Raw genomic sequence first — 57,671 nt, 5'->3', positions numbered from 1 at the left:
ATCACGAACACCGACCGCACTCGTGCCTCGCGCAGCCGCGCCACGACGTCGGCGACGTGCTCCTTGTCGATGAACTGGCGCGCGGGCAGGTGCGGGGCGACGGCGTAGCCGTGCCGCGTCAGGCGTTCGGTGAGCTCCAGCGTCGTGTCGATGCCCCTCGCCTCGGTGACGGTGACGGTCAGCGGGACGGTGGCCGGCACGTGCTCCAGCACCTCCCGCTCGGCGTTCCTGACCGGCACCACCTCGTAGCCGATCCTGTGCAGCAGATCGGCGAGCCGGCGAGCCGGCGGATCCGCGGCCTGCGAGCTTTCGCATCTCACAGTGCCTCAGTAGAGCAAAGGGGCCCGGGAGTTTCGTCGGGCATTGAGGCAGGGCCGAATGCGACAAATGACCGAGACGACCGCGGCTCCCGTCACGACAGAACGGTCAAGATCCCTGGGCCGAATGACGTAGGCCGGACCGGACTTCGGGACCTGCCCCTGGAACGGCCGCGGCTCCTACCGTCCTAAAAGGGACACCGAGGGAGAGGCCGGATGGGTTCGTTACTGGTGATCAGTGCCCACGCGGGAGACTTCGTGTGGCGGGCGGCGGGGGCGATCGCGCTGGCGACCTCACGCGGCGACCGGGCCAAGGTGCTCTGCCTGACGTTCGGCGAGCGGGGCGAGTCGGCGAAGGCCTGGCGCGAGGGCGGGACGCTGGAGGAGATCAAGCAGCTCAGGCGTACGGAGGCGGCCGCCGCGGCCGGAGTGCTGGGAGCGGAGATCGAGTTCCTCGACGCGGGGGACTATCCGCTGCTGGAGAGCCCGGCGCTGGTGGACCGGATCGTGCGCGTCTATCGCGAGGTCGACCCCTCCGTGGTGCTGACCCACCCGCTGGCGGACCCGTACAACCAGGACCATCCCGCGGCGGCCCGGATGGCGCTGCTGGCGCGGGTGCTGGCGCAGGCGGCCGGTTACGACGCGCCCGGCGAGCCGCTCGGGGCGCCCCCGGTCTTCTTCTTCGAGCCGCACCAGCCCGAGCAGTGCGACTTCAAACCGGACGTGCTGCTGGACATCACCCCCGTGTTCGGCGCCAAGCGCAAGGCGATGGAGTGCCTGCCGGCCCAGCAGCACATGTGGGACTACTACACCGACCTGGCCAGGCGTCGCGGCGTGCAGCTCAAGCGGAACGCCGGCCCGAACCTCGGCCTGCCGCACACCACCATGGGAGAGGCCTACATGCGGTTGTACCCGCAGGTCACGGACACCCTGTCATGAGGAACGTCATCGTCACCGACCCGCCGCGCGCCGACCTCGACCACGTCACCAAGCTGGCCGAATACGGCGTCGCCACCGTTCACGAGGCCCTCGGGCGCACCGGGTACCTCGGTCCGGGGCTGCGGCCCGTCCACCTGGGGGCACGCGTCGGCGGCACCGCCGTCACGGTCCTGTGCTGGCCCGGCGACAATCTGATGATCCACGCCGCGGTCGAGCAATGCCGGCCCGGCGACGTCCTCGTCGTCACCACCACCTCCCCGTGCGGTGACGGGTTGTTCGGCGAGTTGTTCGCCACCGCCCTTCAGGTGCGCGGGGTGCGCGGGCTCGTCACCTCGACCGGCGTGCGCGACGTCGCCGAGCTGGGGGCCATGGGCTTCCCCGTGTGGTCGGCCGCCGTCAGCGCGCAGGGCACGGTCAAGGCGACGGCCGGCTCGGTCAACGTGCCGATCGTCGTCGGCGGGCAACTGATCCGGGCCGGTGACGCGATCCTGGCCGACGACGACGGCGTCATGGTGGTGCCCCGCCCGGAGGTCGCCTCCGCCCTCGAGGCCGCGCAGGCCCGCGTCGACAAGGAGTCGGCGTCGCGGGAGGCGTTCCGCGACGGCGAGCTCGGGCTCGACCGTTACGGCCTGCGCGCCAAACTCGCCGAACTCGGCGTGGAGTACGTGAGCGCCCCCGACCAAGCCAAGTAATCGCCATACGAGAACGGGCGGAACATGAGCGCGAAGAACCTCCAAGAACTCCTCGACCAGGCGGGCGACACGGTGGAGCTGCTGCGGAACTCCCAGCTCGGGGCCTACATCTATCCGGTCGTCCCGTACGAGTTCAGCAACTTCCGCCGGGAGGTGATCGCCTGGCGCGAGACCGCGGTGCTGTACGACCAGTCGCACCACATGGTGAACCTGTTCGTCTCGGGCCCGGACGCCCTGCGGCTGATCTCCGACACCGGCGTCAACAGCGTCGCCAATTTCCCGGTGGACTCCGCCAAGCAGTTCGTCCCCGTCTCCCCCGAGGGCGGCGTCATCGGCGACGGGATCCTCTTCCGGGAGGCGGCCGAGCAGTTCGTCTTCGTCGGACGCGCCCCGGTCGCCAACTGGCTCACGTTCCGGGCCGGCCAGGGGTACGACGTCGAGCTCCGGCTGGACCCGCGCTCACCGTCGCGGCCCTACGGCAAGGCGGTGACCCGCGACCTGTGGCGGTTCCAGATCCAGGGGCCGCGTGCGTGGGAGATCATCGAGAAGGTCAACGGCGGCCCCGTGGAGCAGCTGCGGTTCTTCCGCATGGCCCACATGAACGTCGCCGGCGAGCGGGTCCGCACCCTGCGCCACGGCATGGCCGGCGCGCCGGGCCTGGAGCTGTGGGGGCCGTACGAGACCTACGACAAGGTACGGGACGCCATCCTGGAGGCGGGCCGCGAGTTCGGGCTCGAACCGTGCGGAGCGCGGGCCTACGCCTGCAACACCCTCGAATCCGGCTGGATCCCGTCGCCGCTGCCCGCCGTCTACACCGGCGAGGAGCTGCGGCCGTACCGTGAATGGCTCGGCGCCGACAGCTACGAGGCGACCAACGCCCTGGCCGGCAGCTTCGTCTCCGACAGGATCGAGGACTATTACGTCAACCCGTGGGACCTGGGCTACGGCTCGTTCGTCAAGTTCGACCACGACTTCATCGGGCGCGACGCGCTGGCGGCCGTCGTCACGGAGACGCAGCGGCGCAAGGTCACCCTGGCCTGGAACGCCGAGGACGTGGCCCGGCTGCTGGCCGCCCCCGTCGACCTGGACGGCCCCGGCTACCAGTTCTTCGACCTGCCCAACGCCAACTACGGGTCGTCCAACTACGACTCGGTGACCGACGCCGACGGCGACCTCGTCGGCCTGTCGATGTTCACCGGCTACAGCGCGAACGAGCGCAGAGCCCTGTCCCTCGCCACCGTCGATCCGGACGTCCCGCTCGGCGCCGAGGTCCGCGTCATCTGGGGCGAGCCGGACGGCGGCACCCGCAAGCCGACCGTGCAGCCGCACGAGCAGCTCGCCGTGCGCGCCATCGTGAGCCCCGCGCCCTATTCGGTGATGGCCAGGGAGAGCTACCGGCCGGGCTGGCGCACCGCCGCCACCGTCTGAGACCCGTCTGAGACCTTCCCCGCCGTGCCCTCGGCAGGGGCACGGCGGGGAAGGGGGATCACGCGGGAGCGGTCACCACGTGCGACTCGGTGAACTCCAGCAACCCTTCCGGTCCCATCTCCCGGCCCACACCGCTCTGCCGGAAGCCGCCGAACGGAGCCCGGTCGTCGCACGCGGACGCGTTGGCCTGGTTGATCCACGTCGTCCCGGTGCGCAACCGCGTGGCGACGGCGTCGGCACGGTCGAGGTCGGGCGACCAGACCGAGGAGCACAACCCCGACCATTCGGTGTTCAGCCGCTCCACGAGGGCGTCGAGGTCGTCGTAGGGCAGGATCGGCAGGGCCGGGCCGAACTGCTCCTCGGTGACCACCCGCAGGTCCTCGGCCGGATCGAGGACCAGCGCCGGGCGCAGGTAGTGGCCGCCGCCGGCCACGGCGTCCTCGTCCACGCCGCCGTACTCGCGCACCTGCGCGCCCTTCGCCCGCGCCTCCTCCAGCATCTGCTGGACGACATCGCGTTGCCGTGCCGTGTTCAGCGGGCCCATCGTGGTCTCGGGGTCGAGGCCGTCGCCCACGCGGTGGCCGTCCAGTGCGGTGCCCATGGCCTCGACCAGCTCCGCGTAGCGGGAGCGGGGCACGTAGACACGTTTGACCGCCATGCACACCTGGCCGGTGGTCATGAAGGCGGCCCCGGCGAGGGCCCCGACCGTGTCCTCGTCCAGCCGGACGTCGTCGAGCAGCAGCGCCGGGTCGTTGCCGCCGAGCTCCAGCGTGATCCTGGCCAGCGACCGGGCGGCCAGCGCCATGACGGCGCGGCCCCCGGCGGTGCTGCCGGTGAACACGACGTGCTGCACACGGGGATCGGTCAGGAGCGGCTGGACGGCGTCGTTGGCGCCGGTGATGACGTTCAGCACCCCTGGCGGCAGCGCCTCCGCCATCACGCGTAAGGTCTCCACCAGCGCGAGCGGCGCGGTGGGCGGCGGCTTCACCACGGTCGTGTTGCCGGCGATCAGCGCGTACGGCAGGCTCGCCCCGAGGATGGCCAGCGGCCAGTTGAACGGCACGATGATGGTGACCACGCCGGCGGGCACCCGGTGGATCCGCGTGGCGAAGGGCGGCGCCGCGAGCGTCGTCAGCGGTGGGAAGCCCGCCGCCAGCGCGGCGGCCGCGCGGGAGCGTCCCTCGAAGACCGCCAGGTCGATCTGTGACTCCTGCAGACACTTGCCGTTCTCCCTGGTGAGGATCTCGGCTCGGGCGGCGGCCGATTTGGCGAGCGGCTCGAAGGCCGCGAGCACCAGGTCGGCGCGCTCGGCCGCGGATCTGGCGGCCCAGCCGGTGAAGGCGCGCTGCGCGGCTTCGACGGCGCGTTCGCAGTCGGCGGGAGTGGCCGCCGCCGTCCGGCCCACGACGGTGTCCGGGCGGCTGGGATCGTGAATCGGGATGCTCTCCGCCGTGGTGACGGTCTCGCCGTCGATGACGAGGCCCGTCACCAGGTCGCCGGCGGACATGGGGTCAGCGGTCATCGAGATCGCGGCGCGGAGGGTCTCCAGGCCGCTCCCTCCCTTCTGTCGCGATGGGGGAGTCGACGCCGGCGGACTCGGGCAGGCGTGTTGCCTGGACGCTATAGCGCTCTCCGGGGCGCGTCCTCGCGCTAATGACGACCTGGACGTGTCGATTCCGCACGGTCGACCGCGACAAATGACGTACGGAGGTCAGCTCGGCGGGACGAGCCCTTCGCGGATGGCCAGCAGCGCGGCCTGGGTCCGGGAGGACAACTGGAGCTTGGCGAGCACGTTGCTGACATGCGTACGGGCCGTGCGCTCGCTGATGGTCAGCCGGCCGGCGATGTCGCGGTTGGACTTCCCCTCGGCGATCAGGACGAGGATCTCCCGCTCGCGGGCCGTCAGCGAGGTGAGGCCGGCGGGCGGCGCCGTCATCCGCCGGGTGAGCCGGCGGGCGATGGTCGGGTTGAGGTGCATCCCTCCGGTCACTGCCGCGCGAACGGCCATGGCCACCTCGTCGGGGTCGGCGTCCTTGAGGAGATAGCCCGACGCGTCGGCGGCGAGCGCGCTGTGCACCCGCTCGACCTCTCCGAAGCTGGTCAGCACCACGACCTTGACGTCCGGATGCGTCCTGGTGATCACTTCGGTGGCCGCGATCCCGCCCATGCCGGGCATCTGCAGATCCATCAGAACGACGTGGGGCAGCGGTTGGCCGAGGGTGCGCCACTCGTTCAGCAGGGCGATGGCCTGCTCTCCGCTGGCAGCCTCCCCGATCATATGAAATGTCGGAATTGTGGCGATGTAGGCCAGGAGACCGCGCCGGACGATCGCGTGGTCGTCGACCACCATGACGCGGATGACCTCTGGCCTGGACGTGCCGTCGTTCATGCGTTCTCCGCCGCCCTATCTCGTCACCGGCAGCGTGACCGTGACGGTCCAGCCGCCGCTCTGCCGAGGACCGGCGGCCAGCCGCCCGCCCCACCGTTCGGCACGTTCGCGCATCGACACGAGCCCGAGCCTGTCGCGTGGTGGCGTCGCCGCCGGGCCGGGAGCCGCGCCGGGAGCCGCGCCGAGCCCGCATCCGTCGTCGGAGATGTCGACGACCAGGCCGCCCTCCCCGGCCCTGGCGAAGCGGATGTCCACCGAGGTCGCCCGGGCATGCTTCACCACGTTGTGCAGCGCTTCCTGGACGATGCGGTAGACGTCCTCCTGGAGATCGATGCCGGCGTCCGGCTCGAGGCCGGACGGGACCCGCACGCGCACGGCCATGCCGGTGCGCGTCTCGACACTCGCCGCGTGCGTGCGGACGGCGTCGATCAGCGACTGCGCGCCGAGGTCCAAGGGGCGCAGTTCGAACACGAGCCTGCGCAGATCGGCCAGCGCGCTCTCGGAGAGCTGCGCGATCTCCTCCGCGGCGTTGCAGACGGTGGCGGGGCCGGCGCTGGCGTGGTCGAGCTCGGCACGCAGCGCCTTGGCCTGCATGCGCATGGAGAACAGCTGCTGGACCGCGGAGTCGTGCAGCTCGCGGGCGAGTCGCCGGCGTTCCTGCTCCTGGGCCTGGGAGCGGGTCTGGGACAGCAGGAAGGCGGTGTCGATGGCGACGGCGGCGTGATCGGCCATGGCCTCCAGGAAGGCCAGCGAACCGGAGCAGGGGTCCTCGCCGGGCACGTAGTAGGTGTTGATCACACCGACGATGCGGTCCCGCACGATCAGCGGCAGCGACACGAAGTCGTCCCAGTCCGGGCGATCCATGATCTCGTGCAGCGGCGCCCAGCGCGGATCCGCCATGATGACGGCCTTGCGGTGCCGGACCACCACCGGCTTCCTGGTCCTGATCGCCTCCATGAAGAGCACGCGCGCGCCGCGCCGGCGGCAGGCCCCCAGGCGTTGGATGAAGTCGGGGGCCTCCCCGAAGCCCGCCATCCCCAGCACCCGCAGGTCGTCGGCGGGATCGTCCACGGCCAGGATCTGGACGGCCGCGATGTTGACCGTCAGCACGATCTCGTGGGCCACCGCGTCGAGGGTCGCGCGCAGGGAGCAGGAGCCGGCCACCCGCGATGCCGCCCGGGTGATGGCGGCCAGCCGCTGCTGCTGGCGGCGGGCCTCGGTCACGTCGCTGAACCACACCGCGTATCCCTCGTCGCCCACGGGCGAGATGCGGTATTCGAGGTCGCACCGGCGTCCGTCCGGAGCCGTCCACGCGTCGGTATGGCGCGCGGACGGCCCGTTCCGCTCCGGGGTGGTGACGAAGGGGGCGCTCCGCCCGATCAGCTCCGCGGCGGGCAGGCCGAGCACCTGCGTGGCCGCCTCGTTGACCATGACGAAGCGGCCTTCCACGTCCAGCAGGGCCAGGCCGTCACCCGACACCTCCACGAGCGCCCGCATCGTGTGGTGGCCGGCATGGACAGGCGGGTCTAAGGCGTGAGGCACACCCTCATCATCGCCCCGGCCCCCCTGTGAGCCAACTCCTCTGGATCACCGGCCGGGCATTGACACGTCCGAGGTCAGTCTGGAGAGTGCAGCACATGCCGACCGTGCGCGAGACCACGTACCACCTGCTGCGTACGTGGGGGCTGACGACCGTCTTCGGCAATCCCGGATCGAACGAACTGCCCTTCCTGGACGGCTTCCCGCCGGACTTCCGCTACGTGCTCGGGCTGCACGAGGGGGCGGTCCTCGCCATGGCCGACGGCTACGCCCAGGCCCGTGGCCGGCCGGCGCTGGTCAACCTGCACTCCGCGGCGGGGCTGGGCAACGCGATGGGCAACCTGGCCAACGCCCGCGCCTCGCAGACGCCGCTGGTGATCACCGCCGGGCAGCAGGCGCGGTCCATGATCGGGCTGGGCGTGGTGCTCGGCGAGCCGGCCATGACCCGCGTGCCCGAGCCGCACGTCAAGTGGGCGTTCGAGCCGCCCGGTCCGCAGGACGTGCCGCGCGCCCTGTCGCAGGCCTTCCACCTGGCCACGCTGCCGCCGGCCGGTCCGGTGTTCGTGTCCCTTCCGTGGGACGACTGGGCGCGGGAGGCGGACGCCGGCCAGATCTCCCGCCTGGCCTCGCGCCGCGTCCGCGCCGCCGGCGCCCTGTCGGCGGAGGTGCTGGCGGAGACGGCCGGCCGCCTGCGGCAGGCGAAGGCGCCCGTGCTGGTGGTCGGTCCCGAGGCGGACGAGGAGAACGCCTTCGCCCTGGTGGTCGCGCTGGCCGAGCGGCTGCGGGCGCCGGTGTGGACCGCGCCCACCCCGCCGCGCTGCCCGTTCCCCACCCGCCACCCGCTGTGGCGAGGCGTGCTGCCGCCGAGCATCGCGGGCGTCGCCGAGCGCCTCGCCGGCCACGACCTGGTGCTCGTGCTCGGCGCCCCCGTCTTCCGCTACCACGCCTACCGGCCCGGTCCGTGGCTGCCGGAGGGCGCCGACCTCATCGCGGTGGGCGGCGACCCGGAGGCGGCGGCCAGGAGCGCGTTCGGTGACGCGCTCGTCGCCGACGTCGGGGCGGTGGCCGGCCAGCTGCTCGACGCGATCCCGGACCCGCCCGCGCGACCGGCGCCCGCGCCCGTGGACCGGTCCGGCCCGCCGCTGGAGGACGCGGCGCCCTTCACCGCCGGCGCGGTGTTCGCGTGCATGGCGCGCTGCCTGCCCCGCGACGTGCGCCTGGTCAACGAGTCCACCTCGAACACCGCGCAGTTCTGGGAGCAGCTCGACCTCGATCGCCCCCGCAGCATGTTCTTCCCGGCCGCGGGCGGGCTCGGCTTCGGGCTTCCCGCGGCCGTCGGGGTGGCGCTCGCCGACCCGGGCCGGCCCGTGGTCGCCGTGCTCGGCGACGGCGCGGCCCAGTACGGGGTGGCCGGCTTGTGGACCGCGGTCCAGGAGCACCTGCCCGTCACCTTCGTCGTGCTGAACAACGGCGCCTACGGAGCGTTGCGCGGCTTCGTCTCCCAGCTCGGCGTGACGGACGCCCCCGGCCTGGACCTGCCCGGCCTGGACGTCGTCCGGATCGCCGAGGGCTACGGCATGCCCGCGCGACGCGTGTCGGAGGGGAAGGAGCTGGCCGCCGAACTGGCGAAGCCGGGACGCGGGCCGCGGCTGCTGGAGGTGCCGATCAGGGCGGAGACCCGTCCGCTCGGGTGACGAGCCTGCCGTGCGACATATGACGTAGACGGGCCACCGTCGAAAGACTGACGAACGACCGGGGCAGCGCGTTTACATTTAGTCCACCTGTGAGATCTTCGTCACACAGGGACTCGCCCCCCTCCGCCTGTTCGAGGAGCACCCCCGTGGCTTCCCCCGCATCCGCCAGGCAACCATCGACCAAGAGTCTCTTCGCGGCGAGCTTCGTCGGCACGTCGATCGAGTGGTACGACTACTACATCTTCGGCACCGCCGCGGCGCTGGCGTTCGGCACCCTCTTCTTCCCGCAGGCCTCCAGCGCGGCCGGCACGCTCGCCGCGTTCGCCACGTTCGCGGTCGGATTCGTCGCCCGCCCGCTCGGCGGGGCGATCATCGGTCACTTCGGCGACCGGATCGGCCGCAAATCGATGCTGATCCTCACCCTGGTGCTGACCGGTGGGGCGACGTTCGCGATCGGCCTGCTGCCCACGTACGCCGCCATCGGCATCGGGGCGCCGCTGTTGCTGGTCGTCCTGCGCATCGTGCAGGGCTTCGGCGTGGGCGGAGAGTGGGGCGGCGCCATCCTGATCGCCACCGAGCACGCCTCGCCCCGCCGCCGCGCCGTCTACGGCAGCTTCGCCCAGTTCGGCGTGCCGATCGGGGTGCTCACCTCGAACCTGGCCTTCCTCGCCGTCTCCGGCCTGTCCGACGAGGACTTCCTGTCGTACGGCTGGCGCATCCCCTTCCTGCTCAGCGTGCTGCTGGTGATCCTCGGCGTCGTGGTCCGCCGCCGGCTGCAGGACGCGCCCGAGTTCGAGCGCGTCAAGCAGCAGAACGCCACCAGCAGGGTGCCCTTCACCGAGCTGGCCCGGCGGCAGCCGCGCAACCTGACGCTGGCCAGCCTGGCCTCGATCGCGGCCCCCGCGGTCGGCTACACCGTGATCGTCTACATGCTCACGTACGGCACGACCGTGGTGGGCTTCGAGCGCAGCACGTTGCTCACGCTGATCCTGGCCTCCACAGTGGTGTGGATCGGCACGATCATCGCGTCGGCCGCGCTGTCGGACCGGTTCGGCTCCAAGCGGATGTACATCCTGGGCGCGGTGACCGCCGTGATCTGGCCGGTGCCGATGTTCGCCCTGGTCAACACGGGTGACTGGGGCGCCGCGCTGGTGGCGTTCGTCGTGGCCGCGGTCGTGCAGGGCCTCATGGCGGGCGCGCAGGGCGGTCTGTTCACCGAGATCTTCGACGTGCGCTACCGCTACAGCGGCATCTCCATCGCCTACCAGCTCGGCGGCATGATCGGCGGCGCGCTGACCCCCATCGTGGCCACCACCCTCTTCGAGACCTATCAATCCTCGACCGCGATCGCCCTGTACGTGTCCGCGCTGTGCCTGATCACCCTGCTCTCCCTGTTCGGCATCCGGAAGATCGCCGCGCCGGAGGAGGAGAGCGCCGGCCGGAAGACACCGACGCCATCCACCGGCTGAGGGCTCTCCGGCCTCCGTCGTCCGGGTCAGAGGGTCTTGACCTGGCCGCCGTCGATGGTGAACTCGGCGCCGCTGGTGTTGGCCGAGCGGGCGGAGGCGAGGAACAGCACCAGGTCGGCGACCTCGCCGGGCTCGGTGACCCGGCCGGTGCTGATCCCCATGCTCTGCGGCACGACCTCGTCGAGCGCCTGCTGGGCGGTGACGCCGGCGCCGGCCGCGACCGCGTCCGCGAAGCCGCCCGGCGCCGTCCAGAACGGCGTCCGCACCGGGCCGGGCGCGACGGCGTTGACCCGCACGCCACGCGGCGCGAACTCCTCCGACAGAGACTTGGTCAGGTTGGCCATCGCGGCCTTGGCCGCCGAGTAGTCCACCACCATCGGGAACGGCAGCCGGGCGTTGATGCTGGTGATGTTGACGATCGCGCCACCGGCTTCCAGCAGCGCGGGCAGGGCTGCCCTGCTGGTGCGCACGGCGCTGAAGAAGGTCACGTCGAACATCCGCGCCCACTCCGCGTCGTCGATGTCGAGGAAGCTCGTCCGGACGCCGCCGTAGCCGACGTTGTTGACCAGCACGTCCAGGCGCCCGTACGTCTCCAGCGCGGCCTCGACGAGCCGCCGCGGGGTGTCCGCGTCGGCGATGTCGGCGAGGACCACGGTGGCGCCGCGCGCGGCCAGGGCGTCGAGCTCGGGAGTGCTCGTACGGCTGGTCGCCACGACGTGCGCGCCCTCCCCGATGAACGCCGCCGTGGTGGCGAGGCCGATGCCCTTGCTCGCGCCGGTGACGACGGCGACCTTGTCCTGCAGTTCGAGATTCATGACAACTCCCAGTAGTAGACTGATCAGTTCCAAATTCGGGTAACAAAAAAGTCAGTCGAGCGCGCCCAGGGCGACCTCGACGGCGTTCTCGAGGAACGCACGATCCGCGCGGGCCTTGCCCATCACCCGCAGGCCCTGCAGGAACGTGGTGAGGAACTGGGCCAGCTCCCGCGGGCTCCGGTCCGCCGCGATCTCCCCGCGGGCCCGGGCCCGCTCCAGCGCTCCGGTCAGGGCCGCCTCGATCTGGCCCATCGTGCTGGAGACCTGCCGCACCGTGTCGGGATGCGCCGAGCGCTCCGTGGCCGCGTTGACCAGCAGGCACCCCCGCTCCGGGTCGGTCAGGTCGGCCTCCACTAATTCCAGCAGCACCGCCCGGATGGCCGGACGCGCCCGCTCCGCCCGTTCCAAGATCTCGATCAGCCCTGTCGCGTGGCGCTCGCAGTAGCGGCGAAGCGCCAGCGCGTAGAGCTGCTCCTTGGAGCCGAACGCTTTGTACAGGCTGCCCCGGGTGATGCCGAGACCCGCCACGAGGTCCTCGGTCGAGGTGGCCTCGAACCCCTGGCGCCAGAACAACTCCATCGCGCGGTCCACCGCCGCGTCGATGTCGAACGTCCTTGGCCTGCCCATGCGACGACTCTACCAGTAAGGAACTGATCGGTCCCCAACTGTGGGTCCTGTTGGCCGGAGCCGTCCGTCGCTCCACGCCTCTTCGGCGCAGCGGAGGCGGGCCGCTTCTGCCGGGGTGGCGTCGCGGACCTCATAGCCGCCCTGCCTGTCACGGCCCAGGACCGTCACGATGCCGGTGACCAGGACTTTCCCGCTCATGGTGTCGTGGCAGACGACGCGCCGGCCGACGCCGAAGGTCTCACGGCGGGGCCGATGGGCGTAGTCCCAGCGCCAGCCCCGGTACGTTTCGCCCGGCTGCGGATCGTACGCCTGGACGTCGGCGGTGAAGGTGGTGCCGTCCGGGTTGAGGATCTCGGCGGCGTACAGGGACTCGGCGAGGTCCTGGGCCCGCACCGCACGCCCCTCTTCGTCCCAGTGCTCGGCCTCTTCCGTCAGGCGATGCCGGTGGCCGACGACGTGCGCATACGTCCGGACGAGCTCGGTCAGCCAGAGCGGCCATCCTTCGCGTGCGGCGAGGGCGGGCGCCTCCCGCTCCGCCATCGCCGCCTGCCACCGGTCGAAGGGCAGGTCCGGCGGCAGGCCCTGGTCGGTCAGGAAGTCGGCCATGGTCATCCCTTGGCGGGCGAGGTGCTCCTCCAGGGCCGCCTGCCGGGGGCTGATCCGCGCCGCGGGCCATTGCCCGGCGGTGGAGACCGGCACCTCGACGGGGCGGGGCCGCCGGCCGTGCGCCCCGTCGGGACGGGCGTGCCGGGCCGGGTCGAAGACGTCGCGGACGGGCCAGAACCTGATCAGCCACTGCTCGGGCGCGCGCTCCTCCCACGCCCGCTCGAACTGCTCGTCGGAGACGAACTCCGGCAGCTCCTCGCCGGGCTGGACATGCGCGGTGACGCCGTACAGGAAGTGGGGCGGGCCGATGATCAGCCGCCGGCTCGCCTCCTCGGCCGCCGAACCCGCGGCGACGAACCCGGTGCCGCCCTCGACGGTGGTCTCCTCGACCAGGCTCCAGGGAGCCCCGGGATCGGGCGGCGGCGCGTCCCACGCCTCCAGCCGGACGGCCGCGGGATGATCCTCACCGTCGGGGCTCTGCAGGGCGAGATCCTCGTCGCCGCGTTCGAAGAAGACCCCCAGCAGCCCGAACTGCACCCATACGTCGTCATCGCAACCGCGTAACAACCGCGCCATCGGCCTCGCCTCCCCGTCTTGATCAACAGGGTCGGAGAGTAGAGGACGGCGGTGACAAACCCCGCTGCCCCTTTCGGGTGTCCGCACCCATGACGGCCGGATCTCGCGAAGCGGGGCGCGTCTGTGTCAGCGCAGCTGGATGGCGATGACGCAGGTGTCGTCGTCGGTGTCCGACTTGCTGTAGGTGAACAGGTGGTCGAGCCGCTGCTCCAGCGTGCCGGTGGTGGCCGTGGCCGTCTCCGCCACGGTGAGCAGGTGCCGCTGCGAATGCTCCAGGCTGCGGTCCTTCCGCTCGATCAGACCGTCGGTGTACATGAGCAGCACGTCGTCCTTCTCCAGATGCAGGCTGCCCTCCTCGTAGTGCGCGTCGGAGAGCGCGCCGAGCAGCAGGCCGTCGATGAGCGGGATCTCCGACGCCTGCCGATCCCTGATCATGATCGGCGGGAAGTGGCCGGCGCGGGCCCAGCGCAGCGTACGGGTCACCGGGTCGAACAACGCGCAGATGGCCGTGGCCGTGACCTGCTCGGTCAGGTGGTGGGCGACGAGGTTGAGCCAGGTCAGCAACTGCGCCGGGCCGGCCCCGGTGGTGGCCAGCCCGCGCAGCGCGTTACGCAGGACGACCATGCCGGTGGCCGCGTCGATCCCGTGGCCGGCCACGTCGCCGATCGACAGCAGCACCTGCTTGGACGGCAGCACCACGCAGTCGTACCAGTCGCCGCCGACGAGGTGCTCGCCCTCGGCGGGGCGGTACCGGACGGCGATCTTGAGGTCGAACGCCTCGATCGGGCCGTGCGTCGGCGGCATGATGGCGTGCTGGAGCTGCAGGGCGAGCCGGTTGCGCGCGGCGGACTGCTGCTCGGAGTGCGCGAGCTGGTCCCGCGTGGCGGCCAGCGCGACCTCCGTCCAGTGCTGCGCGGAGATGTCCTGGTACGCGCCCCGCACGCTGAGGAGGGCGCCATGGGCGTCCAGCACCGGCTCGGCCACGACCCGGATGTGCCGCGAGACACCGTCGGGCCGCTGGAACCGGAAGGCCACCGACGTGGGCAGGTGGCGGTGCAACAACGTACGCAGGAACCGGACGATGGCCAAGGCGTCGTCCGGGTGGGTGTGCCGGGGCAGCTGCTGCAGCGGGATCGGGCTGGCGGTGGGCGGCAGGCCGAGCAGGGAGTAGAGGTGGGCGCTCCAGGTGATCTCCGCGGTGACCAGGTTCTCCTCGAAGCCGCCGATGCGGCCGAGGCGCTGGGCGTGCTGGAGCAGCCCGGCCACACGTGCCGCCTCGTCGAGCACCCGCCACACCATCAGGACGGTGTCGCCGTGCCTGCTGATGCTGACGTCGGCGATGGCGGTCAGCGGCACCTCGTCGATCAGCGCGGTCAGCGGCATCCGCTCCGCGCGGAACGGCTCGCCGGTGGCGTGCACATGCTCGACCTTCTCGAACAGCCCGCCCTCTCCCGCGGCCATCGGGTACGCCTCCAGCAGCAGCGCGCCATGGACGGCGCTGCGGGGGCGCCCGGCGAAGTCGACGAAGCCGGCGTTGGTGTGCTGGATGCGGAAGTCGGCCAGCCGCCCGTCGACGTCGAGGTGCGGACGCAGGATGAGTACGGGGTCGTGCAGGCCGTTGGCCAGGTCCACCAGCTCGGAGTCGGGCAGCGGCGGCGCGATCAACGGATGGGATTCGAGCGTGTGGGCGACCAGCTCGGCCAGCGCCTCCACCTGACGCTCGATCTGCGGCGGCTGCGGCCTCAAACGGTGCGGCCAGCTGATCTCCAGCACGCCCAGGATGCGGCCGCCCGTGCCGGCGGGTACGGCCACCCGGCCCGCACGGTCTCCCGCGTGGTGCCCGATCGAGGGCAGGCCCGCCTCCGACAGATCGCCGAACCAGACGCTACGTCGCTCCACGAGGGCCTGCCGGGCGGGCGTGGCGACACCCGGGGGCACGTAGCGCCACCGCATGGCCTGGCCGGTGGCGAACCCGGCCGAGCCGGCCAGCGTGAGGGAACCGTCCCCGCCGGCGGCCCACACCGCGACCGCGGTGGCGCCCAGCGGGGCCAGCGCGTGCTCCAGCAGGGACTCGCTGACCGCCTGGGTGTCGCGCGCGGACAGGATGCCGCTCTCGGCCGTACGCAGCCGGACGGCGGCGGAGGGGTCTTCCGGCTCGTCCTGCCTCACGGGCGAGCCGCCGCCCCCGCCGGCCTCGGTCAGGAAGCGGCCTGCCGCCTCCGTGAGACGATCCTGAGCCGCCTCGTTGACGATGTCGGCGGCCAGCTCCAGTGGGGTGAGGCTGGCCCGTTCGGCGAGCGCCGCGAGCTGCCGGGCCGCCTCGACGGGGCTGAGGCGCAGCCGTTCCACCAGGATGCCCTTGGCGAGCTCGATCAGGGCGCGGCCGTCGGCCGCGGCGTGCGCCTCGCGTACCTGGCGACGCAGCCGATCCACGGTGGCAGCGAGCCGCCCGAGACCGGTCTCCTCATCGGCGGGCTGCTGACGATCGTGCACGTGCTACTCCTCGGCGGTGGATTGCCGGACGGCGCGGGTGGGGCGCCCTAGCTGGCCAGCCAGCGCTGGATCTTGCCGAGCAGTTCGTCGGCGTCTACCGGTTTGGTGACGTAGTCGCTCGCCCCCGACGCGAGGCTCTTCTCCTGGTCGCCCGGCATCGCCTTCGCCGTCACCGTGATGATGGGCATCTCGGCGTACTGCGGCATCTGCCTGATGGCCGCCGTGGCCGCGTAACCGTCCATGTCCGGCATCATCACGTCCATCAGCACGATGTCGATCTCGGGGTGCGCGGTGAGCACCTCGATGCCCTTGCGGCCGTTCTCGGCGTGCAGCACCTGCATCCCGTGGATCTCCAGCATGCCGGTCAGCGCGTAGAGGTTGCGTGCGTCGTCGTCGACGACCAGAACCGTCCGCCCGGCGAACGTGTCGTCCACCTTCTGCGCGACCGACCGGGGCATCTCCTCGTGCCGGACCAGCGGCAGCACGTCGCCTGGGCCGTCGGCGGACAGGTGCAGCGCGATCCGCTCGCGCAGCTCGTCCAGGCTGGACAGCAGCTCGAGCGGCTGGGTGCCGGTCCTGGCCTGCAGGTTCGACTCCTGCCGGGGGTCCAGCCGCCAGTTGTTGTACGCCAGCACCGGCACGCCGCGCAGGGCCGAGTCGCCGTCCATGTTCTCCAGGAAGCGCAGCGCCGCTCCGTCGGCCATGTCGAGTTCCAGCACGATGCAGTGGTAGGCCTGCGCCGCGAGCGCGGCGGCCGCCTCCTGCACCCCGACGGCCGTGACCACCTCGATGGGTCCGCGCGGGTCGCCGAGGTCGCGGTTGTTGGACAGGTCGGCCACCGCGCTCTCGGCCACCAGCGAGAGCAGCCCGCGGTCGCGCTCCTCGACGACGAGCAGCCGCCGTTGCTGCTGCGGCGGCGGCGCCGGCGGTGGGATGGCCGCCACGCCGTCGGCGTGCGCCGGACGCTCCGACCGCACGGCGGCGTGGCCCGGCGACTCCTCGAAGTCCGGCCGGGCCACCGGCAGGTAGAGCGTGAACACGCTGCCCTTGCCCGGCGCGCTCTCCGCGGTGATCGCGCCGCCGAGCAGGTGGGCGATCTCGCGGCTGATCGACAGGCCGAGCCCGGTGCCGCCGTACTTGCGGCTGGTGGTGCCGTCGGCCTGCTGGAAGGCGCCGAAGATGACCTCCAGCTGCTGCTCGGCGATGCCGATGCCGGTGTCCTTGATGCGGAAGGCGATGGCCGCGCCGTGCTCGCGGACGGAGGTCGGCACCTCGCCGGGGGCCACCGGTTCGATGTGCAGCTCGACGCTGCCCGTCTCGGTGAACTTCACCGCGTTGGACAGCAGGTTGCGCAGGATCTGGCGGAGCCGGGAGTCGTCGGTCAGCACGTCCACCGGGACGCCGGCGGCCGTCGTGACGGCGAAGTCGAGGCTCTTCTGCATGGTCATCGGGCGGAAGGTCGCCTCGATGTCGTCGAGGAGCTGGCGCAGCGGCACCCGTTCCGGGCTGATGTCCATCTTGCCCGCCTCGACCTTCGACAGGTCGAGGATGTCGTTGATCAGCTGGAGCAGGTCCGAACCGGCCGAGTGAATGATGCTGGCGTACTCGACCTGCTTCGGGGTGAGGTTGCGCGTGTGGTTCTGGGCCAGCAGCTGAGCGAGGATGAGCAGGCTGTTGAGCGGGGTGCGCAGCTCGTGGCTCATGTTCGCCAGGAACTCGCTCTTGTACTTCGAGGCCAGGGCGAGCTCCCGGGCGCGCGTCTCCAACTCCTGGCGGGCCTGCTCGATCTCCAGGTTCTTGGTCTCGATGTCGCGGTTCTGGCTGGCCAGCAGGGCCGCCTTCTCCTCCAGCTCGGCGTTGGAGCGCTGCAGCTCCTCCTGCTGACGCTGGAGCTCGTCTGAACGTTCCTGCAGCTCCTGGGTGAGCCGCTGCGATCTCTGCAGCAGCTCGTCGGTACGGGCGTTCGCGATGATCGTGTTGACGTTGACGCCGATGGCCTCCATCAGCTGTTCGAGGAAGGACCGGTGCACCGGGGTGAACGCGTAGACGGATCCCAGCTCGATGACGCCGAGCACCTGCTCCTCCACCACGATCGGCAGCACGATGACCGAGGCGGGCGCGGTGTGACCGAGGGCTGAGGAGATCTTGATGTAGTCGGCCGGCACGCCGTCCATCGCGATCGTCCGGCGGGTCGTCGCGGCCTGGCCGACCAGTGACTGGCCCAGCTTGAACCGGGTGGGCCGCTCGGCGTCGTCGGCGTAGCCGTACGCGCTGATCAGGTGCAGCTCCACGCCGCCTGGCGCCTCCTCGGCCAGGAAGAACGCGCCGTACTGCGCCGACACGAGCGGCGCCAGCTCGTTCATGACCAGCTCCGCCACCGCGGACAGGTCGCGGTGGCCCTGCATGAGGCCCGAGATGCGGGCCAGGTTGGACTTGAGCCAGTCCTGTTCCTGGTTGGCCCGCGTCGTCTCGCGCAGCGAGCCCACCATCGAGTTGATGTTGTCCTTCAGGTCGGCCAGTTCGCCCTCGGCGTCGACCGTAATGGACCGGGTCAGGTCGCCCGAGGTGACGGCGCTGGTCACCTCGGCGATGGCACGCACCTGGCGGGTCAGGTTGCCGGCCAGCTCGTTGACGTTCTCCGTCAACCGCTTCCAGGTGCCTGAGACGCCCTCCACCTCGGCTTGGCCGCCCAGCCTGCCCTCGCTGCCGACCTCGCGGGCCACGCGGGTGACCTCGGCGGCGAACGCCGACAGCTGGTCGACCATCGTGTTGATGGTCTCCTTCAGCTCCAGGATCTCGCCGCGGGCGTCCACGTCGATCTTGCGGGTCAGGTCGCCCCTGGCCACGGCCGTGGTGACCTGTGCGATCGAGCGCACCTGGTTGGTGAGGTTGTCGGCCATCGAGTTGACGTTGTCGGTGAGGTCCTTCCAGGTGCCGGCCACGTTCGGCACCCTGGCCTGGCCGCCGAGCTGGCCCTCCGTGCCGACCTCGCGGGCCACGCGGGTGACCTCGTCGGCGAACGCCGACAGCGTGTCGACCATCGTGTTGATCGTCTGCGCCAGCGCGGCCACCTCGCCCTTGGCCTCGACGTTGATCTTCTGCGACAGGTCGCCCTTGGCCACCGCCGTCGCCACCTGCGCGATGGAGCGCACCTGGCCGGTGAGGTTGGAGGCCATGAAGTTGACGTTGTCCGTCAGGTCCTTCCACGTGCCCGACACCCCGCGCACCGTGGCCTGGCCGCCGAGCTGGCCCTCCGTGCCGACCTCGCGGGCCACGCGGGTGACCTCGTCGGCGAACGCCGACAGCTGGTCGACCATCGTGTTGATGGTCTCCTTCAGCTCCAGGATCTCGCCGCGGGCGTCCACGCGGATCTTCTGCGTCAGGTCGCCCCTGGCGACCGCCGTGGTGACCTCGGCGATGCTGCGCACCTGCGCCGTGAGGTTGTCCGCCATGACGTTGACCGACTCCGTCAGCGCCTTCCAGGTGCCGGAGACGCCCTTGACGTCGGCCTGCCCACCGAGCCGGCCGTCCGTGCCGACCTCGCGCGCGACGCGGGTGACCTCGTCGGCGAACGAGGACAGCTGGTCGACCATCGTGTTGAGGGTGTTCTTCAGTTCGAGGATCTCGCCCCGCGCCGAGACGGTGATCTTCTGCGACAGGTCGCCGCGCGCCACCGCCGTGGCCACCTGCGAGATGTTGCGTACCTGCGCGGTCAGGTTGCCGGCCATGTAGTTGACCGAGTCGGTGAGGTCGCGCCAGGTGCCCGCCACGCCCTTGACGTCGGCCTGCCCGCCCAGCCGGCCGTCCGTGCCGACCTCGCGCGCGACGCGGGTGACCTCGTCGGCGAACGAGGACAGCTGGTCGACCATCGTGTTGACGGTGTTCTTCAGCTCCAGGATCTCGCCCCGGGCGTCCACCGTGATCTTCTGCGAGAGGTCGCCCTTCGCGACGGCCGTCGTGACCTCGGCGATGCTGCGCACCTGGCTGGTGAGGTTGCCGGCCATGGCGTTGACGGATTCGGTGAGGTCCTTCCAGGTGCCTGAGACGCCCGGCACCTCGGCCTGGCCGCCGAGCCGGCCCTCGGTGCCGACCTCCCGGGCCACCCTGGTCACCTCGGAGGTGAACAGCGACAGCTGGTCCACCATGCCGTTGAAGACCTGGGCGATCTCGCCGAGCAGGCCGCTCGCGTCGTCGGGCAGCCGGGTGCCGAAGTCGCCGTCGCGCACCGCGGTCAACCCGGCCAGCAGTTGACGCAGCTCCGGCTCCATCGCATCGCCGGCGCCACGTCCGGTCGTGTCGCGCGCCGCCGAGCGCGTTCCACCGGCCGTTTCGCCCATCTCAACCTCACTCCAGTCAAAGGACTAATGTCCGGCTATCGCGACAGCAGTGCCATACGGCACATAGTGGGACAGAGCGGAAGGCTGCCTGTGGAGTGACTTTACCGGCTCCCGTGCGTGGATTGGCGAAAAATTCTTCGGTGGTCCTGTGGCGGCCCCAACGGTGACCAGAGGTGTGCCCGCCGCCGTTGCTGATCGACGACTCAGCGTGAAAGCGCCGGTCCGTGGCCTGGCGGCGTCGAAGACGGGCAGGCCGGAAGCCCTCGCGCCCGCGGGTCAGCGGGTTGTCAGGGCGCGGAACTGGTGCTGTGCGTAGAAGAGGGAGTCGGCCAGCAATATCACGCCGCTCACGAACGGCACCCAGTCCACGGCGCGCGTCCACACCATGAGGAGGCCGGTGGGGCCGAGACGAGTGGTGTGTTAGTTCGGCCACGTCGGGGGTGGGGCGTCACTCGACCGCGCTATGGTGGCGAAGCATGACATATCGGGCAATTCGCCCACGTCTGCTCGTTCTGACAAGGGAACCTCTCATGTCCGATCCTCTAGGCGTTCTGGTCCAGCTCCGTAAGACGTTCAACCGGCACGATCTCGACGGCCTGGCCGGATGCTTCAGTCCGCGCGCCGTTCTGGTGGCGCCCGACGGCATCGGTCAGGACCGCGAGGAGGTCGCCTCCTACTACGGGCAGTTCATCGAGGCATTCCCCGACTCGATGTGCACGCCCAAGTCGGTGACCATCTCGGGCGACACGCTCGTGGCGGAGTACACCCTGACCGGCACTCACCGGGGCCCCTACCTGGTGCCGGGCGGCGAGGTGCTGGAGCCGACGGGGCGGCCCATCGCCGTGCGCGCGTGCAGCCTGTCGGAGGTCGAGGACGGCTACATCACCTCCCACCGCATCTTCTACGACCAGCTCGAACTCGGCGCCCAGCTCGGCGGCATGATCGCCTTCGGCCGGCAACACGTCTGACGAGGACGCGGGGCGCCCCGAGCCGCCTCGCGCCCGCCGCCGTCATCGCGTCCTGGTGCTGTAGGAGTGGGCTCCGGCGCCGGCCAGGGCGCCGCCGTCGACGATCAGGTACTCCTCCCGGATCGGCGTGCCGTCCAGCCACGACTCGAGGATCTCGCGGGTGCCGGCGGCGTAGCGGGCCTGCGCCGACAGGGACGAGCCGGAGATGTGCGGGGTCATGCCGTGGTGCGGCATCGATCGCCACGGGTGGTCGGCCGGGGCGGGCTGGGGGTACCAGACGTCGCCGGCGTACCCGGCGAGCTGCCCGTTCTCCAGGGCGCGCACGATCGCGTCACGGTCGGCGATCCGGGCGCGGGCGGTGTTCACCAGGTACGCGCCGCGCTTCATCGTGGCGATGAGCCGGTCGTCGAACAGCCCTTCCGTCTCCGGGTGCAGCGGCGCGTTCACGGTCACCACGTCGCAGTGCGGCACCATCGCGGCGGCGTCGGCGTGGAAGGTGAGCCCGAGCTCCTCCTCGACCTCGGCCGGCAGGCGGTGCCGGTCGGTGTAGTGCAGGTGCACGTCGAACGGCTTGAGCCGGCGCAGCACGGCCAGGCCGATCCGGCCGGCGGCGACGGTGCCGACGTGCATGCCCTCGACGTCGTAGGAGCGGCTGACGCGGTCGGCGATGTTCCAGCCGCCGTCGAGCACGGCCTGGTGGGCGGGCAGGTAGTCGCGGACCAGGGACAGGATCATCATCACCGCGTGCTCGGCGACGCTGATGCTGTTGCAGTACGTCACCTCGGCGACCGTGACGCCGTGGGCGATGGCCGCGTCGAGGTCCACGTGGTCGGAGCCGATGCCGGCGGTGACGGCCAGCTTCAGCTTGGGGGCGCGGGCGAGGCGTTCGGCGGTCAGGTACGCGGGCCAGAACGGCTGCGAGATCACCACGTCGGCGTCGGGCAGCTCGCGGTCGAAGACCGATCCGTCGCCGTCCTTGTCGGAGGTGACCACCAGCGTGTGACCGCGTTCCTCCAGGAAGCGGCGGAGCCCCAGCTCGCCGGAGACGCTGCCGAGCAGGTTTCCGGGGGTGAAGTCGATGCCCTTGGGGCTGGGCAGCGTCTGGCCGCCCGGGTAGCCGGACAGCTCGGGCAGGCCGTCGCGGGCGTAGGAGGTGGGGTATCCGTCGATCGGGTCGTCGTACAGCACGCAGAGCACTTTCGCCATGGTCTTCGCTCCTCGTCGTCGGGGGTTGATCACACTGTCCGCCGAGGAGTTTCCGCAGGTCAAAACGTTTGTCGCTATCGGGTGATAGCGAGCGCCTATCCCAGGTGCTCACCGGTGAGCCGGTCGAAGACCTCACGCAGATCGATGTCGCGGGCGATGTCCAGCACGGCCCTGGCGATCACGGACTCCGGTCCCGTGCCGGACACCATGAGCCCGACGCGCGGCTCGCGGGCGGGCCGCTCCAGCCGGACGACCCGCATGCCCTCCGGCACGCCGAACATGTGCAGCCACGCGTGGGCGATGACGCTCGACCAGCGGTGGGTGGCCACGTGCGCGAACAGCGCCGAGACCGTGTCGGTCTCGATCGTCGGCACGGCCACCGCCCCGGCCTGCCGGAAGTTGGCGTCGAGGATGCGGCGGTTGCGCATCTCGGGGGCCAGCAGGCACAGCGGCAGCGCGGCGACCTCGGCCCAGCGGGCCACCTGCCGGTCGGCCAGCTCACCGTCGGCCGGGGTGAGCAGCAGGTAGCGCTCCTCGTACAGCGGGCTGACGCGTACGTCGCCGAGGTCCTCCTCGTCGTCGTCGAGGTACGTCATCGCCATGTCGATCTCGAACTCGGCCAGCCGCCGGGCGATCTCCCGTGACGACAACGAGGTCAGCACCACCCGTACGTGCGGATACCGCTCGCAGAACGGCGTGGTCAGCAGCGAGGCGGCGGTCAGGGCGGTCGGGATAGCGCCCATGCGCAGCGTGCCGGACAGCCCTTCGCGCATCTTCGACAGGTCCTGGCGCAGGGCGTCGGCGTCGGCGAGGATGCGGTGCGCCCACAGCAGCACCCGCTCGCCCTCGGGGGTGAGCCCGGCGAAGCGCTGTCCGCGCCGGACCAGCGGCACGTCCAGCTCGCGTTCGAGCTTGCGGATGGCCTCCGACAACGACGGCTGCGAGACGTGACAGGCCGCGGCGGCGCGGGCGAAATGCCGCTCCCTGGCCAGGGCGACCAGATACTCCAACTGGCGCAACAGCACGCCACAGGATGACCCGGGCGTGCCCGCCCCGTCCACCTCGAGATCGCCGCACTACGCGGTGTCGGCGACTTTCGTGACGTCGCCGGACCTGGAGGTGTCGTAGCCGCCCAGTGCGGAGATCCTGGCGCGCAGGGCCGGCGTGCGCAGTGCGGCGATGAGGTGAGCGGCCGGGTCGAGGGCGTGAGCGTCCAGCCCGATGTCGAAGTCCTCCCAGGTGACAGGGACGAACTCGAGGTCCAGGTCGGTCGCGGCCGAACGGACGCCGAGCCCGGCGTCGACCGTGCCGGTGGCGACGGCCAGGGCGACCTCGAGATGGGTGCCGACCTGCGGTCCGCGCAGGTCGTCCGGGTCGTGGCCCGCGGCCAGCAGCAGCCGGTCGAGGAGGATCCGGGTCCCGGTGCCCGGGCGTCGCGCGCAGACCCGCCGCCGTGCGAGGTCGGCGATGCCGGTGATGCCGTGGGGGTTGCCCGGCGGCACGATCAGCCCCTGCTCGCGTCGCCAGAGGTGGATCAGGTGCGGCTCCAGGCCGCGCAGCATGCCCCGCGCGAACGGCGCGTTGTAGACGCCGGTGTGGTGCAGCAGATGGATGGCGGCGCCGTCGGCGCGACCCTGGCGCACCGCGCCGAGCCCGGCGACGCTGCCCTCGCCCGTGACGATCCTCAGCTTGCCGTGCAACGCGCCGGCGAGCAGGTCGAGGGCGGGATCGTCGCTGCCGGCGAGGGTGAAGACCGAGTCCGCGTGCAGGAACCGCCGGGCGGCGAGCGCGGCGCCGGAGGCCACGCGGGCACGGCGGCGGTCGGCCAGCTCCAGCACTCCGGCGTCGGCCAGCTGCCGTTGCGCCCGGCTGACGGTGGAGGCGGTGGTCCGCCACTGCTGGGCGAGCTCGCGGACGCCCGGCAGTTCGTCGCCGGGCTGGAGGGCGCCCTCGCCGACGCGCTGGGCGATATCGCGGCAAATTTCCCGATATCGGGTCACGGCTGCGCAGCTTACACTTGCACTCCTCTGAACTAGCACAGATAGGGTCACGGCCATGCGTACCAGGATCTTGGTTGTCTTAGCCGCGGTAGTGACGGCCTTGCTGGCCGGCTGCGGAAGCACCCCCGCGGAGCAGCCGAAGTCGCTGATCCTGGCCACCACGACCAGCACGCAGGACAGCGGGCTGCTCGACGAGCTGCTGCCGGTGTTCACCCGTGAGAGCGGCTGGCAGGTCAAGACCGTGGCGGTCGGCAGCGGGCAGGCCATCGAGCTGGGCCGTCGCGGCGAGGCGGACGTGCTGCTGGTGCACTCACCCGCCGCGGAGGAGAAGTTCGTGGCCGAGGGCAGCGCCGGCCCGCGACGACTGGTGATGCACAACGACTTCGTCCTGATCGGCCCCAAGGCCGACCCGGCCGGAATACGCGGCACGAGCAGCGCCGAGGCGATGAAGAAGATCGCGGGCGAGCAGGCGGTGTTCGTCTCCCGCGGCGACGAGTCGGGCACGCACTCCAAGGAGAAGGACCTCTGGTCCAGGGCCGGGGTCACCCCGGGCGGATCGTGGTACCAGTCCACCGGCCAGGGCATGGGCGAGACGCTGCGGGTGGCCAGTGAGAAGGCCGGCTACACCCTGTCGGACCGGGCCACCTATCTCACCCAGCGCGACACCCTGCAGCTGGAGGTGCTCAGCGAGGGCGACCCCGGCCTGCTGAACGTCTACCACGTCATCGAGATGACGAAGAAGGCGGGTGATCGGGTGCAGACCGACGGCGCGAAGGCGTTCGCCGACTGGATCGTCGCCGCGCCCGCGCAGCGGCTCATCGGCGAGTTCGGGCGGGCGACGTTCGGCCAGCCGCTGTTCACCCCGGACGCCGGCAAGGACGAAACGAAACTCGGCCTGTGAGGTCACGCGATGGACGTGTTGTTCGGCGGGCTGGCGGACGCGGTCAGACTGCTGCTGTCCGGGGACGAGGACAGCTGGTCGATCATCGCGCTGACCCTGCGCGTCTCGTTGACCGCGACCGCCATCGCCCTGCTGCTGGGGCTGCCGCTGGGCGCGGCGGTGGCGGTGGCGCGCTTTCCGGGCCGGCGGATCCTCCTGGCGGCGGCCAACACGGGGATGGGCATGCCGCCGGTGGTGGTCGGCCTGTTCGTCACCGTGCTGCTGTGGCGCAGCGGGCCGCTGGGCGGGCTCGGGCTGCTCTACACCCCGACCGCGATGGTCATCGCCCAGGGCGCGATCGCCACCCCGATCGTGGTCGCGCTCGTCGCGGCCGCGCTGCAACAGGTCGATCCCGACTTCCGGGTGCAGATGCAGGCGCTCGGAGCGACCCCGGTCCGCGCGCTCGCGGCGCTGCTGGGCGAGGCCAGGCTGCCGCTGCTGGCCGGGGCGATGGCCGCGTTCGGCGCGGTGGTGAGTGAGGTCGGGGCCGCGCAGATGGTCGGCGGCAACCTGGCCGGGCAGACGCGGGTGCTGACCACCGCCGCGGTGCTGGCCACCAGCCGGGGCCAGTTCTCGCTCGCGATCGCGTTCGGCCTGATCCTGCTGCTGATCGCGTTCGGCGTGAACCTGTCGCTGACCCTGATCCAGCAGCGGCAGGCGGTGACGCGGTGAGCGCCGGGATCGGGTGCAGGGACCTGCGCGTGCACGCGGGCGGCCGGGAGCTGCTCAGCGTGCCGGAGCTGCACGTCTCGTCGGGGCGCACGCTCGCCGTGCTCGGCCCGAACGGCGCCGGCAAGTCCACCCTGCTGCGCGCGCTGGGCCTGCTCAGCAGCCACCGGGTCAGCGGCGAGATCCTGCTGGACGGCCGTCCGGCGACGCGGTCGCTGATGCGCCACGCGCTCGTGGCCGTGCTGCAACGGCCGATCCTGCGCCGCGGCACGGTGGCCGCCAACGTGATCAGCGGGCTGCGGTTCCGCGGCGTGAGCCGCCGCGAGGCCCAGGCCCGCGCATGGCCGTGGATCGAGGCGCTCGGACTCGCCTCCCTCGCCGGCCGGGACGCCCGCAGCCTGTCCATCGGCGAGGCCCAGCGGGTCAGCATCACCCGGGCGCTCGCGGTCGGGCCCAAGGTGCTGCTGCTCGACGAGCCGTTCAGCGGGCTGGACAGCACGACGCGCGCCGACCTGCTCGCCGACCTGCGCGCCGCGCTGACCGGGCAGCCCACCGCCACGATCCTGGTCACCCACGACCGGCAGGAGGCCCTCGCCCTGGCCGAGGACACCGCGCTGCTGATCAAGGGCCGGATCCGCCAGCACGGCTCGACCGCCGAGGTGCTCGACCACCCCGGCGACGCCGACACGGCCCGGCTGCTCGGCTTCACCAACCTGCTGCCGCCGGCCCTCACCGGCCGGACGCACACCCTCGTGGCGCGGCCCGAGCACACCCGGCTCGTCCTCGGCCCGTCCGACGACTCCGCCGAGGTGATCGGTACGCTGCGCCGGACCGTCGCGCTCGGCGTCGCCACCCGCGTCGACGTCGACACCGCCGCCGGCCCGCTGACCTGCCTGCACCCCGGCGACCTGCTCGCCACCGAGCTTCCCCCGGCCGGCAGCAGCGTCCGCGTGCGGATCCGGCACGCCCGGCCGCTGACGGAGATGAGCCTCGCAACCCCGTCGTGACCCCGCTCCGAGGCGTGGCCTACCATGCGGGCATGCAGACTGCTGCGGGCGTTGTGCTTGCGGGCGGGCGCTCCACGCGGATGGGCCGGCCGAAGGCCTGGCTGGAATGGCACGGCTCGACGTTGTTGCACCGGGCCACCGCGGTGCTGGCCAGGACGGTCGACGGCCCGGTCGTCGTGGTCGCCGCGCCCGGGCAGGAGTTGCCGCCGCTGCCCTCGGGGGTCTCGGTGGTCGAGGACCCCGTGGAGGGGCTGGGCCCCATGCAGGGGCTGGCCGTGGGGCTCGAGGCGGTGGCCGACCGGGCCGAGACGGCGTTCGTGTGCTCGACCGACATGCCGTTCCTGCACCCCGCGTTCGTCCGCCGGGTCCTGCGCGCCCTGGCTCCCGGCACGGACGTCGCGTTGCCGGTGGCCCGGGGCTTCCGGCAGCCGCTGGCCGCCGGCTACCGGACCGCCCTGGCCGGCCTGGTCAAGGACCTGCTGGCCAAGGGCGACCTGCGTCCCGGCATGCTCTTCAAGCACTGCGAGGTGGCGCGGCTGAGCGACGAGGAGCTGCTGGCCGACGCCGAGCTCGCGCGGCACGACCCGACGCTGGAGTCCGTGATCAACGTCAACTCCCCGGACGACTACGCGGCGGCCAGGGACCGGCCGCCGCCGGAGGTCGTGGTGGAGTGTTTCGGCGCGCTGGCGAGGAACGGCGGCCATCGTCCGCGCGGCGTCCGGGCCGCCACCCTCGGGGCCGCGGCCGCCGAGGCCGGGCTGACCCTGAACCGTCACGTCGTGGCCGCGCTCAACGGCGATCAGGTCACCCGGGACGAGGCGTTGCCGCTCGTGGCCGGAGACACCGTCGCCTTCCTGTCCGCGGACGCCGGCGGCTGAGGTCGTAGGGTCAGGACATGGCGCCTGGTGGATTCTTCGGACAAGCGTTGGTCGTCGACGTCGCCGGCGGCGAGGCGAGCAGCGCCCCCTACGAGCTGGACGAACGGGTGCTGCGGGCCTATCTGGGCGGGGTCGGCCTCGGCACGTGGCTGATGCACCGGCTGGCGCCCCCGAGGGTCGATCCCCTGGCTCCCGAGGCACCGCTGGCCTTCGTCTTCTCCTCGCTGGTCGGCACGCCGTTGACGACCAGCGCGAAATTCGCGGTGGTGGCCAAGTCGCCGTTGACCGGGCTGCTGACCGACGCCCTCGCCTCCAGCCAGTTCGCCATCGCCGGCAAGCTGACCGGGCACGACGCGATCGTGATCCGCGGTCGTGCCGACGAGCTGTCGGTGCTGCTGATCGACGGCGACGGCGTACGACTCGAACCGGCTCCCGAGCTCGCCGGGCTGTCGGCGGCCGAGGCGGAGTCCGCGGCGAAGGAGCGGTTCGGCCGCAACTGGCGCACCGCGGCCATCGGCCCGGCGGGCGAGCGCCAGGTGAGATACGCGACGATCAGCCACGACGGCCGCCACGCCGGCCGGGGCGGCCTCGGCGCGGCGATGGGCGCGAAGAACCTCAAGGCCGTGCTGGTCCGGGCGGCGACCAAGGTGTCGGTCGCGGACCAGGCCGGGGTGCTCGCCGCCGCCCGCGACCTGCGCCGGCGCAGTTTCGGCCCGGCCACCGCGAAATACCGCGAGCTCGGCACCCTGGCCAATCTGCTGGCCTTCAACGCCGTCAGCACCCTGCCCACCCGCAACTTCACCGCGGCCACCTTCGAGGGCGCGCCCCGGCTGGCCGCCGAGGAGCTGCACGAGCTGCGCGGGGTGGCCCGCAACAGCTGCGCGTCGTGCTCCATCGGCTGCGAGCACATCTACTCCCGCAAGGGCGGCGGCAGCCAGCGGATGGAGTACGAGAACGTCTTCGCGCTCGGCCCGCTGTGCGGCGTGTCCGACCCCGACGAGGTGTTCGCAGCCAGCGCCCGCTGTGACGAGCTGGGCCTCGACACCATCTCGGCGGGCGGCACGATCGCGTGGGCGATGGAGTGCGCCGAACGCGGCCTGATCGACGAGCCGTGGCTGCGCTTCGGCGACGGCGCGGCGCTGCTGCGCGCGCTGGACGCGATCGGCGAACGCTCGCCGGGCCTGGGGGAGCTGCTCGCGCAGGGCTCGCGCCGCGCCGCCGAGGTGGTCGGGCACGGCTCGATCGACTTCGCGCCGCAGGTCAAGGGGCTGGAGCTGCCCGGTTACGAGCCGCGCAGCCTGCAGGCGATGGCGCTCGGCCTCGCGGTGAACGCCAGGGGAGCCGACCACAACCGCTCCGGCGCCTACGAGGCCGACCTGTCGGGTGACCTCGACCGGCTGGCCGGGGGCGCCGCCCATGTCGCCGCCGCGGTCGACACCGAGGACCGCGCCGCGGTCATGGACTCGATGATCCTCTGCAAGTTCCTGCGCGGCGTCTTCGACGACCCCTTCACGGAGTGGGCGAGGCTGCTCGCGCTGGTCACCGGGTGGCAGGTGGACGCCGCCGAGCTGCGCGGCACCGCCCGGCGGATCGTCCGCGCCAAGCGCGCGTTCAACCTGCGCGAGGGGGCCACCGCGGCCGACGACACGCTGCCGGCCCGGATGCTGGAGACGCCGCTGGAGCTCGGCTCCGGCCGCCGGGCGGCGCTCGACGCGGGCCGCCTGCGGTCGATGGTCGCCGGTTACTACGCCGCGCGCGGCCTGGACGAAGAGGGGCGCGTCGCGGCGGCCGATCTGGCGGACCTGCTCCTCGACGGGTAGCCATGGCAGAGCGGAGGGGTCTGTTGCGCAAAGAGGGACAAATTGCGGCGGCCAATTGTATGCCGTATTCTGTATGCCATTACACTGCTCGACTGATGAGGTTGAGATGACGATGCTCGAGGAGTCCGCTACGGCCGTACGGACGGTGACTGTCGAGATCGATGGCCGTGCTGTTTCCGTGCCAGAGGGCACCAGCATCTACGATGCCGCCAAGCTCGTAGACATAGACATCCCCGTGTTGTGCCACAACGAGCGCTACGACCCCGTCGGGGTCTGCCGCATGTGCGTGGTCGACACGGGCGGACGGGCCTTCGCCGCCGCGTGCGTGCGCCCCTGTGAGGAGGGCATGCAGGTCAAGACCAGCACCCCGGAGCTGGAGCGCAACCGCGCGACCCTGACCGAGCTGCTGATCTCCGACCAGCCGCCGCGCGCGGAGGACCCGAAGGAGACGACCACCGGAGACAACCTGCTCCTCGACCTCGCCGACCGGTTCGACGTGGCCAAGGAGACGACCGACCTGCCGTGCGGCTCGGGCCGGGGCCTGGACACCTCCAACCCGGTGATCTCGGTCGACCACGACGCGTGCATCCTGTGCGACCGTTGTGTGCGCGCGTGCGACGACATCCAGGGCAACGACGTCATCGGGCGCTCGGGCAAGGGCTACTCGACCAAGATCGCCTTCGACCTCAACGACCCCATGGGTGCGAGCTCGTGCGTGACCTGCGGTGAGTGCGTGCAGGCCTGTCCCACCGGCGCCCTGACCAACAAGCCGATCAACGACATCCCCATCCGGCCCCGCGAGGAGCTGGACGCGGTCGACAGCGTCTGCCCGTACTGCGGCGTCGGTTGCGCGCTCACCTACTACGTCGACCGCGAGCGCGGCGCGATCGCCTTCGCGGAGGGCCGCGACCAGCCCGGCTCGAAGAGCCGGCTGTGCGTCAAGGGCCGCTACGGCTGGGACTACGCGGCCTCGCCGCAGCGCCTGACCGTGCCGCTGATCCGCAAGGAGTCGTCCTACCCGAAGGGCCCGCTGTCGGCGGACGTGCGCGGCGACTCCCACAACGATCGGGGCCGCGCCGGCGCCGGCGGCAACCGCAGCGCCAAGCTCAGCAAGAACGGCAAGGACGGCCGGCGCAAGCCCGGCGGCCTGGTCGACTACGACGAGGTGCTGCCGCACTTCCGCGAGGCCACCTGGGAAGAGGCGCTCGACCTCATCGCCCGGCGGCTGAAGGAGATCCACGCGGAGCGGGGGCCGGGCGCCATCGCCGGGTTCGGCTCCGCGAAGTGCTCCAACGAAGAGGCCTACCTCTTCCAGAAGCTGATCCGGGCCGGCTTCGGCACGAACAACGTCGACCACTGCACCCGGCTCTGCCACGCCTCGTCGGTGGCCGCGCTCTTCGAGGGCGTCGGCTCCGGAGCGGTGTCCACCACGTACGGCGACGTCGCCAACGCCGATGTCGTCATCATCACCGGGTCCAACCCGACGGCGAACCATCCCGTCGCCAGCTCCTTCTTCAAGCAGGCCAGGCGGCGCGGCACGAAGATCATCTATGTGGACCCGCGGGCCAGCACGGTGTCCGAGCACGCCGACTACCACTGCCAGGTCAAGCCCGGCACCGACGTGGCCTTCTACAACGCGGTCATGCACGAGGTGATCCGGCTCGGCCTGATCGACATGGAGTTCATCAAGGCCCGGGTCTCCGGCTTCGAGGAACTGGTCCGCACGGTCAACGAGTACCCGCCGGAGCGCTCCGCGCAGATCACCGGCGTCGACGCGGACCTGATCCGGGAGGTCGCGCGGGTCTGGGGCGAGGCCAAGGCCGGCGTCATCTACTGGGGCATGGGCATCTCCCAGCACACCACCGGCACCGACAACGCCCGCTGCCTGATCGCGATGTGCTCGATCACCGGCAACGTGGGCCGGCCCGGCACCGGCCTGCACCCGCTGCGCGGGCAGAACAACGTCCAGGGCGCCTCGGACGCCGGGCTGATCCCGATGTTCTACCCCGACTACCAGGGTGTCGACCAGGACGCCACCCGCCGGCGGTTCGAGGAGGCGTGGGGCACGCAGCTCGACCCCAACCGCGGTCTCACCGTCACCGAGATCATCGGCTCGGTGCTGAAGCCCGACGGCGTGCGCGGCATGTACATGCTCGGCGAGAACCCGTTCCTGTCCGACCCCAACATCAACAAGGTGCGCAAGGCGCTGTCGCAGCTCGACTTCCTGGTGGTGCAGGACATCTTCCTGACCGAGACCGCGGAGTTCGCCGACGTCATCCTGCCGGCGTCGTCGTACCTCGAGAAGGAGGGGAGCTACACCAACACCGACCGGCGCGTGCAGCTCGGCCGCAAGGTGATGGACCCGCCCGGCCAGGCGCGGGTGGACTGGGAGATCATCCAGGACATCGCCCAGCGGATCGGGCTCGACTGGTCGTACTCCTCGCCCAGCGAGGTGTTCGACGAGATGGTCGAGCTCATGCCGTCGTACGCGAACCTGCGGCACGAGAACCTGGGGCTGACCGGCAAGCTCTACCCGAACGAGGACCCCGAGCACTCCGACGGGACGGTGGTCCTGTTCGACGAGCGGTTCAACACCGACGACGGTCTCGCCCACCTCGTGCCGGCGGAATGGCTGCCGGCGAAGGAGCTGCCGGACGCGGAGTACCCACTGGTGCTCAACACCGGCCGGCTGCTCGAACACTGGCACACCGGGTCGATGACGCGGCGGTCGTTCGCGCTGGACACGATCTCGCCGGTGCCCGAGGTGTACATGCATCCCAAGGACGCCGCCGACCGCGGGCTGTCGCACGGCCAGATGGTCCGCGTACGGTCCCGGCGCGGCTCCATCGAGCTGCAGGTGCGCATCTCCCACCGTGAGCAGCTGGGCAACTGCTTCATCCCGTTCCACTTCCGGGAGGCGGCGGCGAACCTGCTGACGATCGACGAGATCGACCCGTACGGCAAGATCCCCGAGTTCAAGTTCTGCGCAATTCAGGTCGAGGCGTTGAGCGTGGTGGACGCGGAGCCCCTCAGCAACATGGGAAGTGTCTAATGACTCTGAGTTTCGAGTTGGGACGTCCGCGGGTGCCCGGTGTGGAGGCACGGGCGGGCAAGTTCCCGGGGCCGTCGCTGATCCCGGCGCTCAACGCCATCCAGGCGCGGCTGGGCTGGTTGCCGCGCGAGGAGCTCGAGGAGCTGGCCCGCACCATGCGGCGCCCGCTCTACGAGATCGAGGGCCTCATCTCGTTCTATCCGCACTTCCGCACGACCCCGCCGGCCAAGGTCGCGATCAACGTCTGCCACGACCTGTCGTGCTGGCTGCGTCAGGCGGACGACCGGATCGCCGAGGTGCGCGCCCGCTACGGCGACGACGCCGAGATCGAGCTCGTCGAGGTGTCCTGTCTCGGCCGCTGCGACAGCGCACCGGCGCTGGCGGTCAACGAGCACCCGGCTCCGGTGGCCGACGTCGACGCGCTGGTCAGCGCCGCGCGGGGCGACGAGCTGCCCGAGGCGACCGTCACGGGACGGATCGAGCCCTGGCCGAACGACCCGTACCCGGCCGGATCGGACGTCTCCTCCCGGTACACGAGCCTGCGGGCGCTGCTGGCCGGCGAGCTGAGCGCCGAGAGCGTGGTGGCCACGCTGGAGGCCTCCGGGCTGCGCGGCATGGGCGGCGCCGGCTTCCCCACGGGCCGGAAGTGGGGCCTGGTCCGCTCCGCCGAGCCGGGCAGCGTCAAGTACGCGATCTGCAACGCCGACGAGTCCGAGCCCGGCACGTTCAAGGACCGTCAGATCCTGACCGACCAGCCGCACCTGGTGATCGAGGGTCTCCTGCTCGGCATGGCCGTGGTCGGCGCCGAGCAGGGCTGGATCTTCATCAGGCACGAGTACGGCCCCGAGGAGCACGTGCTGCGCGCCGAGATCGCCAGACTGCGCGAGGCCGGCGTGATCGGCGAGAACGCCTGCGGCAGCGGCCGCCGCCTGGAGCTCGACATCTTCGTCTCGCCCGGCGGCTACATCCTCGGCGAGGAGACCGCGCTGCTGGAGTGCATGGAGGGCCACCGCGGCGAGCCGCGCAACAAGCCGCCCTTCCCGGGCAACTACGGCCTGCACGGCCGGCCCACGTTGATCAACTCGGTGGAGACCTTCGCCGACGTGCCGGTGATCCTGCAGCGCGGCGCCGAATGGTGGGCCGAGCAGGGCGAGGGCGACTCCGTCGGCTGGAAGTTCTTCGCCGTGTCCGGCCACGTCGAGAACCCCGGCGTCTACTGCGTGCCGATGGGCACCACCGTGCGCGGCCTGATCGACCTCGCCGGCGGCGTGCTCGGCGGCGCGGAGGTCGGCGCGGTGCAGCCGGGCGGCGCGTCCTCCAACTTCATCGGCCCCGACAAGCTGGACCTGGCGCTGGACTTCGGCACGCTCGCCGAGGCCGGCACCATGCTCGGCTCCGGCGCCCTGGTGGTGCTCGCCGAGGGCACCGATCTGCTGGCCGCCTCCACGAACGTGCTGCGCTTCTTCCGCAACGAGTCGTGCGGCAAGTGCGTGCCCTGCCGGGTCGGCTCCACCAAGGCCCACGAGGTGCTGCGCGGCGCGCTCGACTCCGGCTCCGCCCTCGACGACGCCCAGAAGGGCCGGATCCTCCAACTGGAGGAGACCATGCGCAAGACGTCGATCTGCGGGCTCGGGCAGGTGGCGCTGGGCCCGGTGGTGTCCGTGCTCGGCCTGAACAAGGGCGCCGCCGCGGCTCGCCCGCAGCCCCGGCCCGAGGGCTCGACGGAGCAGCCGGACCGTTGAGCGGCAGGGAGTTCTTCACCGCCCGCACCCTCGCCGAGGTGCGGGCGGGATTCCGGCCCGCGCATCGCACCCCCGAGGAGCGGGTCCCGTTGTCCGCGGCGTTGCACCGGGTGCCCGTCGCGGACATCACGGCGCCCGCCGCCCTGCCCGGCTTCGCGCGTTCCACCGTGGACGGCTTCGCGGTCCGGGCGATGGACACCTACGGCGCCTCCGACGGGCTTCCCTCCTACCTCGACCTGCTCGGCGCGGTGCGGATGGGCGCCGAGCCGACCGTGGCGGTCAAGCCGGGCGGGTGTGTCGCGATGCCGACCGGGGGAGTGATCCCGGCCGGCGCCGACGCGGTGGTCATGGTCGAGTACACCGCGGAGACGATGCCGGGCACGATCGAGGTGACCCGGCCCGTCGCGCCGGGCGGCGGCATCGTCCGCGCCGACGAGGACGTGGCCGCGGGCGGCGTCCTCGCGCCCGGCGGGCGGCCGTTGCGCGCCCCTGACCTCGGGTTCCTCGCCGCCGCCGGAGTGACGACGGTCGCCGTGCACCGCCGGCCCCGCGTGGCGATCATCTCCACCGGCGACGAGGTGGTGCCGCCCGGCACCGCGGAGCTCGCGCCCGGGCAGGTACGCGACGCCACCGCCTCCGCGCTGGCCGGGCTGGTCGCCGACGCGGGCGGCGAGCCGGTGATCGCCGGCATCGTCCCGGACGAGCCGGGCGCGCTCGAAGCCCGGCTGACCGAGGTCGTCGGCACGTCCGACCTGGTGGTCGTCTCGGCGGGCTCGTCGGTCGGCGCGAGGGACGAGACGGCGGGCGCGGTGGCCGCCATCGGCGACATCTGGTGCCACGGGATCGCCATCAAGCCGGGCAAGCCCACGCTGCTGGCCGAGTGCTCCGGCATCCCGCTCATCGGGCTGCCGGGCAACCCGCTGTCCGCCTTGGTGGTGTTCGGGCAGGTCGGGGTACCGTTGTTGTGGCGCATCGCCGGATGCGAGACCCCGCCGCCGCAGCCGGGCACGCGGGCGCGGCTGTCGCGCGACCTCGCGTCGGCGGCCGGCCGGCTCGACGTGGTCCAGGTGGCCGTCCGCGACGGCGTGGCGGAGCCGATCTTCGGCCCGTCGGCGCTGCTGTCGGTGCTGACCCGCGCCGACGGATACGTGATCGTGCCCGAACCGGCCACCGGGCTGGATGCGGGCACCGAGGTAGAGGTCATCCTGTACCGATGAGCGCAGAAAGTCCCTTCGTCTCCGACGTCCCCGCGGCGCAGGCCCTGTCCGTCTGGCGCGAGACGCGCGCCGCGGCGGCATGCCCCGCCCGGGTCGGCGTGATCCGGGTGCCCGTCGGAGACGCCGTGGGCCGGGTGACGGCCGAGCCCGTGTGGGCCCGGCGGTCCTCGCCCGCCTTCGACTCCTCGGCCATGGACGGCATCGCCGTACGCGCGGCCGACACCGTGGGCGCCGCCGAGACCAGCCCGGTGCTGCTCGCCGCCGGCGACTTCGCCGTCGTCGACACCGGCGACCCGCTGCCCGACGGGTACGACGCCGTGGTCATGCGTGAGCACGTGCACCGCACCGCGGCCGGGGAGGCCGAGCTCCGGGCCGCCGTCCCGCCCTACCAGCACGTCCGCTCCATCGGGGAGGACATCAGCGCCGGCGAGCTACTGCTCCCGGAGGGCCACCGGCTGCGCCCCGTCGACGTCGCCGCCTGTGCCGCGGCGGGGGTCGTCGAGCTCGGCGTCCGGCGCGCGCCGCGCGTGGTGATCGTGCCGACCGGCGACGAGATCCGGCCGATCGGCTCGGAGCTCGCGCCCGGCGACATCCTCGACACGAACTCGATGATGCTGGCCGCGCAGGCGCGGGAGGCGGGCTGCGAGGCCCGCGTCACCGAGATCGTCCCCGACGACCCCGAGGCCATCACGGCGGTGCTCCGCGAGGCCACCCGCGACGCCGATCTGGTGCTGCTCATCGCCGGCTCCAGCGCGGGGCGGGACGACTACACCGCCCGCGTGGTCGCCGGGGCCGGCGTCGTCGCGGTCCACGGGGTCGCCGTGCGGCCCGGCCATCCCGTCGTCCTCGGCGCGGTCGAGGAGACGCCCGTGATCGGCGTACCCGGCTACCCGGTGTCGGCGGCGCTGACCTTCGACATCTTCGCGGCCCCGGTGCTCGCCGAGCTGGAGGGCGCCGCCCCCCGGGAACGCCCGTCGGCCACGGCCCACCTGGCCAGGAAACTGCCGTCCGCCATCGGCATGGACGACTGGGTACGCGTGCGCCTCGGGCGGGTGCAGGACCGGCTCGTCGCCACCCCGCTGCCGCGCGGCGCCGGCGTGCTCACCTCACTCGTCCGCGCCGACGGACTGCTCGTCGTGCCGTCGGGCGTGGAGGGCCACCACGCCGGGGAGCAGGTCCGGGTGGAACTGCTGCGCGGCCTGTCCGAGATCGGCCGGACCATCGTCGCGATCGGCTCGCACGACCTGGTGCTCGACCTCGCGGCCTCCGCCCTGCGCGCCGCCGACCCGCTGATCACTCTGGCGTCGTCGAACGTCGGCTCGCTCGGCGGCCTCGTGGCGCTGCGCGACGGCCTGTGCCACGTCGCCGGGTCGCACCTGCTGGACCCGGCCACCGGCGAGTACACCCTGCCCTACGTCGACCGGCTGCTGGGCGCCGACGCCGACATCGCCGTGATCAGACTGGTCCACCGCGACCAGGGCCTCATCGTCGCTCCCGGCAACCCGCTCGACCTGGCCGGGATCAAGGACCTGACCCGGCCCGACCTGCGCTACGTGAACCGGCAGCGTGGCGCCGGCACGCGGGCGCTGCTCGACCACGAGCTGACCTGCCTCGGCATCGACCCCGACGAGGTGCCCGGCTACTCCCGCGAGGAGCACACCCATCTGGCGGTGGCGGCGGCGGTGGCCGCGGGACGCGCGGACGCCGGCCTGGGGATCCTCGCCGCCGCCCGCGCCTTCGGGCTCGACTTCGTCCCGGTGGCCCAGGAGCCGTACGACCTGGTGGTGCGCACCGGCGCGCTCTCCGACGACCTGCTGGCCCCGCTGTGGGAGCTCCTGCACGACCCCGGCTTCCAGGCCGAGGTGGAGAGCCTGGGCGGCTACTCCTGCACGGAAACGGGCCGCCGCATCCGCTGACCTACAGCCAGTCGTGTTCCCGGGCGTATCGGGCCGCCTGGTGCGCTGGGCAGGTGGTCGATTCGCTCACGGCCCCACTGGCTGGAGGAGGCCGTCGAGGACCACCATGCCCTTGCCGTACGTGGCGTCGACGTGGCGTCGCAGCTCCGGTGTGGCCGCCCAGACGCCGGCGCGGACGTGGCCGGCGCGCTCGTCCGCCGACACGGAGTAGGCGTCCGTGAGCTCCTCCTGCACCTTCTCCTGGAGGGTACGCAGCTCCGCCGCGGTGTGCTCGGCCTGACTGAGGCAGAGGGCGCCGCCCCAGACCTCCCGGATCTCCGGCTCACGGGTGGCCGGGTCACCGGTGAACCGGAGGTTCAGCACGAGCCGCAGGGGGTCGTTGGCGTGTCGTTCCGCCGATCGGGGGTCGTCGGGCTCGTAGCCGTCGATGTCGTCGAGGTAGCTCTGGTCGAGCCAGCCGCCCGCGTAGCCGGGGAGCCGCTCGGCGCGGGCGAGCGCGGCCGTCATCGCCTCCTGGGTGGCCTTGGCCGGATCCACCGCGCGCCAGCCGCCCGCGGGCTTCTGGCACGGCGTGGTGAAGGCCGTCCGGTCACGTGGCGCCTCGGGGGGTTCGGCGGGGCGCGCCGGCTCCGTCAGCGTCAGCCGTTCGCCGTCCCAGGTGCCGACCACGTGGTACTCGCCCCAGCGCGTGCCGCCCTGGTCGGAGTGTTCGACGGCGTTCCAGTCCCAGCCGACGACGTCCGGCCCGCCGCACTGGGGCGGCAGCGATTCCATGACGATGGCGCAGAGCTGAGGGCCGTGGCTCGCGTCGGCGAGCACGGTCGCGTTCGCCTGGTACCGCGTCGGGGGCGCGGTAGCCGCAGGCGCCGTCCCGCAGGCGGCGAGTACGACGAGCGCGGCCACCGGCCAGATGCCTCTCATGCCTTTCCAGACGGGCGGGAGCCGTCACCGGTTCAGGGTCACAGGTGTTTTCGAGATCGTGCACGTCCAGGAGGGGCAGGCCCCAGCGGAGAGCGGCGATCTCCAGGTCGGCGGCCTGCGCCATGGTTCCGTCGGGGTTCATGACCTCACAGCACACTCCGACGGGCGGCAGCCCCGCCGCCACGCACATGGCGACGGTGGCCACGGTGTGACCGGCGCGCTCGGCGAGCCCGCCGGGGCGTGCGGCGAGCGGGAAGACGTGTCCGGGCCGCAGGAAGTCGGCCGGTCGCGCGTCGGGGTGTGCCAGGCGGCGCACGGTCGCGGCGCGTTCGGCGGCCGACACCTCGGCGACGGTCAGGCTCACGCCGTCCACCGCGATCTGCCCCTTCGCGACGATCAGCGGGAGGAACCGCTCGGGCGGCTTGATCCACAGGCGCCGCGCGGCGCCCTCGTCGTCGATCCGTACGATCTTGCCGACGGCGTCCACGTTGCCCTGGACCAGGTGGCCGGCGAGCGGGTCGCCCAGCGCCGGCGGGGTCTCCGTTGACGCGGGCACCCGGCCGGATCCGGTCGAGGGTCGATCTGCGCCGGGTCTCGGCGGAGAGCCGGGCTTCCAGGGCGTCCGTCCCGTGGGTGGACCGAAGGACGGTCAGGCCCACGCCGTTCAGGCGATCGATCCGGGCGCGCCCGCGGCCGCCTTGGGAGCGTCGACCGCGATGCGCGCCTCGTCGACGGCCACCACCGTGCCGATTTCCTGGATGTTTCCGGTGAACATGTGACACCACCTCTCGACAGCGGGAGGACGGGCCTCGCCGCACGGAGAACCAGGGGCCGGAACAGGCCCGAGAGGTGGCGGGGTGTCACCGCGTGGCCCGGAATCGCACCGAGTCGTCCCGCCGTGGCCGGTGGAACCGGCGGGCTCTCACCGCCGCACCTTGGAATCGCACCAAATTCCCTTTTGTCACCCACCGCCGGAGAGATCAAAGATCGTGGTCATCGGAAACGTACGACGACGTCGCGCAGGGCGGCCGCCAGCCGGTCGACGTCGTCGGAGGAGGTGTAGAGCGCCGGCGTGACCCGTACGGCGTCGCCGCCGCTCATCCCGCTGCGGGCGACGGTGAAGATCCGGTGGCGGGTCATGAGGTGCTCGGCGATGGCCTCGTTGTCCGCCTTGGAGGTGCGGCCGTTCAGGCGGAAGGCGGTGATGGCGCCGTAGGCGTCCGGCTCGTCCGGAGTGAGGATCTGGACGGAGCCGAGCTGCTGAGCCTGGCGCACCCAACGGTCGCGCAGATGGCGCAGGCGGGCCTGCTTCGCCTGGGCGCCCAGGGTCTCGTGGAAGTCGAGGGCGGCGTCCACCGTCAGGAACGGGGCCACGTTCATGGTGCCGGAGTGCACACGCGAGCGGATGTCGGAGGCCGGGTAGGTCTCGTCGATGTAGCACGGGTCGATGTCGGCCAGCCGCTGCTCACGGATGTAGAGGAAGCCGGCGCCCAGCGGCACGCCCATCCACTTGTGCAGTGAGAAGACGGCGAAGTCGGCGTCCAGATCGGTGAGGGTGAAGTCGAGCTGACCCCACGAGTGGGCGGCGTCCACGATCACGTCCACGTCCCGTTCGCGGGCCATGGCGACGATCTCGCGGACCGGGGTGACCAGGCCGGTGCGGTTGTTGATGTGGCTGAGCAGGAGCATCCGTATGTTCGGGTGCTCGCGCAGGGCGCGCTCGTAGGTGTCGAGCACCGCCTGGCGGATGGCCGGCTCGGGGATGACGATGCGCGCCACGCGCACGCCGCGCCGGGTCGGCAGCCAGTTCATGACGTACTGGCCGCTGTGGTAGTCGAGGTCGGCGTACATGACCTCGTCACCGGGGCGCAGGCGGTTGTAGCCGGCGATGAGGTTCTGCAGGGCCTCGGTGCCGCCCCGGGTCAGCGCGATCTCGTTCCTGGTGACGCCGAGCAGCGCGGCGAGGCGGTCGCGGACCACGTCGGCGCGGGGCTTGTAGACGTGGCGCAGCAGGTGGGAGCTGCGCTCGTTGAGGTGGTCGACGTTGTGGTGGTAAGCCCGCCGGACCGGGTCCGGCATGATCCCGTAGTAGCCGTTCTCCAGGTTGACGAAGTCCGGGCTCACCTGGAACCGCCGGGCGACGGTCCCCCAGAAACGCTCGTCGCCCGCCAGCCGGTCGGCGGGGACGCCGCGGGGCGCGGCCAGCGCCTCGGCCGGGGTGGGGAAGGCCACGGCGCCGGCGGCGAGCCCGCCGAGGCCCGCGACGACCTGGCGTCTTGACATGGTCATGAAGAACACCACCTATATCGACGGGAATTCGCGGATCTCATTGTCGTGGAATCTCGTCGAGCGCCATGTTCCTTTCGCCGGTCGGCGCGCCTTGCCAGGGCAGCGGAAAATACGCAGGTCGGAAAGTATTCCACGCGTGATCCGCGCGTTGCCGCGCACGAAATGAATGCGCCCGCTTTACCGGAACCTTTGCCGCCGCCGGGCGCGTCCGGCCGTCCAGTGGGCATTACGCTCAGTGATGTCGATGACACGAGCAGCGCGCGTTCGCCGACCGGCGGCATCCTGTGCCGGCCGGGTGATGGCCCATGCGCTGCTCGTGATCGCGCTGGTCGTCGGCGCGGTCTTCACCCACGGCGGCGCGTGCGCGGCCGTGGAGCTGGCCGAGTCGGCGAGCCACGGCGCCCACCTGGACGGGTCTGATCTCGAAGCGGCCGAGCACGACGGGCAGTGCATGCACAGCAGCCTGCCCGAGCATCATCGGCACGGCACCGAGCAGGACTGCTCGGCCAGCGGCCCCGCCGGTCCGACGTCTTACGTGGCCGTGCCGGCGGAGCTGCCCGCCTCGATGGGCGACGCCGGCGCCGAGGCCGCGCCGAGCCCGGCGGCGGCGGTCCGCCGCGCCGCGGCGTGCCTGAGGAATCTCTGCGTGATGCGCATATAGGACGGCGACCGCAGTAGTCGCCCATGTCCGCACCCGGTTTCGCGTCCATTTCGTCATGCCGTGAAACGCGTTGTTCTCCGGAGAATCATCAATGTCGTCACCAGCGATTTTCGCGCGCCCGAACGAGGGATATCCCGCGCTTTCTCTCACCGTCGGCAACACGCCGATGGCGTTCATTTCCGAGCCGTTCGTCCCGGGCGGGGGAGGGTTCTGGGCCAAACTCGAGGGCTTCAATCCGGGCGGGATCAAGGACCGGCCCGCGCTGCACATGGTGCGCCGGGCCCGCGCCCGGGGCGACCTGGCGCCGGGCGCCACGATCATCGAGTCGACCAGCGGCACCCTGGGGCTCGGCCTCGCCCTGGCCGGCATCGTCTTCGGCCATCCCGTCGTGCTGGTCGGCGACCCCGGCATGGAGCCGCTCATGTGCCGGCTGCTCGCCTCGTACGGCGCGCGCCTGGAGATCGTCACCGAGCCGCATCCGACCGGCGGCTGGCAGCAGGCCCGCCGGGAGCGGGTCGAGCGCCTGCTGGCCGCGAACCCCGGCTCCTACTGCCCCGACCAGTACAACAACCCCGACAACGTGGACGCCTACGCGGGACTCGCGCACGAGCTGCTCGCCCGGCTGTCCCACATCGACGTGCTGGTGTGCTCGGTCGGGACCGGCGGCCACAGCGCGGGCATCTCCACCGTGCTGCGCGGCCACTTCCCCGGCCTGCGCCTGGTCGGCGTCGACACGGTTGGCTCGACGATCTTCGGCCAGCCGGCCCGTTCCCGGCTGATGCGCGGGCTCGGCTCCAGCATCCACCCGCGCAACGTCGCCTACGACGCCTTCAGCGAGGTGCACTGGGTCGCCCCGGCCGAGGCGGTCTGGGCCTGCCGCGCTCTGGCCGCCCGGCACTACGTCTCGGGCGGGTGGAGCACCGGAGCGGTGACCCTGGTGGCGCGCTGGCTGGCTCGCGTCCACCCCCGCCAGACCATCGTCGCGATCTTCCCCGACGGGCCGTGGCGGTACTGGAACACCGTCTTCGACGACGACTACTGCCGCGCGCACGACCTGCTCGGCACGGTTCCCGCCGACGAGCCGGACCTGCTCGACAAGCCGGCGGAACGCGAAGTGCGCCGCTGGACGCGCTGCACCGACGTGATCGACCCGCTGGCGGGCGCACGATGAGGGACACGCTGCGGCAGTTCCGCTCGTTCGACCGGCCGATCCGGCTCCTGCAGATCAACCAGGCCGGCATCAACCTCGGCTTCTACATGCTCATGCCGTACCTGGCCCAGCACCTGTCCACCGGCGCGGGCCTGGCCGCCTGGACCATCGGGCTCGTCCTGGGCCTGCGCAACCTGAGCCAGCAGGGCATGTTCCTGATCGGCGGCACCCTGGCGGACCGCCTCGGGTACAAGCCGATGATCATGCTGGGGTGCGCGTTCCGCACGGTCGGGTTCGCCCTGTTCGGGCTGACCACCTCGCTGCCGCTGCTCATCGTGGCCGCCGTGGTGACGGGGCTGGCCGGGGCGCTGTTCAACCCGGCGGCCCGCGCCTGTCTCGCGTGCGAGGCCGGCGAGCGCAAGGTGGCGGTGTTCGCCGTGTTCAACGTCTTCTACCAGGGCGGTATCCTGCTCGGCCCGCTGGTCGGCATCGTCCTGCTGAACGCCGGGTTCACCACCGTGTGCCTGGCCGCCGCGGCGATCTTCGCGGTGCTGACCGTGCTGCAGGGGTTGTGCCTGCCCGCCCGGCGCGGCCCGGCGGGGGAACGTGCGCCGGTGCTGACCGACTGGCGGCGGGCGTTCGGCGACCGCGCCTTCATGTCGTTCGCCGTCGCCATGATCGCCTCGTACGCGTTGTCGTACCAGATGTATCTGGCGCTGCCGCTGGAGGTGGAGCGGCTCGGCGGCGGCGAGGCGGGCGTGATGGCGTTGTACGCGCTGTCGGCGCTGCTCGGCATCGCCGGGCAGGTGCGGCTGACCGCCTGGTGCGCGGCCCGGTGGAGCCGCGGGCAGGCGATCAGCCGCGGCCTGGCCCTCATGGGGCTCGCGTTCGTGCCCCAGGCCGCGATGGCGCACCTGGCTCTGCCGGCGCTCTGGGCGTTCGTGCCGCTGGCGGTGTGCACGCTACTGCTCACCATGGGGACGCTGATCGCCTTCCCGTTCGAGATGGCGGCCATCGCGGACATGGCGGGAGATCGGCTGGTCGGCACCTATTACGGGGTGTACAACCTGCTGTCCGGCCTCGGCATCCTGGCCGGCAACCTGCTGGCGGGCGGCCTGGTCGACGCGGCCTGCTCCTCGGGACTGGCCGCGCTGCCGTGGGTGCTGCTGACCGGCGCGGGGCTGGCCTCCGCGGCGGCCGTGCGCCGGCTGGACCGGCGCGCCCCACGAGCGGTCGCCGTCACCGGCGGATGAGGAACGTCAGGGCCGGGCGGCGGCCCCAGGCTGGAACTGGCGTGCGCGGTGGAGGAGCTGACCTTCGACCGCGACGTGCTGACCGGCGGGCTGACCGCGCTGCCGGTCACCTGGTGACGGCCGTGAGGCTCTAGTCCCAGCGCAGTCGTCGTTCCAGCAGCGCCTGCTGGGCCGGGTTGGCGGTGAGGTCCAGGGCACGTTCGTCGGCGCGGCGGGCTTCCTCGCGCCGGCCCAGATCGCGCAGCAGCTCGGCGCGGGTGGCGTGGTAGAGGGCGTAGCGCTGCAGGGGCGGGCCGAGCCCCTCCAGTTCGGCCAGCGCCGCCCGCGGGCCCCGGGTGTAACGAACGGCGACCGCCCGGTGCAGGCGGGTGACCGGGGAGGGCGCCAGGTGCAGCAGCATGTCGTACAGCACGAGGATCTGCGCCCAGTCGGTGTCGGCGAAGCCGGCGGCCTCGGCGTGGCAGGCCACGATCGCCGCCTGCACCTGGTACGGCCCCGGCCGGCGATGGGCGCGGGCGGCACGCGTCAGCAGCCTGGTCGCGTCCTCGATCGCCTGCCGGTCCCACAGGCTCCGGTCCTGGTCGGCCAGCAGCACCAGACGGCCTTCGGCGTCGAAGCGGGCCGCGCCACGGGCCCGGTGGAGCCGGATCAGCGCCAGCAGCCCGGCCGCCTCGGGCTCCTTCGGCATCAGGTTCGCCAGCAGCGCGGCCAGCCACTCGGCGTCGTCGACGAGGTCGCGCGCCTGGGACCGCTCGGCCGTGCTGGACAGGTAGCCCTCGTTGAACAGCAGGTAGATGACCGCCAGCACCTCGCCCAGCCGACCCGGGAGCTCCTCCTGCGACGGGACGCGGTACGGGATCCCGGCCTCGCCGATCTTCCGTTTGGCACGGGTGATGCGCTGCGCGACCGTGGACTCGGGCACCAGGAAGGCCGCGGCGATCTGGGCCGTGGACAGCCCGCACACGACACGCAGCGTCAGCGCGATCTGCGCCGCCCGCGACAGCGCCGGATGGCAGCACGTGAAGATCAACCGCAGCCGGTCGTCGGCGGCGGCGGGCTCCGGCCGGGTGAGCCGGGCCAGTTTGGCCCGGTAGTTCGACTCCCGGCGCAGCACGTCCAGGCCGCGCCTGCGGGCCACGGTGAGCAGCCACGCGTCCGGCCGCTCCGGCACGCCCTCGGCGGGCCACCGCCGCAACGCCGTCTCGATCGCGTCCTGCACCAGGTCCTCGGCGGCGGCGAAATCGCCCAGCAGCGACACCAGGGACGCGGTCAGCCGGCCCGCGTGCTCGCGTACCACGCGGGCCAGGGCGTCCTCGCTCATGACGCCGGGCGGATCTCCACGATCGGGCAGGCCGGCCAGGAGCGGGCGAGGCGCAGCGCCTCGTCCAGGTCGGCCACCTCGACCTCGGCGAACCCGCTCACCACCTCCTTGCCCTCCACGAACGGCCCGTCGGTGATCAACGGCTCGGCGCCGTCCAGCCGTACCGTGGTCGCGGTGTGCACCGGCGCGAGGTGCGTGTGGTGGGTGATCTTGTCGGCGTGCTCGGCGAACCACCGGCCCACCGCCGCGTAGGCGGCCTGCTGCTCCAGCTCGCCCATCTCCTCCAGCTGCCTGGCGAACTCTTCGGTCTCGACGAACATCAGCACGTACTTCACGGTGTGTCCCTTCCGTTCTCAGCTTGCCGGGAGCGTGGCGTACAGGTCGACGCCGCCGCCGTCCGGGTCGGCCACCGTGGCGTACCTCATTCCCCAGAACGCGTCGAACGGCTCCGCGATGCCGCGGTGACCCGCCGTGACCAGCTCGGCGTACTTGGCGTCCACCTCGGCCGGGGTGTCGAACGCGAAGCAGAGCAGCGTCCGCGGTCCGCCGTCCGGCGGGGTCCAGCCGGGCAGGAACGGGGTGCGGAAGCCCTCGGTGTCCAGCATGACGTGCAGGCCGTTCGGCAGGTCGCAGCCGGCGTGCTCGGGCGAGTGCGGGTCGATCGTGAAGTCCAGCCCGAGCCGGGCGTAGAACGCGATGGACGCCTCCAGGTCGGAGACGATGATGTCGACGGTGTTCAGTGCCGGTCGCATGAGTTCTCCCTGCGTGGTCGTACGGGCACGGCGGCCCCTCACCGACAAGACGATCGGCGGGCACACCGATACGACACCTCGGAGACGTGATGAGGGGACGCCCCTCGCGGAGCGTCCCCTCGACGGCGGTGCCGTCAGTTCAGTTCTCTGGCCAGGTCGTTGAGCGCCTTGGCGAAGGCGGCCTGGGCCGGGTCAGAGGTCCTGAGCAGCTTGGCGGCGGTGCGCAGCTCGATCGCGGCGACCTTGTTGAGCCGCCGGTCGGCCATGCGTTCGGCCGAGTCGATGAGCTTGTCCACCGCGACGGCGATGCCCTTCTTCATCGTGCGAGCCCGCTCCGCCTGGGCCTGGTACGCCCGGACGACCTCGAAGCTGGGCGCGTGGGTCACCTGCGGCTGGTGCTGGGCGTTGAACTGCTCGTACGTGACCGTGGCCGCGGCGGCGATCTCCGCCTTGGCGAGGTCCTTGGTCGGGGTCAGCTCGAAGACGTCCAGACCGCGGGCGATCTCAGAGCCGTACACGTGGCCGTTGTAGTAGTACGCGGACCAGATGCCGCCGGTGAACAGCTGGGTGGCGCTGATCGGGCCGCGGTCGAAGAAGGCGATCTCCTTCGGGTTGGCCGAGTCGGTGAAGTCGAACGCCGACACGCCGCCCTGGTACCAGCCCTGGACCATGATGTCCCGCCCGGGCACCGGGACCAGCGACCCGTTGTGCGCGACGCAGTTCTCGGTGGTGGTCTGCACGGCGGGCATCTTGTAGTAGCTGCGGAACTCCATCTTGCCGTCGACGATGTCGAAGATGGCGTTCGCGCCCCACGACGGCTCGTCGGTGTCCCGGCAGCGGGCGCCGGTGCCGCCGCCCCACTCGTCGGTGAAGACGACCTTCTTCCCGTCGTTGCTCAGCGTCGCCGAGTGCCAGTACGCGAAGTTCGGGTCGCTGACCTCGTCCAGCCGGACCGGGCTGGCGGGGTCGGAGGTGTCGAGCAGGATGCCGTTGCCGGCGCAGGCGCCGGCCACCAGGTCGAGCGCCGGGAACGCGGTGAGGTCGTGGCAGGCGCTGGTGACCGGTTGCGGCGACCAGTTGCCGCCGGACGGGTGCGTCGGCGCGGGCCGGGTGTTCTGCAGGCCGTTGATCGCGCCGGTCTCCGGGTCGGTGAACACCCGGGGCTGGCTGACGATCGCCGCGTTCCGCGGGGCGGCCAGCGGGACCTTGATGACCTCGATCCGCCACAGGGCGGTGTTCGGGTCGGTCGCCGGCGCGTTCACGCAGCCGGCCAGTTCCTGGCCGTTGCGGACGCCGGCGGTGCCGGAGACGTAGACGTAGACGTTCTCGGTGTCGTTCTTGCTGGTCACCACGCTGTGGGTGTGGGAGCCGCGGCAGGTCTGCACCGCGGCCACCTGGACCGGCTGCGCGATGTCGCTCACGTCGAAGATCCGGACGCCGCGGAAGCGCTCGGGGTTCACGGTGCCGGGAGCGCCCTGGGTGCCGCAGTCGAGCCGGCCCCGGGTCTCCTCGACCGACATGAACAGCAGGTTCCCGTACACCGACATGTCGCCCTGGCCGCCCGGGCAGACCACGGACGTTTTCAGGACGGGCTGGGACGGGGTGGAGACGTCGTAGATGTTGAAACCGTGGAAATTTCCGACGAAGGCGTAGTTTCCGCTGAACGCGAGGTCGGAATTGGCGAATGCAAGGTTGCCTGGATTGTCAGGCTGGTAGAAGCCTTCCGGCCTGTCCTGGTGACCGACGAGCTTGAGCCCGCTGGCCGCCTGCTGGGCGTCGTGCCATCCGGCGCCCAGGCCGACCCGCGGGTCGGCCTGCGTCGGAGCCGGCTCGGCGGCCGCCGTGGCGGTGGGCAGCAATCCGGCTAAGATCACCCCCGCCGCGATCACCGCGAAGCCGCGTAACCCGGCACGACGTCGTGCCCTTCTGCTCTCCTGCATGGGCCGCACCCCTCCTTTTCTGGTTCTGGCGAGACCCGACGCGCCGCGCCGAGCCGGGGACCGCCCGAATGTCCAGCCGGTGATCGGCGCAACGGTTATGCGGACACTAACGAGAATGTGGTGAGTTGTGCTATATCCTGTCCCATTCCGGATACGCCCGATTTTGTGCAGACACGGTGGAAGCGAGCACCCCTCATGATCTCGTTACGCCTTTTCGTCCCGTCGCTGCTGATCGCGGCGGCCGCGCTCACCGGCTGCACGGCCGACGGGTCCTCCGCGACCGTCGTCCAGCCCGGACGGCCGGGGGAGACCGGCAAGGTGGTGCCGCTGGACCAGGTCGAGGAGCCCGAGACCGGCTACACCGACGCGGACGTGCGGTTCATGCAGGGGATGATCCGCCACCACGCCCAGGCGCTGCAGATGACGGACCTGGTCGCCGGGCGTACCGAGAGCGAGGGACTGCCCCGGCTCGCCAAGCGCATCGAGATCTCCCAGCAGGACGAGATCGACCTGATGGTGCGCTGGCTGCGCGACCGCATGGAACAGGTGCCGAGCGTCGACTCCGCTCACGGGCACGGCCACGGCGGCGAGCTGATGCCCGGCATGCTCACCGACGCCCAGCTCGCCGAGCTGCGGGCGGCGAAGGGCGAGCAGTTCGACCGGCTCTTCTACCAGTACATGATCCAGCACCACACCGGCGCCCTGCGGATGGTGGAGCGCCTCTACGCCGAGCGGGGCGGCATGGAGCCGGAGATCGACCAGTTCGCCACCCACGTCGACTCCGACCAGCGCATCGAGATCGCCCGCATGCAGCAACTGCTCGCCGCCCTCTGACCGCCCCGCTTCACGCCCGGCTGCGCCGGAGCCGAGCGGTCAGCCGAGCTTGAGCAGCAGTCCGGCGAGTTCGGCCGGCATGGTGATCATGCAGTCGTGGCCGGTCGGCAGCTCCCAGACCTGTGCGGGGGAGCCGTTCGGCTGTGTCGGGGGGACGGGCCGGCGGGTGATGCCTTCCGGCACGCCGACGGTGCAGTGGATGTGCGTCCGCGGGATCGTGGCGACGGCCGGGTTGTCCAGCCGGACCGGTTGCCGCAGGCAGTCCACCGGCTGGTCCGACAACATCGAGCGCAGCCAGGCGACGTCCGCCGGGTCGGTGACCCCGAACAGGCCCGCGGGCGGCGGCAGCTCGGGCAGCGGCGGGATCCGCCAGCCGCCGGACTCCACGACGCGGTCGATCAGGGCCTTGGTCACGGGCTGGACGTCGACGCCGCGCTCGCCGTCCTCCGGGACCATCGCGTCGAGGTAGACCAGATGCCGGATCCGCTCCGGCACCTGGTTGGCCGCGGACGAGATGACCAGCCCGGCGTAGCTGTGCCCCACGAGGATCACCTCGCCGAGGTCCTCCTCGTTGATCAGCCGGACGATGTCGTCGACGTGGGTGTCGAGCCCCACGTCGGGGCTGAGCAGATGCGCCGTGTCGCCGTACCCGGTCAACGACGGTGCGAGCACCCGGTGACCGGCCGCCGCCAGCAGCGGGACCACCCGCTCCCAGCACTGACCGCTGTGCCAAGCACCGTGTACCAGCAAATATGTGGACATGTTCGCTCCTTGCTGCCCCGTGGAAGGTTGCGCTGTGGAAAGGCCACTGACCACGGTGCGGCCCAGGCGCCGACGCAACCAGAATCCCGCCGATCCTGGGGGTGACAGGACCAGGCACGCCCCCGAGCACGGAATTACGCTGGAGCGATGAGGGACGAATCAAACCTTTTGGGCGATTACGTACGCGCCCGCCGTGAGCTCGTCACTCCTGAACAGGTCGGCATCCCCGTCACGGGGGTACGGCGCGTGCCGGGCCTGCGCCGGGAGGAGGTCGCGATGCTCGCCGGCATCAGCGCCGACTACTACCTGCGCCTGGAACAGGGCCGCGACCGCAATCCCTCCGCGCAGGTCCTCGAGTCGCTCGCCCGCGTGCTGCGGCTCGACGACGACGCGACGGCGTACCTGCTGCGCCTCGGCGCCGGCAAACCCCGGCGTCGGCCGCGCCGGCCGGTGAGGGAGACCGTCCCTCCGGGTGTCGCCAAGCTCGTCGCCACGCTCCCGCTGCCCGCGTACGTCGAGGGCCGCTACTTCGACGTGCTCGCCGCCAACTCCCTGGCGACCGCTCTGTCACCGCGCCTGGTGGCGGGCGCCAACCGCCTGCGGGACGTGTTCCTCGACCCCGCCGAGCAGGCCCTCTTCCCGGACTGGGAGGACGCCGCCGCGGGCATGGTCGCCGGCTTCCGTGAGTCCGTCGGCACCGACACGGACGATCCCCGATTCGTCGAGCTCGTCGGCGAGCTCTCCCTGGCCAGCCCGCGCTTCAGCCGGCTCTGGGCGCGCCACGACGTGGTGGCGTGCGAAGGCGCGTCCAAGCACCTCGACCACCCCCAGGTCGGCGGCCTGCGGCTGAACCGGGAGAGGCTGGGCGTCGGCACGGCGGGCCAGACGCTCGTCGTCCTCCACCCGGACCCCGGCACCGACAGCGCCGAGAAACTGGCGCTCCTCGCCTCCGCCCTGCGCTGAGCACCGAGCCGCAGGCGGGGGTGCCGCCTGCGGCTCGGCTCAGGTCACCGCACGGTCAGCTTGTCGACTTCGACGGTGATGCCGCGGACCTGGGGTGTCGAGGTGACCGTCGTCACGTCGCCGACCCCCGTCCTGACCCCCTTGACCTTCATCGAGTACGTCAGGCTCCCGCCGGGGGTGGCGGGCGTGCTCCTGACGACGAGGTCTTCGGTGGGCGGCCCGGTGATCTGGGCGCCCGCGGTGCCCTCCTCGTTCTCGGCGCCCACGGTCAGGCCGTAGCTCGCGGGAGGCGCGCCGGGAAGGGCGCCCGGGTCGTAGACGTAGCTGACGTCCTCCACGCCGTTGAGCCCGATCCACTGCTGGAACACCTTGGCGGTGGTGGTGCCGTAGAGGTTCACCCGCCACTCCACCACCATCCAGCGGTTCGTCCCGTTGGTCAGGATCGTGGCGTAGATCCCGGGGGCGCCGGTGCCGTCGAGGTCCGTCCAGTACGGCGCGAGCACGCCGTTCGGGTTCGCCGGGTCCGGCAGCGTCTGCGGGGTGAAGGTGATGTCCCCGCCCGCGGCGCCGCCCACGACGCTGTAGCCGTTGGAGGTCACGCCGAGCCTGGTGTAGGTGTTACCGGCGAAGGTGAACGCGGGGAGGGTGAAGTTCACCGCCTGCTCGTCGCCGATCGGGATCGGGGTGACGCCGAACGAGTCCAGCGGGCGGTAGCCGGACGGTCCCGCGCCCGGCGCGATCGTCGGGCTGGCGGGCTGCCGGGCGGCCAGCGTCGCCTTGGTGGTCGCGATCTGCGTGCCGACCTTGGTGGCCCCCGTGACGCCGTTCAGGCGCAGGCGGGTGTCGAGCGTGCTGATCGCGGTCACCTCCGCGTCCTCCAGCGTGTTGTTCTGCACGGTGACCGTGCAGGTGGACTCGCCGGTGTTCCTGGCCACGGTGGACGGCGTGCAGGTCTGGTCGACCGGCACCGCGCCCTCCTGCCGGAAGAACGCCACCGGCAGGTGCAGCGCGCGCTTGCCGCCGACCTGCTTGAGGTTCACCTGCCCGAAGTACTGCCCGTCGGGCAGCTCCGGGGCGGTGATGACCACGCTGAACGTGGCGCTCTTACCGGGCGCGACGGACAGGAGCGGCGGCAGCACCGTGATCTTGGCGCCGTCGACGGTCTTGCCCGTGGCGGTGAACGTCAGCCTGCGGTCGGTGACGTTCGTGACCGTGCGCTTGGCGGTGATGACCCCCGGCATGGTCGGGGCGTTCACCGACGGCAGGTTGAGGTCGATCCGGTTGAGCGGGTCGGTGGCCGAGGCGACGAAGTCGGCCGCGTCCACGTCCAGCGTCAGGCCCGGGTCGCCGGCCTTGGTGAGGTCGATGCGCCCGCCGCCCATGTCGAACGGGTCCGCCGGAGTCGTACGGTCCTGCTTGGTGACGGAGGTCTTGGCCGTCGTCTCCAGCGCCGACTTGACCTGCCCCGGCGTCCAGTCGGGATGCAGCGCGAACAGCAGCGCGGCCGCCCCCGCCACGTGCGGCGCCGACATCGACGTGCCCGAGATGACCTGGTAGTGGTTGCCGGGCGGGCCACCCAGCACCGACTCGGTCGTCGGCGTCATGCCCGCCATGATGTGCAGGCCGGGCGCGGTGACGTCCGGCTTGAGGAAGTCGCCGCCGGGGCCGCGCGAGGAGAAGTGCGTGATCGCGTCGCCCTGCCACGTGCTCGCGGCGCCCTGCGTGAAGGACGCCGCGGCGTCCGGGTGCTCGGCCAGGAAGCTCAGCAGCGTGTCGGCCTCCGGCTTGTCGACGTGCACCGACGGGACCCAGTGGGCGTCGGTGAAGACGTCGAACGGGAAGCTGTTGTAGAGGATCATGCCGGCCGCGCCGCCCTGGAGGACGTTGTGGCTCTTCAGCACCCGGTCCGGGCCGCGTTCACACGCGACGATCTTCCCGGTGAACAGCCCGGCCGGCGCCGGGGCGTCGCACAGCGGCCGCGAGTACGGCGGCGCGGAGGCGAGCACCACGGGCAGCGGCGAGGTGATCCCCGGCGTGATGGAGGCGCCCTTGATCGTCGCCGTGGCGCCGCCGCCGGTCAGCGTGATCGTGGACTGGAACGTCCGGTTCTGCGTGGAGGCGGCCACCGTCGTCGTCCAGGGGCCGAGGTGGTCGGTGGTGTCCGCGCCGGGCCCGGAGTTGCCCGCCGACGCCGAGACCAGCACGCCCGCCGCGTACGCGTCGAGGAACGCCAGCTCCACTGGGTCGCTGTACGGGTCGCTGCCGCCGGAGATCGAGAAGTTGATGACCCGGACGCCGTCCAGGATGGCCCGGGCCACGGCCTGCGCCGAGTCCGACGGGAAGCAGCCCTCCACGCCGCACACCTTGTAGGCCGACACCGCGGCGCCGGGCGCGACGCCGTGGATCGGGCCGCGGCCGATGCCGAGCGGGTTCGCGTCGTCCACCGGGCCGCCGGCCGACGTGCTCGCCGTGTGGGTGCCGTGCCCGTTGGAGTCGCGGGCGCTGTCGGGGTAGACCTCGCCCGGGAAGATCGCGTTGTACGTCTCCAGGAACGGCTGCCCGCCGACCAGCTTGTTGGTGCACTCGAACGGGTCGTTCTGCGGGGTCTGCGGGTTGTCGCCGAAGTCGCACACCCGCGGCGTCCCGTCCTTGGTCGGCGCGGGGTCGGGCAGGCCGGGCCGGTCGGCGAACGACGGGTGCTCGGGCCAGACGCCGCTGTCCAGGACGCCCACGATCACGCCCTCGCCTGCCGAGTCACTGCCGCCGAGCTTGTCGTAGACGGCGGGCGCGCCGATGAAGGCGGGGCTAGAGTCGGTGAGCAGCTGCTGCGGCTTGTCCTCCTGAACGGCGACCGCGCCGGGCAGCTTCAGCACCTCGGCGGCCTTGTCGCCGGGGATGCGGAGCGCGATGCCGCCGTACACCGTCCTGATCCGCTGGCCGACCACGGCCCCCGGGACCTTCTTGGCCAGCTCCGCCAGGAACGTGTTCTCGACGTCCTGGATGTGCTCGTCGTACCGCCTGGCCTCGGCGCTCCTGGTGTCGAGGGCGCGGCCCGTGACGGAGGGGCTCGTACCCGGCAGGCCGGGCAGGTGGCCCTGGTAGGCGGCCAGCGAGTCGTAGTCGAGCTTGACCACGACGTTGACCGGTGCGGACGAGGTGTTGCGCAGCAGGGCCGGGTCGCTCTTGGCGAGCTTGCCCGTCGGCGACTTGGCGCCGTCGACGACCTCGGCCGGGGTGAGGGGGGTGGCCGTCCACCGGCCGTCGGGCGGCGCCGGCGTGGGGCTCGCCAGGGCCGCCGCCGGGCCCATGGCCAGGACGACGCTCAGGCCGGCGGCGACCGGGACGAATCGCCGCACGCGGGATAAGAGGGCGCTGGGTAACACGGAGGACCTTCCTGGTCGGGGCTGCGGGAACTCGCCGGGCCGCTCAGGAAGTGTCAGATCACCCGTTCAAAGAGAGATCGCTGACCCTCCCCGGTGGGTGACGAGTGGAGAACGCGGTGTTTGATCACACCACGTCGAACTGGAGTGTAAACAGTGACCTCTCACTGAGGAACCCCACTGACTTGCCAGAATCCCGGCGGCGATCCGTAAACACTTCACGATCGACAACGGCTCCGACTGCTGCTCCCGCCCCCCCGCCGGATGTCACCGGCCGGGACTAGCCTGGCCGCATGGGGCAGTCGCCGCAGTACGCCTGGTCCCGGGCCGCGCCGGCACTGCGGGGGCTCGTGTCCGGATATTCCGGTTATCGCACGCACGGGCCACCCGGAGTGCACCACGGGCTGCCGTCCGGGCACCTGACACTCGTCGTGTGCCTGTCCGGCACGCTCGACGTCGTCGGCGTGCCAGGGCGGTCCGGCCCGCCGCGCTCGTTCACCTCGGCCGTCGGCGGGCTGCACGACGGGCCGGTCGTGATGTCGCACGACGGCCACCAGCACGGCGTGCAACTCGACCTGACCTGGCGGGGCGCCCGGGCCCTGCTCGGCCTGCCCGCGAGCGAACTCGCGGGCGACGTCGCCGACCTGACCGCGATGCTCGGCGCCCGGGCGGGCGAGCTGGCCGAACGGCTGTCCGGCGCCCCCACCTGGCGAGGCCGGTTCCGCGTCCTGGACGACGTGCTGGCCGAGCTGGTCGACCATCGCCGCGACGGGCCGCCGCCCGAGGTGGCCCAGGCGTGGCGCCGGTTGCGCGAGACGGGCGGCCGGCTGCCCATCGCCGTGCTCGCCCGGGAGCTCGGCTGGAGCAGACGGCACCTGGGCGAGCGGTTCCGCCGCGAGACCGGCCTGTCGCCGAAGACGGCGGCCCGGGTGATTCGCTTCGAGCGGGCGTGCCGGCTGCTGCGCTCGCCGCGCCCGCCCTCGCTGGCCGAGACGGCGGCCGAGTGCGGCTATTTCGACCAGGCGCATCTGGCGCGGGAGTTCCGCGACCTCGGCGGCACGACGGCGACGCGGTGGCTGGGCGAGTTCCCATCCGTCCAAGACCGGGCGGCGGGCCCGGAGCCACGATGAGCCGCATGGAAACACGTACTGACAAGCCCTCGGTGTGGCCCTGCCTCTCCTACCGTGACGCGCGGGCGGCGATCCGGTTCCTGGCCGACGCGTTCGGGTTCGTGGAGCGCGCCTGCTACACGGAGGGCGACGCCGTGGCGCACGCCGAGCTCGCCTGGCCGTCCGGGGCGGGCGCGATCATGCTCGGCTCGGCCGACGAGAGCAACGACCTCGACCGCCCGACCGGCAGCGCTCTCCTCTACGTGGTCACCGACGACCCGGACGCGCTGCTCGCCCGGGCCACCGCGGCCGGCGCGGAGGTCGTACGGGACCTCAAGGACGAGGACTACGGCAACCGCACCTTCACCGTCCGCGACCCGGAGGGCAACCTCTGGAGCTTCGGCACCTACCCCGGCTCATAGCGCGTCCCGCCCTTCGAGCAGGGCGGTGCCCATGGGGGTGCGCGTGTGCAGGACGGACTGGCCGCGGCGTTCGGTGCTGACCAGCCCCGCCTCGCGCAGCGTGGCCGCGTGGCGGCAGGCGGTCGGGGCCGATCAGCCGCGCCCGGGGTCGGCGAACGCCGTAGGACGGCGCAGGCAGAAGAACGAGGGTTGCAGCGTCAAGGCGCGCCCGCCGACCCGGGAGGGAGTGCTGACCCTGCCGTACCGGCAGGAAGAGGCCCGTCACCAGGGGAGGAGGGGTGACGGGCCTCTGGTTCACGGTCAGCCGGCGGTGGCCGCCGTGAAGGTGAAGGAGCCGGACGGAGCCTGGTAGACGGCGTGGTCGGCGTCCATCCGGAGGAACGTGGCCCGGTGCGGTGCCGTGACGAGGCGGCGGTCCTTGGCCGGCACCCAGATCTCGGCGCTGGTGTTCGGGGGCACCTCGACGGTCAGCCCGAACCGGCGTTCGTCCTTGGTCCACTCCGACCGTACGAGGCCGTGCGGCGTCTCGTAGGAGCCCTTGACGAACGTGAGGTCGCCGACCGGCTTGGGCTGGATGACCAGGCGCTGGTAGGCGGTCGAGCCCCCGGCCTCGCGGATGCCCGCCAGGCCGGTGTGGAACCACTCCTCGATCTGGGCGAGGATCATGTGGTTCTTGGAGTCCCCGCGGTTCCAGCGTTCACCCATGGTGGTCATGCCGTTCGGGTTGGCGCTGGTCGGCGCCATGAAGAAGCCGTAGCTGGGCTGGTCGTCCTCCTGCAGCAGCTCCCACAGGACGTCATCCCTGCCGCCGTCGGCGAGCGCCCGGACGATCGGCCCCATGCCGATGGTGCCGCCGCTGAAGTGCGGGCCGTCCCCGTTCGGGTGGTAGGCGTGGACGAGCTCCACGAGGGCGTCGAGCACGGCCTGGCGTTCGCTCTCCGGGACGAGGCCGGCGTCGAGGGCGAGCGCCTGCGCCGTCTGCGTCGCGCCGGTGCTCCCGCTGTTGCCGTCGGTGGTGTAGCGGCGCAGCTCCTGGTTGTAGAAGTGGGCGTTGAAGGTGTTCTTGATGTCGGTGGCGAGCGCGGCGTACCGGGTGGCGTCGTCGGTGTGACCGGTCAGCCCGGCCATCTCCGCCAGCTTGCTGATCATGACGTAGTAGCCCCACGTGCCGGTGATGCGGCCCGAGGTCTGGTCGGCGGCCACCCAGTCGGCGAGGGCGGCGTCGACGATGTGCCCGTCGGCCTTCTCCCGCTGGATGTAGTCGGCGAAGTCGACCATCTGGTCGTAGTACCGCCGCATCGTCTCGGTGTCGCCGTACAGCTCGTACAACATCGAGGGGACCAGGATGATGGCGTTGCCCCAGTTGATCTCGTCGCCGAAGCGCCCGCTGTAGCCCCAGTCGTAGACGGGGGTCTTCAGCGCCACGTTGCCCCGCATCGGGGTCTCGGCGATCGACTGCCCTTCGACGAGGTGCCGCATCGTGGTCTTCAGGTACGCGGCCAGGTTGTGGTCACGGTGGATGGCGCCCATCGGCATCGTGTAGTCGGCCGGGTAGGACAACTTCTCGCGGCCGGGGCAGTCGGTGAACACCGACATGATGTTCGAGGCGAAGGAGTAGCGGGCCATCGTGTGGATGCGGTTGACGCGCGCGTTGGACGTGGTCACCCGGCCCGCCACGGGGGTGTCCGCCTGCAGCCGGATGCCCTTGATCAGGTCCTTGCCGGGGGTGTAGCCCTCGGGCAGGCCGGTGACCTGGATCCACTGCATGCCGAAGTAGTTGAAGTCGGGGTGCCGGCTCTCCCCGCCGCGCAGGCCGGCCGTGGTGTAGGTGTTGAACAGGTCGCGGCCCCGGCTGCCGCCGCCGCCCATCAGGGAGGCCTGGTCGACGGTGCCGTCCGGGGCGAGCGACTCGGCGGGCGACATGCGGATCGTTACTCCGGCCGGGACGGTGCCCTTGAGGTTCAGCTGCGGCCAGCCGGTGATGTTCTGGCCGAGGTCGAACACCCAGACGCCCGGTTGCGGGTTGGTCATGGAGACGGGTGTGAAGGTCTCGACGGCCTTGACCGGTTCTGCCGTACGGGCGACGAGCTTGGTGGCGAGGTTCGGCGGCGGCGCGATGCCGGCGTCCACCCACTCCATGGGGGAGCCGTTCCGCCGTTTCGCGCCGGCCGACAGGTCCGCGCCGGGAGCGTCCCAGCCGACCTGCTCGCGGCGCGCGTCGTAGTCCGAGCCGGAGTACCACGCGTCGGTGACCAGCGGGCCGAGCGCGGTGCGCCAGCTGCGGTCGGAGACGATGACGTCGGACGAGCCGTTGGCGTAGGAGATCTCCAGCCGGGCGATCATGCGCGGCGTGACCGCGGCGCCGGCGCTCGCGTCGCTGGCGGCGATGTTGTTGCCCGATCCGGTCACCGAGGCGCCGGCGGGGTGCGGCTCGGACAGCCCGGGAGTGAACGTGATGCCCGTCCCGTCGGGACCGGCGGTGCCGATCGCGGTGATCGTACGGGATTCGAGGTCGTCGCCGCCGTCACCGGTGTCGATGTTGATGGTGCCGCCGACGTGGTAGCCGGTGACGTTGTCC

Annotated in this window: 43 protein-coding genes and 1 pseudogene (2 of these 44 cut by a window edge); 22 read left to right on the top strand and 22 right to left on the bottom strand. The window is 71.8% G+C overall.

Annotated elements, in window-relative coordinates; genetic code table 11:
* A protein-coding gene (locus tag C1J01_RS00510; RefSeq protein WP_220039650.1) for a methylenetetrahydrofolate reductase crosses the window boundary here: on the bottom strand, window positions 1-320 show its beginning. The gene continues 571 nt to the left of window position 1, outside the view; 320 of the gene's 891 nt are visible here — the first part of the coding sequence; the start codon lies at window positions 318-320; the stop codon falls past the left edge of the window.
* A gap of 213 nt (window positions 321-533) precedes the next feature.
* Between C1J01_RS00510 and C1J01_RS00505 the strand changes: the two genes are divergently transcribed.
* The 3 genes from C1J01_RS00505 to ligM are packed head-to-tail and all read left to right on the top strand — an operon-like array spanning window position 534 to window position 3,376.
* Window positions 534-1,256: a PIG-L deacetylase family protein gene (locus C1J01_RS00505; RefSeq protein WP_111175039.1), complete on the top strand. Its 723-nt coding sequence runs from the start codon at window positions 534-536 to the stop codon at window positions 1,254-1,256.
* Complete coding sequence (locus tag C1J01_RS00500; RefSeq protein ID WP_111175038.1) at window positions 1,253-1,948, top strand: 4-carboxy-4-hydroxy-2-oxoadipate aldolase/oxaloacetate decarboxylase; 696 nt, start codon at window positions 1,253-1,255, stop codon at window positions 1,946-1,948. Before C1J01_RS00505 ends, C1J01_RS00500 begins: the two co-directional genes overlap by 4 nt.
* Before the next feature lie 24 nt (window positions 1,949-1,972).
* A complete protein-coding gene (gene ligM, locus C1J01_RS00495; protein WP_111175037.1) occupies window positions 1,973-3,376 on the top strand; it encodes a vanillate/3-O-methylgallate O-demethylase in 1,404 nt (467 codons plus the stop codon).
* Window positions 3,377-3,434: 58 nt separating this feature from the next.
* Here the strand turns inward: ligM and C1J01_RS00490 are convergent, their stop codons facing one another.
* The 3 genes from C1J01_RS00490 to C1J01_RS00480 form a co-directional block, all read right to left on the bottom strand.
* Window positions 3,435-4,898, bottom strand: coding sequence for an aldehyde dehydrogenase family protein (locus tag C1J01_RS00490; RefSeq protein WP_235854147.1), 1,464 nt, complete (start codon window positions 4,896-4,898; stop codon window positions 3,435-3,437).
* Between the two features lie 189 nt (window positions 4,899-5,087).
* Window positions 5,088-5,765, bottom strand: coding sequence for a response regulator (locus tag C1J01_RS00485; protein WP_111175035.1), 678 nt, complete (start codon window positions 5,763-5,765; stop codon window positions 5,088-5,090).
* A 15-nt stretch (window positions 5,766-5,780) separates the two neighbouring features.
* Window positions 5,781-7,307 (bottom strand): sensor histidine kinase, encoded by a 1,527-nt coding sequence (locus C1J01_RS00480; protein WP_146615422.1) that lies wholly within the window; start codon window positions 7,305-7,307, stop codon window positions 5,781-5,783.
* 95 nt (window positions 7,308-7,402) lie between these two features.
* Between C1J01_RS00480 and mdlC the strand changes: the two genes are divergently transcribed.
* On the top strand, window positions 7,403-8,998 hold the full coding sequence (gene mdlC, locus C1J01_RS00475; RefSeq protein ID WP_111175033.1) for a benzoylformate decarboxylase: 1,596 nt from the start codon (window positions 7,403-7,405) through the stop codon (window positions 8,996-8,998).
* Window positions 8,999-9,144: 146 nt separating this feature from the next.
* Entirely contained in the window at window positions 9,145-10,467 is a 1,323-nt protein-coding gene (locus C1J01_RS00470; protein WP_111175032.1) for an MFS transporter, read from the top strand.
* A gap of 26 nt (window positions 10,468-10,493) precedes the next feature.
* On the opposite strand, the gene C1J01_RS00465 is transcribed toward C1J01_RS00470, so the two are convergent.
* The 5 genes from C1J01_RS00465 to C1J01_RS00445 form a co-directional block, all read right to left on the bottom strand.
* Window positions 10,494-11,282 carry an SDR family NAD(P)-dependent oxidoreductase gene (locus C1J01_RS00465; protein WP_111175031.1) on the bottom strand — a complete coding sequence of 263 codons (789 nt, stop codon included), beginning with the start codon at window positions 11,280-11,282 and terminating at the stop codon, window positions 10,494-10,496.
* Window positions 11,283-11,333: 51 nt separating this feature from the next.
* The gene (locus tag C1J01_RS00460; RefSeq protein WP_111175030.1) at window positions 11,334-11,909 is read right to left on the bottom strand and encodes a TetR/AcrR family transcriptional regulator; all 576 of its coding nucleotides are present in this window, start codon (window positions 11,907-11,909) and stop codon (window positions 11,334-11,336) included.
* Between the two features lie 9 nt (window positions 11,910-11,918).
* Window positions 11,919-13,091: a hypothetical protein gene (locus C1J01_RS00455; protein ID WP_146615421.1), complete on the bottom strand. Its 1,173-nt coding sequence runs from the start codon at window positions 13,089-13,091 to the stop codon at window positions 11,919-11,921.
* Window positions 13,092-13,217: 126 nt separating this feature from the next.
* A complete protein-coding gene (locus tag C1J01_RS00450) occupies window positions 13,218-15,584 on the bottom strand; it encodes a SpoIIE family protein phosphatase (RefSeq protein ID WP_111175028.1) in 2,367 nt (788 codons plus the stop codon).
* Between the two features lie 47 nt (window positions 15,585-15,631).
* Window positions 15,632-19,852 carry a HAMP domain-containing hybrid sensor histidine kinase/response regulator gene (locus C1J01_RS00445; protein WP_220039655.1) on the bottom strand — a complete coding sequence of 1,407 codons (4,221 nt, stop codon included), beginning with the start codon at window positions 19,850-19,852 and terminating at the stop codon, window positions 15,632-15,634.
* A gap of 599 nt (window positions 19,853-20,451) precedes the next feature.
* Between C1J01_RS00445 and C1J01_RS00440 the strand changes: the two genes are divergently transcribed.
* Entirely contained in the window at window positions 20,452-20,889 is a 438-nt protein-coding gene (locus C1J01_RS00440) for an ester cyclase (RefSeq protein ID WP_181448498.1), read from the top strand.
* 42 nt (window positions 20,890-20,931) lie between these two features.
* On the opposite strand, the gene C1J01_RS00435 is transcribed toward C1J01_RS00440, so the two are convergent.
* The 3 genes from C1J01_RS00435 to C1J01_RS00425 all read right to left on the bottom strand — a co-directional run bounded on the left by C1J01_RS00435 (window position 20,932) and on the right by C1J01_RS00425 (window position 24,095).
* Window positions 20,932-22,095, bottom strand: coding sequence for an NAD-dependent formate dehydrogenase (locus C1J01_RS00435; RefSeq protein WP_111175025.1), 1,164 nt, complete (start codon window positions 22,093-22,095; stop codon window positions 20,932-20,934).
* 95 nt (window positions 22,096-22,190) lie between these two features.
* On the bottom strand, window positions 22,191-23,120 hold the full coding sequence (locus C1J01_RS00430; protein ID WP_111175024.1) for a LysR family transcriptional regulator: 930 nt from the start codon (window positions 23,118-23,120) through the stop codon (window positions 22,191-22,193).
* A 51-nt stretch (window positions 23,121-23,171) separates the two neighbouring features.
* Window positions 23,172-24,095: a GntR family transcriptional regulator gene (locus tag C1J01_RS00425; RefSeq protein ID WP_111175023.1), complete on the bottom strand. Its 924-nt coding sequence runs from the start codon at window positions 24,093-24,095 to the stop codon at window positions 23,172-23,174.
* Window positions 24,096-24,150: 55 nt separating this feature from the next.
* Between C1J01_RS00425 and C1J01_RS00420 the strand changes: the two genes are divergently transcribed.
* From C1J01_RS00420 to C1J01_RS00380, 9 genes are all read left to right on the top strand, one after another.
* Window positions 24,151-24,996 carry an ABC transporter substrate-binding protein gene (locus C1J01_RS00420; protein ID WP_111175022.1) on the top strand — a complete coding sequence of 282 codons (846 nt, stop codon included), beginning with the start codon at window positions 24,151-24,153 and terminating at the stop codon, window positions 24,994-24,996.
* 9 nt (window positions 24,997-25,005) lie between these two features.
* A complete protein-coding gene (locus C1J01_RS00415) occupies window positions 25,006-25,707 on the top strand; it encodes an ABC transporter permease (RefSeq protein WP_111175021.1) in 702 nt (233 codons plus the stop codon).
* Window positions 25,704-26,711, top strand: a complete 1,008-nt coding sequence (locus C1J01_RS00410) for an ABC transporter ATP-binding protein (RefSeq protein WP_111175020.1) — start codon at window positions 25,704-25,706, stop codon at window positions 26,709-26,711. Before C1J01_RS00415 ends, C1J01_RS00410 begins: the two co-directional genes overlap by 4 nt.
* Before the next feature lie 32 nt (window positions 26,712-26,743).
* Complete coding sequence (gene mobA / locus C1J01_RS00405; RefSeq protein WP_111175070.1) at window positions 26,744-27,589, top strand: molybdenum cofactor guanylyltransferase; 846 nt, start codon at window positions 26,744-26,746, stop codon at window positions 27,587-27,589.
* 17 nt (window positions 27,590-27,606) lie between these two features.
* Window positions 27,607-29,409, top strand: a complete 1,803-nt coding sequence (locus tag C1J01_RS00400) for an aldehyde ferredoxin oxidoreductase family protein (protein ID WP_111175019.1) — start codon at window positions 27,607-27,609, stop codon at window positions 29,407-29,409.
* A 106-nt stretch (window positions 29,410-29,515) separates the two neighbouring features.
* Complete coding sequence (gene fdhF / locus C1J01_RS00395) at window positions 29,516-32,461, top strand: formate dehydrogenase subunit alpha (protein WP_111175018.1); 2,946 nt, start codon at window positions 29,516-29,518, stop codon at window positions 32,459-32,461.
* Window positions 32,461-34,203, top strand: coding sequence for an NAD(P)H-dependent oxidoreductase subunit E (locus C1J01_RS00390; protein ID WP_111175017.1), 1,743 nt, complete (start codon window positions 32,461-32,463; stop codon window positions 34,201-34,203). The genes fdhF and C1J01_RS00390 overlap by 1 nt, the downstream gene beginning before the upstream one ends.
* Window positions 34,200-35,420: a molybdenum cofactor synthesis domain-containing protein gene (locus tag C1J01_RS00385; protein ID WP_111175016.1), complete on the top strand. Its 1,221-nt coding sequence runs from the start codon at window positions 34,200-34,202 to the stop codon at window positions 35,418-35,420. Before C1J01_RS00390 ends, C1J01_RS00385 begins: the two co-directional genes overlap by 4 nt.
* Window positions 35,417-37,336, top strand: a complete 1,920-nt coding sequence (locus tag C1J01_RS00380) for a molybdopterin biosynthesis protein (RefSeq protein WP_111175015.1) — start codon at window positions 35,417-35,419, stop codon at window positions 37,334-37,336. The genes C1J01_RS00385 and C1J01_RS00380 overlap by 4 nt, the downstream gene beginning before the upstream one ends.
* Window positions 37,337-37,402: 66 nt before the next feature.
* Here C1J01_RS00380 and C1J01_RS00375 read toward each other — a convergent pair whose 3' ends face one another.
* From C1J01_RS00375 to C1J01_RS00365, 3 genes and pseudogenes are all read right to left on the bottom strand, one after another.
* Window positions 37,403-38,257 (bottom strand): hypothetical protein, encoded by an 855-nt coding sequence (locus C1J01_RS00375; protein ID WP_235854146.1) that lies wholly within the window; start codon window positions 38,255-38,257, stop codon window positions 37,403-37,405.
* Window positions 38,258-38,369: 112 nt separating this feature from the next.
* Window positions 38,370-38,744 (bottom strand): annotated as a pseudogene (locus C1J01_RS53625) (3,4-dihydroxy-2-butanone-4-phosphate synthase); the annotation flags it as partial.
* Window positions 38,745-39,250: 506 nt separating this feature from the next.
* A complete protein-coding gene (locus C1J01_RS00365; protein WP_111175069.1) occupies window positions 39,251-40,546 on the bottom strand; it encodes an aminotransferase class V-fold PLP-dependent enzyme in 1,296 nt (431 codons plus the stop codon).
* 298 nt (window positions 40,547-40,844) lie between these two features.
* Here C1J01_RS00365 and C1J01_RS00360 point away from each other — a divergent pair, with 298 nt between their 5' ends.
* From C1J01_RS00360 to C1J01_RS00350, 3 genes are all read left to right on the top strand, one after another.
* On the top strand, window positions 40,845-41,207 hold the full coding sequence (locus tag C1J01_RS00360; RefSeq protein WP_111175013.1) for a hypothetical protein: 363 nt from the start codon (window positions 40,845-40,847) through the stop codon (window positions 41,205-41,207).
* A gap of 91 nt (window positions 41,208-41,298) precedes the next feature.
* On the top strand, window positions 41,299-42,378 hold the full coding sequence (locus tag C1J01_RS00355; RefSeq protein ID WP_111175012.1) for a PLP-dependent cysteine synthase family protein: 1,080 nt from the start codon (window positions 41,299-41,301) through the stop codon (window positions 42,376-42,378).
* Window positions 42,375-43,610, top strand: a complete 1,236-nt coding sequence (locus tag C1J01_RS00350; protein WP_111175011.1) for an MDR family MFS transporter — start codon at window positions 42,375-42,377, stop codon at window positions 43,608-43,610. Before C1J01_RS00355 ends, C1J01_RS00350 begins: the two co-directional genes overlap by 4 nt.
* Before the next feature lie 130 nt (window positions 43,611-43,740).
* Here the strand turns inward: C1J01_RS00350 and C1J01_RS00345 are convergent, their stop codons facing one another.
* The 4 genes from C1J01_RS00345 to C1J01_RS00330 form a co-directional block, all read right to left on the bottom strand.
* Window positions 43,741-44,931 carry an RNA polymerase sigma factor gene (locus C1J01_RS00345; protein ID WP_111175010.1) on the bottom strand — a complete coding sequence of 397 codons (1,191 nt, stop codon included), beginning with the start codon at window positions 44,929-44,931 and terminating at the stop codon, window positions 43,741-43,743.
* Window positions 44,928-45,266, bottom strand: a complete 339-nt coding sequence (locus C1J01_RS00340; RefSeq protein WP_181448497.1) for a YciI family protein — start codon at window positions 45,264-45,266, stop codon at window positions 44,928-44,930. Before C1J01_RS00340 ends, C1J01_RS00345 begins: the two co-directional genes overlap by 4 nt.
* A gap of 18 nt (window positions 45,267-45,284) precedes the next feature.
* The gene (locus C1J01_RS00335) at window positions 45,285-45,683 is read right to left on the bottom strand and encodes a VOC family protein (protein ID WP_111175009.1); all 399 of its coding nucleotides are present in this window, start codon (window positions 45,681-45,683) and stop codon (window positions 45,285-45,287) included.
* Window positions 45,684-45,817: 134 nt separating this feature from the next.
* Window positions 45,818-47,623 (bottom strand): LVIVD repeat-containing protein, encoded by a 1,806-nt coding sequence (locus C1J01_RS00330; RefSeq protein WP_111175008.1) that lies wholly within the window; start codon window positions 47,621-47,623, stop codon window positions 45,818-45,820.
* A gap of 195 nt (window positions 47,624-47,818) precedes the next feature.
* Here C1J01_RS00330 and C1J01_RS00325 point away from each other — a divergent pair, with 195 nt between their 5' ends.
* Window positions 47,819-48,457 (top strand): DUF305 domain-containing protein, encoded by a 639-nt coding sequence (locus C1J01_RS00325; RefSeq protein WP_111175007.1) that lies wholly within the window; start codon window positions 47,819-47,821, stop codon window positions 48,455-48,457.
* Between the two features lie 39 nt (window positions 48,458-48,496).
* Here C1J01_RS00325 and C1J01_RS00320 read toward each other — a convergent pair whose 3' ends face one another.
* Entirely contained in the window at window positions 48,497-49,219 is a 723-nt protein-coding gene (locus C1J01_RS00320; RefSeq protein WP_111175006.1) for an alpha/beta fold hydrolase, read from the bottom strand.
* A 147-nt stretch (window positions 49,220-49,366) separates the two neighbouring features.
* On the opposite strand from C1J01_RS00320, the gene C1J01_RS00315 reads away from it, so the two are divergent.
* Window positions 49,367-50,182, top strand: coding sequence for a helix-turn-helix domain-containing protein (locus C1J01_RS00315; RefSeq protein WP_111175005.1), 816 nt, complete (start codon window positions 49,367-49,369; stop codon window positions 50,180-50,182).
* Window positions 50,183-50,226: 44 nt separating this feature from the next.
* On the opposite strand, the gene C1J01_RS00310 is transcribed toward C1J01_RS00315, so the two are convergent.
* A complete protein-coding gene (locus C1J01_RS00310; protein ID WP_328589578.1) occupies window positions 50,227-53,538 on the bottom strand; it encodes a S8 family serine peptidase in 3,312 nt (1,103 codons plus the stop codon).
* A gap of 317 nt (window positions 53,539-53,855) precedes the next feature.
* On the opposite strand from C1J01_RS00310, the gene C1J01_RS00305 reads away from it, so the two are divergent.
* Together C1J01_RS00305 and C1J01_RS00300 are read left to right on the top strand one after the other, a co-directional pair.
* A complete protein-coding gene (locus C1J01_RS00305; protein ID WP_111175003.1) occupies window positions 53,856-54,692 on the top strand; it encodes an AraC family transcriptional regulator in 837 nt (278 codons plus the stop codon).
* Between the two features lie 5 nt (window positions 54,693-54,697).
* The gene (locus C1J01_RS00300; protein ID WP_181448496.1) at window positions 54,698-55,093 is read left to right on the top strand and encodes a VOC family protein; all 396 of its coding nucleotides are present in this window, start codon (window positions 54,698-54,700) and stop codon (window positions 55,091-55,093) included.
* 300 nt (window positions 55,094-55,393) lie between these two features.
* Here the strand turns inward: C1J01_RS00300 and C1J01_RS00295 are convergent, their stop codons facing one another.
* Window positions 55,394-57,671 carry the 3' portion of an alpha-L-rhamnosidase gene (locus C1J01_RS00295; protein WP_181448495.1) on the bottom strand. Its footprint extends 935 nt past the window's final position, so the window shows 2,278 of its 3,213 coding nt (coding positions 936-3,213); its start codon lies beyond the right edge, outside the window; it ends in the stop codon at window positions 55,394-55,396.

The organism is Nonomuraea aridisoli, assembly GCF_003236395.1.
Lineage (GTDB): Bacteria > Actinomycetota > Actinomycetes > Streptosporangiales > Streptosporangiaceae > Nonomuraea > Nonomuraea aridisoli.
This window is presented reverse-complemented; position numbering and strand designations above follow the sequence as displayed.

What these genes read in the sequence shown, in the direction of transcription:
- C1J01_RS00505 (WP_111175039.1), top strand. Translation starts at nt 534, where the DNA reads ATGGGTTCGTTACTGGTGATCAGTGCCCACGCGGGAGACTTCGTGTGG.
- C1J01_RS00500 (WP_111175038.1), top strand. Translation starts at nt 1,253, where the DNA reads ATGAGGAACGTCATCGTCACCGACCCGCCGCGCGCCGACCTCGACCAC.
- ligM (WP_111175037.1), top strand. Translation starts at nt 1,973, where the DNA reads ATGAGCGCGAAGAACCTCCAAGAACTCCTCGACCAGGCGGGCGACACG.
- C1J01_RS00490 (WP_235854147.1), bottom strand. Translation starts at nt 4,898, where the DNA reads ATGACCGCTGACCCCATGTCCGCCGGCGACCTGGTGACGGGCCTCGTC.
- C1J01_RS00485 (WP_111175035.1), bottom strand. Translation starts at nt 5,765, where the DNA reads ATGAACGACGGCACGTCCAGGCCAGAGGTCATCCGCGTCATGGTGGTC.
- mdlC (WP_111175033.1), top strand. Translation starts at nt 7,403, where the DNA reads ATGCCGACCGTGCGCGAGACCACGTACCACCTGCTGCGTACGTGGGGG.
- C1J01_RS00465 (WP_111175031.1), bottom strand. Translation starts at nt 11,282, where the DNA reads ATGAATCTCGAACTGCAGGACAAGGTCGCCGTCGTCACCGGCGCGAGC.
- C1J01_RS00460 (WP_111175030.1), bottom strand. Translation starts at nt 11,909, where the DNA reads ATGGGCAGGCCAAGGACGTTCGACATCGACGCGGCGGTGGACCGCGCG.
- C1J01_RS00455 (WP_146615421.1), bottom strand. Translation starts at nt 13,091, where the DNA reads ATGGCGCGGTTGTTACGCGGTTGCGATGACGACGTATGGGTGCAGTTC.
- C1J01_RS00445 (WP_220039655.1), bottom strand. Translation starts at nt 19,852, where the DNA reads ATGGAGCCGGAGCTGCGTCAACTGCTGGCCGGGTTGACCGCGGTGCGC.
- C1J01_RS00440 (WP_181448498.1), top strand. Translation starts at nt 20,452, where the DNA reads ATGTCCGATCCTCTAGGCGTTCTGGTCCAGCTCCGTAAGACGTTCAAC.
- C1J01_RS00435 (WP_111175025.1), bottom strand. Translation starts at nt 22,095, where the DNA reads ATGGCGAAAGTGCTCTGCGTGCTGTACGACGACCCGATCGACGGATAC.
- C1J01_RS00420 (WP_111175022.1), top strand. Translation starts at nt 24,151, where the DNA reads ATGCGTACCAGGATCTTGGTTGTCTTAGCCGCGGTAGTGACGGCCTTG.
- C1J01_RS00415 (WP_111175021.1), top strand. Translation starts at nt 25,006, where the DNA reads ATGGACGTGTTGTTCGGCGGGCTGGCGGACGCGGTCAGACTGCTGCTG.
- mobA (WP_111175070.1), top strand. Translation starts at nt 26,744, where the DNA reads ATGCAGACTGCTGCGGGCGTTGTGCTTGCGGGCGGGCGCTCCACGCGG.
- C1J01_RS00400 (WP_111175019.1), top strand. Translation starts at nt 27,607, where the DNA reads ATGGCGCCTGGTGGATTCTTCGGACAAGCGTTGGTCGTCGACGTCGCC.
- fdhF (WP_111175018.1), top strand. Translation starts at nt 29,516, where the DNA reads ATGACGATGCTCGAGGAGTCCGCTACGGCCGTACGGACGGTGACTGTC.
- C1J01_RS00390 (WP_111175017.1), top strand. Translation starts at nt 32,461, where the DNA reads ATGACTCTGAGTTTCGAGTTGGGACGTCCGCGGGTGCCCGGTGTGGAG.
- C1J01_RS00380 (WP_111175015.1), top strand. Translation starts at nt 35,417, where the DNA reads ATGAGCGCAGAAAGTCCCTTCGTCTCCGACGTCCCCGCGGCGCAGGCC.
- C1J01_RS00375 (WP_235854146.1), bottom strand. Translation starts at nt 38,257, where the DNA reads ATGAGAGGCATCTGGCCGGTGGCCGCGCTCGTCGTACTCGCCGCCTGC.
- C1J01_RS00365 (WP_111175069.1), bottom strand. Translation starts at nt 40,546, where the DNA reads ATGACCATGTCAAGACGCCAGGTCGTCGCGGGCCTCGGCGGGCTCGCC.
- C1J01_RS00360 (WP_111175013.1), top strand. Translation starts at nt 40,845, where the DNA reads ATGGCCCATGCGCTGCTCGTGATCGCGCTGGTCGTCGGCGCGGTCTTC.
- C1J01_RS00355 (WP_111175012.1), top strand. Translation starts at nt 41,299, where the DNA reads ATGTCGTCACCAGCGATTTTCGCGCGCCCGAACGAGGGATATCCCGCG.
- C1J01_RS00350 (WP_111175011.1), top strand. Translation starts at nt 42,375, where the DNA reads ATGAGGGACACGCTGCGGCAGTTCCGCTCGTTCGACCGGCCGATCCGG.
- C1J01_RS00345 (WP_111175010.1), bottom strand. Translation starts at nt 44,931, where the DNA reads ATGAGCGAGGACGCCCTGGCCCGCGTGGTACGCGAGCACGCGGGCCGG.
- C1J01_RS00335 (WP_111175009.1), bottom strand. Translation starts at nt 45,683, where the DNA reads ATGCGACCGGCACTGAACACCGTCGACATCATCGTCTCCGACCTGGAG.
- C1J01_RS00330 (WP_111175008.1), bottom strand. Translation starts at nt 47,623, where the DNA reads ATGCAGGAGAGCAGAAGGGCACGACGTCGTGCCGGGTTACGCGGCTTC.
- C1J01_RS00325 (WP_111175007.1), top strand. Translation starts at nt 47,819, where the DNA reads ATGATCTCGTTACGCCTTTTCGTCCCGTCGCTGCTGATCGCGGCGGCC.
- C1J01_RS00320 (WP_111175006.1), bottom strand. Translation starts at nt 49,219, where the DNA reads ATGTCCACATATTTGCTGGTACACGGTGCTTGGCACAGCGGTCAGTGC.
- C1J01_RS00315 (WP_111175005.1), top strand. Translation starts at nt 49,367, where the DNA reads ATGAGGGACGAATCAAACCTTTTGGGCGATTACGTACGCGCCCGCCGT.
- C1J01_RS00305 (WP_111175003.1), top strand. Translation starts at nt 53,856, where the DNA reads ATGGGGCAGTCGCCGCAGTACGCCTGGTCCCGGGCCGCGCCGGCACTG.
- C1J01_RS00300 (WP_181448496.1), top strand. Translation starts at nt 54,698, where the DNA reads ATGGAAACACGTACTGACAAGCCCTCGGTGTGGCCCTGCCTCTCCTAC.